At 43.5% G+C, this 57,671-nt stretch carries 49 protein-coding genes (2 of these 49 running past the window's edge); 32 read left to right on the forward strand and 17 right to left on the reverse strand.

Going from position 1 to position 57,671, the window contains the following annotated elements:
- From AC27KT_RS07960 to AC27KT_RS07985, 6 genes are all read left to right on the forward strand, one after another.
- Window positions 1-322: the 3' portion of an RNA methyltransferase gene (locus tag AC27KT_RS07960; protein ID WP_487128882.1), read on the forward strand. Its footprint begins 188 nt before the window's first position; the window shows 322 of its 510 coding nt (coding positions 189-510); the start codon falls outside the window, past its left edge; its stop codon occupies window positions 320-322.
- A 96-nt stretch (window positions 323-418) separates the two neighbouring features.
- The gene (locus tag AC27KT_RS07965; RefSeq protein ID WP_487128884.1) at window positions 419-1,315 is read left to right on the forward strand and encodes a PEP-CTERM/exosortase system-associated acyltransferase; all 897 of its coding nucleotides are present in this window, start codon (window positions 419-421) and stop codon (window positions 1,313-1,315) included.
- A 122-nt stretch (window positions 1,316-1,437) separates the two neighbouring features.
- Complete coding sequence (locus AC27KT_RS07970) at window positions 1,438-3,390, forward strand: alpha-amylase family protein (protein WP_487128886.1); 1,953 nt, start codon at window positions 1,438-1,440, stop codon at window positions 3,388-3,390.
- Between the two features lie 156 nt (window positions 3,391-3,546).
- A complete protein-coding gene (locus AC27KT_RS07975; protein WP_487128888.1) occupies window positions 3,547-5,487 on the forward strand; it encodes a glycoside hydrolase family 13 protein in 1,941 nt (646 codons plus the stop codon).
- A 38-nt stretch (window positions 5,488-5,525) separates the two neighbouring features.
- Window positions 5,526-7,007, forward strand: a complete 1,482-nt coding sequence (locus AC27KT_RS07980) for an MFS transporter (RefSeq protein WP_014976545.1) — start codon at window positions 5,526-5,528, stop codon at window positions 7,005-7,007.
- A 1-nt stretch (window position 7,008) separates the two neighbouring features.
- On the forward strand, window positions 7,009-8,706 hold the full coding sequence (locus tag AC27KT_RS07985) for an alpha-amylase family glycosyl hydrolase (protein WP_487128890.1): 1,698 nt from the start codon (window positions 7,009-7,011) through the stop codon (window positions 8,704-8,706).
- 102 nt (window positions 8,707-8,808) lie between these two features.
- On the opposite strand, the gene AC27KT_RS07990 is transcribed toward AC27KT_RS07985, so the two are convergent.
- Window positions 8,809-9,831 (reverse strand): LacI family DNA-binding transcriptional regulator, encoded by a 1,023-nt coding sequence (locus AC27KT_RS07990; protein WP_487128892.1) that lies wholly within the window; start codon window positions 9,829-9,831, stop codon window positions 8,809-8,811.
- Window positions 9,832-10,127: 296 nt separating this feature from the next.
- On the opposite strand from AC27KT_RS07990, the gene glnS reads away from it, so the two are divergent.
- Window positions 10,128-11,795, forward strand: a complete 1,668-nt coding sequence (gene glnS / locus AC27KT_RS07995; RefSeq protein WP_487128894.1) for a glutamine--tRNA ligase — start codon at window positions 10,128-10,130, stop codon at window positions 11,793-11,795.
- Between the two features lie 94 nt (window positions 11,796-11,889).
- Here glnS and AC27KT_RS08000 read toward each other — a convergent pair whose 3' ends face one another.
- Window positions 11,890-12,633, reverse strand: coding sequence for a YciK family oxidoreductase (locus AC27KT_RS08000; RefSeq protein ID WP_487128896.1), 744 nt, complete (start codon window positions 12,631-12,633; stop codon window positions 11,890-11,892).
- A 319-nt stretch (window positions 12,634-12,952) separates the two neighbouring features.
- On the opposite strand from AC27KT_RS08000, the gene AC27KT_RS08005 reads away from it, so the two are divergent.
- The 4 genes from AC27KT_RS08005 (at window position 12,953) to AC27KT_RS08020 (ending at window position 20,191) form a co-directional block, all read left to right on the forward strand.
- On the forward strand, window positions 12,953-15,550 hold the full coding sequence (locus AC27KT_RS08005; protein WP_487128898.1) for a VolA/Pla-1 family phospholipase: 2,598 nt from the start codon (window positions 12,953-12,955) through the stop codon (window positions 15,548-15,550).
- 241 nt (window positions 15,551-15,791) lie between these two features.
- Window positions 15,792-18,317: an acylase gene (locus AC27KT_RS08010; protein ID WP_487128900.1), complete on the forward strand. Its 2,526-nt coding sequence runs from the start codon at window positions 15,792-15,794 to the stop codon at window positions 18,315-18,317.
- A 119-nt stretch (window positions 18,318-18,436) separates the two neighbouring features.
- Entirely contained in the window at window positions 18,437-19,465 is a 1,029-nt protein-coding gene (gene sohB, locus AC27KT_RS08015; protein WP_487128902.1) for a protease SohB, read from the forward strand.
- A gap of 102 nt (window positions 19,466-19,567) precedes the next feature.
- Window positions 19,568-20,191, forward strand: a complete 624-nt coding sequence (locus AC27KT_RS08020) for a TetR/AcrR family transcriptional regulator (RefSeq protein WP_487128904.1) — start codon at window positions 19,568-19,570, stop codon at window positions 20,189-20,191.
- Window positions 20,192-20,270: 79 nt separating this feature from the next.
- On the opposite strand, the gene AC27KT_RS08025 is transcribed toward AC27KT_RS08020, so the two are convergent.
- Window positions 20,271-20,606 (reverse strand): hypothetical protein, encoded by a 336-nt coding sequence (locus AC27KT_RS08025; protein WP_348670872.1) that lies wholly within the window; start codon window positions 20,604-20,606, stop codon window positions 20,271-20,273.
- A 249-nt stretch (window positions 20,607-20,855) separates the two neighbouring features.
- Here AC27KT_RS08025 and AC27KT_RS08030 point away from each other — a divergent pair, with 249 nt between their 5' ends.
- The gene (locus AC27KT_RS08030; protein ID WP_487128906.1) at window positions 20,856-21,617 is read left to right on the forward strand and encodes a Nif3-like dinuclear metal center hexameric protein; all 762 of its coding nucleotides are present in this window, start codon (window positions 20,856-20,858) and stop codon (window positions 21,615-21,617) included.
- Between the two features lie 15 nt (window positions 21,618-21,632).
- The gene (locus AC27KT_RS08035) at window positions 21,633-22,382 is read left to right on the forward strand and encodes a methyltransferase (RefSeq protein WP_487128908.1); all 750 of its coding nucleotides are present in this window, start codon (window positions 21,633-21,635) and stop codon (window positions 22,380-22,382) included.
- Between the two features lie 47 nt (window positions 22,383-22,429).
- Here the strand turns inward: AC27KT_RS08035 and AC27KT_RS08040 are convergent, their stop codons facing one another.
- The gene (locus AC27KT_RS08040; RefSeq protein WP_487129070.1) at window positions 22,430-23,464 is read right to left on the reverse strand and encodes a 2-hydroxyacid dehydrogenase; all 1,035 of its coding nucleotides are present in this window, start codon (window positions 23,462-23,464) and stop codon (window positions 22,430-22,432) included.
- 167 nt (window positions 23,465-23,631) lie between these two features.
- Window positions 23,632-24,114 carry a glutathione peroxidase gene (locus tag AC27KT_RS08045; protein ID WP_487128910.1) on the reverse strand — a complete coding sequence of 161 codons (483 nt, stop codon included), beginning with the start codon at window positions 24,112-24,114 and terminating at the stop codon, window positions 23,632-23,634.
- 88 nt (window positions 24,115-24,202) lie between these two features.
- Between AC27KT_RS08045 and AC27KT_RS08050 the strand changes: the two genes are divergently transcribed.
- Window positions 24,203-25,078 (forward strand): NAD(P)-dependent oxidoreductase, encoded by an 876-nt coding sequence (locus AC27KT_RS08050; RefSeq protein WP_487128912.1) that lies wholly within the window; start codon window positions 24,203-24,205, stop codon window positions 25,076-25,078.
- A gap of 49 nt (window positions 25,079-25,127) precedes the next feature.
- On the opposite strand, the gene AC27KT_RS08055 is transcribed toward AC27KT_RS08050, so the two are convergent.
- Complete coding sequence (locus tag AC27KT_RS08055) at window positions 25,128-26,711, reverse strand: response regulator (protein ID WP_487129072.1); 1,584 nt, start codon at window positions 26,709-26,711, stop codon at window positions 25,128-25,130.
- A 258-nt stretch (window positions 26,712-26,969) separates the two neighbouring features.
- On the opposite strand from AC27KT_RS08055, the gene AC27KT_RS08060 reads away from it, so the two are divergent.
- The 4 genes from AC27KT_RS08060 (at window position 26,970) to AC27KT_RS08075 (ending at window position 30,982) form a co-directional block, all read left to right on the forward strand.
- A complete protein-coding gene (locus AC27KT_RS08060; RefSeq protein WP_487128914.1) occupies window positions 26,970-28,124 on the forward strand; it encodes an acyl-CoA dehydrogenase family protein in 1,155 nt (384 codons plus the stop codon).
- 58 nt (window positions 28,125-28,182) lie between these two features.
- A complete protein-coding gene (locus tag AC27KT_RS08065) occupies window positions 28,183-29,313 on the forward strand; it encodes an enoyl-CoA hydratase/isomerase family protein (RefSeq protein ID WP_487128916.1) in 1,131 nt (376 codons plus the stop codon).
- Window positions 29,314-29,502: 189 nt separating this feature from the next.
- On the forward strand, window positions 29,503-30,420 hold the full coding sequence (locus tag AC27KT_RS08070) for a putative RNA methyltransferase (RefSeq protein ID WP_487128918.1): 918 nt from the start codon (window positions 29,503-29,505) through the stop codon (window positions 30,418-30,420).
- Window positions 30,410-30,982 carry a D-glycero-alpha-D-manno-heptose-1,7-bisphosphate 7-phosphatase gene (locus AC27KT_RS08075; protein WP_487128920.1) on the forward strand — a complete coding sequence of 191 codons (573 nt, stop codon included), beginning with the start codon at window positions 30,410-30,412 and terminating at the stop codon, window positions 30,980-30,982. The genes AC27KT_RS08070 and AC27KT_RS08075 overlap by 11 nt, the downstream gene beginning before the upstream one ends.
- An 81-nt stretch (window positions 30,983-31,063) precedes the next feature.
- Here the strand turns inward: AC27KT_RS08075 and AC27KT_RS08080 are convergent, their stop codons facing one another.
- Complete coding sequence (locus AC27KT_RS08080) at window positions 31,064-32,590, reverse strand: DUF3413 domain-containing protein (protein ID WP_487128922.1); 1,527 nt, start codon at window positions 32,588-32,590, stop codon at window positions 31,064-31,066.
- Window positions 32,591-32,598: 8 nt separating this feature from the next.
- Complete coding sequence (locus tag AC27KT_RS08085; RefSeq protein ID WP_487128923.1) at window positions 32,599-32,817, reverse strand: YejL family protein; 219 nt, start codon at window positions 32,815-32,817, stop codon at window positions 32,599-32,601.
- Between the two features lie 159 nt (window positions 32,818-32,976).
- Here AC27KT_RS08085 and yejK point away from each other — a divergent pair, with 159 nt between their 5' ends.
- The 3 genes from yejK (at window position 32,977) to AC27KT_RS08100 (ending at window position 35,971) form a co-directional block, all read left to right on the forward strand.
- On the forward strand, window positions 32,977-34,083 hold the full coding sequence (gene yejK / locus AC27KT_RS08090) for a nucleoid-associated protein YejK (RefSeq protein ID WP_136781509.1): 1,107 nt from the start codon (window positions 32,977-32,979) through the stop codon (window positions 34,081-34,083).
- Between the two features lie 66 nt (window positions 34,084-34,149).
- Window positions 34,150-35,025: a 6-carboxytetrahydropterin synthase gene (locus tag AC27KT_RS08095; protein ID WP_487128924.1), complete on the forward strand. Its 876-nt coding sequence runs from the start codon at window positions 34,150-34,152 to the stop codon at window positions 35,023-35,025.
- A 37-nt stretch (window positions 35,026-35,062) separates the two neighbouring features.
- On the forward strand, window positions 35,063-35,971 hold the full coding sequence (locus AC27KT_RS08100; RefSeq protein ID WP_487128925.1) for a M23 family metallopeptidase: 909 nt from the start codon (window positions 35,063-35,065) through the stop codon (window positions 35,969-35,971).
- 114 nt (window positions 35,972-36,085) lie between these two features.
- Here AC27KT_RS08100 and AC27KT_RS08105 read toward each other — a convergent pair whose 3' ends face one another.
- Window positions 36,086-37,912, reverse strand: coding sequence for a M61 family metallopeptidase (locus tag AC27KT_RS08105; protein ID WP_487128926.1), 1,827 nt, complete (start codon window positions 37,910-37,912; stop codon window positions 36,086-36,088).
- 193 nt (window positions 37,913-38,105) lie between these two features.
- Here AC27KT_RS08105 and AC27KT_RS08110 point away from each other — a divergent pair, with 193 nt between their 5' ends.
- The 4 genes from AC27KT_RS08110 (at window position 38,106) to AC27KT_RS08125 (ending at window position 41,360) form a co-directional block, all read left to right on the forward strand.
- Complete coding sequence (locus tag AC27KT_RS08110; RefSeq protein ID WP_487128928.1) at window positions 38,106-38,789, forward strand: PilZ domain-containing protein; 684 nt, start codon at window positions 38,106-38,108, stop codon at window positions 38,787-38,789.
- A gap of 59 nt (window positions 38,790-38,848) precedes the next feature.
- Window positions 38,849-39,310: an Mpo1 family 2-hydroxy fatty acid dioxygenase gene (locus tag AC27KT_RS08115; RefSeq protein WP_487128929.1), complete on the forward strand. Its 462-nt coding sequence runs from the start codon at window positions 38,849-38,851 to the stop codon at window positions 39,308-39,310.
- Window positions 39,311-39,457: 147 nt separating this feature from the next.
- Window positions 39,458-40,531 carry a sensor histidine kinase gene (locus AC27KT_RS08120; RefSeq protein ID WP_487128930.1) on the forward strand — a complete coding sequence of 358 codons (1,074 nt, stop codon included), beginning with the start codon at window positions 39,458-39,460 and terminating at the stop codon, window positions 40,529-40,531.
- Between the two features lies 1 nt (window position 40,532).
- Window positions 40,533-41,360, forward strand: coding sequence for a LytR/AlgR family response regulator transcription factor (locus tag AC27KT_RS08125; protein ID WP_136781516.1), 828 nt, complete (start codon window positions 40,533-40,535; stop codon window positions 41,358-41,360).
- Between the two features lie 98 nt (window positions 41,361-41,458).
- Here AC27KT_RS08125 and AC27KT_RS08130 read toward each other — a convergent pair whose 3' ends face one another.
- The gene (locus AC27KT_RS08130; protein WP_487128931.1) at window positions 41,459-42,463 is read right to left on the reverse strand and encodes an ATP-dependent 6-phosphofructokinase; all 1,005 of its coding nucleotides are present in this window, start codon (window positions 42,461-42,463) and stop codon (window positions 41,459-41,461) included.
- A gap of 214 nt (window positions 42,464-42,677) precedes the next feature.
- On the opposite strand from AC27KT_RS08130, the gene AC27KT_RS08135 reads away from it, so the two are divergent.
- The gene (locus AC27KT_RS08135) at window positions 42,678-43,520 is read left to right on the forward strand and encodes a DUF6279 family lipoprotein (RefSeq protein ID WP_487128932.1); all 843 of its coding nucleotides are present in this window, start codon (window positions 42,678-42,680) and stop codon (window positions 43,518-43,520) included.
- A gap of 309 nt (window positions 43,521-43,829) precedes the next feature.
- Here the strand turns inward: AC27KT_RS08135 and AC27KT_RS08140 are convergent, their stop codons facing one another.
- The 3 genes from AC27KT_RS08140 to AC27KT_RS08150 form a co-directional block, all read right to left on the reverse strand.
- Window positions 43,830-44,624: a TIGR03915 family putative DNA repair protein gene (locus tag AC27KT_RS08140; RefSeq protein ID WP_487128933.1), complete on the reverse strand. Its 795-nt coding sequence runs from the start codon at window positions 44,622-44,624 to the stop codon at window positions 43,830-43,832.
- Between the two features lie 51 nt (window positions 44,625-44,675).
- Window positions 44,676-45,917, reverse strand: coding sequence for a putative DNA modification/repair radical SAM protein (locus tag AC27KT_RS08145; protein WP_487128934.1), 1,242 nt, complete (start codon window positions 45,915-45,917; stop codon window positions 44,676-44,678).
- Between the two features lie 267 nt (window positions 45,918-46,184).
- A complete protein-coding gene (locus tag AC27KT_RS08150; protein WP_487128935.1) occupies window positions 46,185-47,825 on the reverse strand; it encodes a response regulator in 1,641 nt (546 codons plus the stop codon).
- Window positions 47,826-47,947: 122 nt separating this feature from the next.
- On the opposite strand from AC27KT_RS08150, the gene AC27KT_RS08155 reads away from it, so the two are divergent.
- From AC27KT_RS08155 to AC27KT_RS08175, 5 genes are all read left to right on the forward strand, one after another.
- Window positions 47,948-48,514, forward strand: a complete 567-nt coding sequence (locus AC27KT_RS08155) for a VC2046/SO_2500 family protein (protein WP_487128936.1) — start codon at window positions 47,948-47,950, stop codon at window positions 48,512-48,514.
- Window positions 48,515-48,647: 133 nt separating this feature from the next.
- Window positions 48,648-49,643 carry an oxygen-dependent tRNA uridine(34) hydroxylase TrhO gene (gene trhO / locus AC27KT_RS08160; protein ID WP_487128938.1) on the forward strand — a complete coding sequence of 332 codons (996 nt, stop codon included), beginning with the start codon at window positions 48,648-48,650 and terminating at the stop codon, window positions 49,641-49,643.
- 52 nt (window positions 49,644-49,695) lie between these two features.
- Complete coding sequence (locus tag AC27KT_RS08165) at window positions 49,696-49,944, forward strand: EF-hand domain-containing protein (RefSeq protein WP_039220280.1); 249 nt, start codon at window positions 49,696-49,698, stop codon at window positions 49,942-49,944.
- 671 nt (window positions 49,945-50,615) lie between these two features.
- Window positions 50,616-52,940: a molybdopterin cofactor-binding domain-containing protein gene (locus tag AC27KT_RS08170; protein WP_487128940.1), complete on the forward strand. Its 2,325-nt coding sequence runs from the start codon at window positions 50,616-50,618 to the stop codon at window positions 52,938-52,940.
- 3 nt (window positions 52,941-52,943) lie between these two features.
- Entirely contained in the window at window positions 52,944-53,417 is a 474-nt protein-coding gene (locus AC27KT_RS08175) for a (2Fe-2S)-binding protein (RefSeq protein WP_487128942.1), read from the forward strand.
- 332 nt (window positions 53,418-53,749) lie between these two features.
- Here the strand turns inward: AC27KT_RS08175 and AC27KT_RS08180 are convergent, their stop codons facing one another.
- The 4 genes from AC27KT_RS08180 to AC27KT_RS08195 all read right to left on the reverse strand — a co-directional run bounded on the left by AC27KT_RS08180 (window position 53,750) and on the right by AC27KT_RS08195 (window position 57,279).
- Window positions 53,750-54,088: a hypothetical protein gene (locus AC27KT_RS08180; RefSeq protein ID WP_487128944.1), complete on the reverse strand. Its 339-nt coding sequence runs from the start codon at window positions 54,086-54,088 to the stop codon at window positions 53,750-53,752.
- 241 nt (window positions 54,089-54,329) lie between these two features.
- Window positions 54,330-55,655, reverse strand: a complete 1,326-nt coding sequence (locus AC27KT_RS08185; RefSeq protein WP_487128946.1) for a DEAD/DEAH box helicase — start codon at window positions 55,653-55,655, stop codon at window positions 54,330-54,332.
- A gap of 263 nt (window positions 55,656-55,918) precedes the next feature.
- The gene (locus tag AC27KT_RS08190; protein ID WP_487128948.1) at window positions 55,919-56,572 is read right to left on the reverse strand and encodes a CoA transferase subunit B; all 654 of its coding nucleotides are present in this window, start codon (window positions 56,570-56,572) and stop codon (window positions 55,919-55,921) included.
- A complete protein-coding gene (locus AC27KT_RS08195) occupies window positions 56,572-57,279 on the reverse strand; it encodes a CoA transferase subunit A (protein WP_487128950.1) in 708 nt (235 codons plus the stop codon). The genes AC27KT_RS08190 and AC27KT_RS08195 overlap by 1 nt, the downstream gene beginning before the upstream one ends.
- Before the next feature lie 122 nt (window positions 57,280-57,401).
- Between AC27KT_RS08195 and AC27KT_RS08200 the strand changes: the two genes are divergently transcribed.
- On the forward strand, window positions 57,402-57,671 hold the 5' portion of the coding sequence (locus AC27KT_RS08200) for a LysR family transcriptional regulator (protein WP_487128952.1). Its footprint extends 624 nt past the window's final position; only the first 270 of its 894 coding nucleotides appear in the window; it begins with the start codon at window positions 57,402-57,404; its stop codon lies off the right edge, out of view.

Raw genomic sequence — 57,671 nt, forward strand, 5'->3', positions numbered from 1 at the left:
TGGGGTCGACGACTTAAAAGAAGTAGTGCCTGAAGGTGCGTCAGTCGTAGCGGTTGAACTGGTAGAGGGGGCTACACCACTACCTTCGTTTGAGCACCCGAACAATGCGTTTTACTTGCTAGGTCCTGAAGATGGCAGTATTGGCGAAGACGTTTTGTCTTGGTGCGATCATGTTGTCTACGTTCCTACTTATTCATGCATGAATTTAGCGGCCACAGCAAATGTATTGCTGTATGACCGTCTATCTAAGTCTGATTACGTGAGTGGGGATGCACTTATCAGACAAAGTAGAGATACGAATAACAAATCTAAGATTAAATAGAAATCAAATAACTAAGGCTGTCGTTGCGAACAGGAAGTTACCCACAAGCCTAATAATAAATTAAATCAGGGGAGCTTTGCGTTGAAGATGAGAACAATGAGCGCAGTTCGAGCGTTTAATGGCGCCGTGTCTAACAAACTGAGTCGACTACCACAAACATTTTCTAGGGTGCTCCCTAAACGTTTTTCACTCGAAGAAAGTATTTCTAGTTTCTTCTTTAGCCGTTACGAACTTGTGATTGCTAACGAAGAAAGTGAAAAGCAGGTGAGTTATAAAACGCGACACAAAGTGTATTGTGAAGAAATGAACTTCGAGCAGAAAAATGCCACTGCATTAGAAAAAGACAAGTTTGATGATCGCGCGATCAATTGCTACATCAAGCATTTGCCAACAGGAGAGTGTGCAGGCACGATAAGGTTGGTCTTGCCAACTGAAGCTGGCTTGGCACTTCCATTAGAAGAAAAGTGTGCGGAAGTAATTGGCGATGGTGCATTGCTACCTTCAAACTTGTCTCCACAAAGCGTCTGTGAAATCTCTCGCCTTGCAATACCGAGAGAATTTAGAGTGCGACAGTTACGCTCTAAAATCCTACCCTCTGAAAAAATTGAAAAAGTTAAACAAAAGAAAAATGTTCCATTTAACGTTGAGCATTTTCCTTATCTTTCAATTGCGCTGTACTTAATGGCAACGAGTGTGTGCCTTCATTTAAACGTTAAGCATGCCTATGTGCTTATGGAGCCTAAGTTAGCAAGAAGAATGAAGGCATTCGGTATTCATTTTAATCCAGTAGGTGAAGCTATTGAATTCAATGGCAAACGTATGCCATATAGATTGTCACCGCATGTACTGCTTGATGATTTAGCAAAACCACTAAAAGGTTTTCACAGAAAGATTCATTCAGAACTAAATAGTGCGTTACAAGCTATTGGCGATGTGGCCGTTCCCACCATTGAGCATACTCGAAAGCCTCTTCGCATAGCCCATGCAGCATGACACCATGCTATCTGGAATACTAAGCCGCCTCGTCAGGCGGTTTTTTTATGTTTGAATACGTATGCATGTTTTTTAACATCCAGTTAACGCGTATCCTGTTGACATAATTTACGTTTATCACAATGATTACCATGCCAAATTTCCAATTTCGTTTTTGTCTTAAACCCTTGTCAATTGCTATGCTGTCAATTGGAATAACAGCGTGTACAGGGCCGAACTCTGCAGTGAATAATCAAAAACCGGTGACCAAAGACGCTAGCCTGAAACCATCTGGTCAAAGCGGCGAAAGTTCGACGCTAAACGATTCGGCTGAAAGGCAAGGTAAACCTGTTGTTTATCAAGTTTTTACTCGCTTGTTTGGAAACACGAATACAAATAACCAGCCTTGGGGCACAATTGAGCACAATGGGGTAGGTAAGTTTAGTGATTTTACTCCCGAAGCGCTAAAGGCCATAAAATCCTTGGGAACCAGTCATATCTGGTATACCGGTGTGCCGCACCATGCGGTGATTAATGACTACACTGATTTTGGTATTTCAAACGACGACCCAGATGTAGTGAAAGGCAGAGCGGGCTCTCCCTACGCAGTTAAAGATTACTACAACGTTAATCCAGACCTAGCCGATGATCCAGCCAAGCGTTTAGAAGAATTTGAAGCGCTAATTGCCAGGACTCACGCAGCGGGAATGAAGGTTATTATCGATATCGTGCCCAATCATGTCGCCCGTGATTACCATTCACTTTCTGCACCTGAAGGTGTAAGTGATTTCGGCGCGCACGACGACACGTCTGTTGAATACGCCCGTGATAACAACTTTTACTATGTAGTAGGTGAAGCGTTTCAAGTGCCCACAGCTGATAACTATCAACCTCTAGGTGGTGAAAAGCATCCACTATCTGACGGTAAGTTCGAAGAGTTTCCAGCAAAATGGACAGGCAACGGTGCTAGAGCTTCGAAACCGGATATAAACGACTGGTATGAGACCGTAAAAGTGAACTATGGCGTGAAGCCTGACGGCACTTACGACTTTCCAGTTTTACCTGAAGAGTACAGTGATAAGTCTTTTGAAGAACATGCCGCATTTTGGCAAGGAAAAGACGTACCAGATTCGTGGTATAAATTCAGAGATATTGCACATTATTGGATAGCTAAAGGTGTCGACGGTTTCCGCTACGATATGGCCGAAATGGTGCCTGTCGAGTTTTGGTCGTTTCTAAATAGCAGTATTAAACAAAAGGCACCCAATGCTTTCTTGCTAGCGGAAGTTTATCAACCAGATAAGTATCGCGAGTATATCCACCAAGGCAAAATGGACTACCTTTACGACAAGGTGGGTTTCTACGACACATTAAAAACGATTATGCAAGGGAGTGGAAAAGTAAGCAAACTGGTTACTATTCATGATGAAATCAATGATATCGCCCCGCATATGCTTCATTTTTTAGAAAATCACGACGAACAACGTATCGCCAGCCCCGACTTTGCCGGTAGTGCCCAGAAAGGTAAACCCGCGCTTGCAGTAAGTGCGCTTATTAGCAGTTCGCCTACGCTGTTGTACTTTGGTCAAGATGTGGGTGAAGACGGTAGCGAAGAGACTGGTTTTGGAGATCCAACACGTACGTCAATTTTCGATTATGTAGGTGTTCCTGCCCATCAGCGTTTTATGAACGACGGTAAGTTTGATGCAGGGAAATCTACCGAAGATGAAAAAGCACTTCACCAATTTTACCAAGACGTGATGGCTATTGCTGCCACAAACCCTGCAGTTACAGGTGAATATCAAAGCCTTCACGCGCTCAATCTTGATGTGAAAGATTCAGCCTATACTGAGCAGCAATTTGCTTTTGTGCGTGCGCAAGGTGAACACGGATTTGTGGTTGTGGCTAATTTTAACGATAAGCCTACAGGTGCAATGAAACTTGTTGTTCCTTCAAATGTTTTAGGTAAAGACAGCGATCGGATCACGCTAGCGCCTATGCTATCCCATGAAGGCATAACACTAGAAAAAGAGGGCATTAACTACAACGCTTCGTTCTCATTGGAAGGGCTTGAGACTAAAGTATTCGCCTTCTAATTAGTCTTTATCACATGCTGCTGAGTTAACGCGAAACACCATGTTTTTTTACATGGTGTTTCGTGAATACGTATGCAGAGCATTGGTCTGATCGGGCGGGCAAGGTAGTATCTCATCACCATCTTGTACTTAACGTATTTTTAACATGGGGTTGATGTGCCAAAACGTAATCGTATAACTAGTGACAGTGGTCATAAAAAAATCCAAAAGCGCGCAATTCCGCTTCTCCTCACCAGTATCACTACTTTTCCTTTGTTCTCAGGTCAATCATCTGCAAACAGTGGCATTGACGTTTACCCGCCGAATTGGTGGGTTGGTATGCAAAACAGTAGTGTAGAGTTGATGCTTTATGGTGATGATGTTGCCGATGACACTGTTTCAATTGCGAAAGGCGATGTAAGCGTTAAGCATAGCCAAGCCCTTGATAGTGAGAACTATCTATTCGTAACGCTAGATACGTCGAATGTTAGTGCTCAGGAACTAGTTATCAGGCTTACTGATAGCGATGGTACGACCCGTGATTTTACTTACACGCTAGAAAAAAGAGCACAAGGCTCAGCGTCGCGCAAAGGCTTTGGACCTCAAGATGCTATTTATCTTATTGCCCCCGACAGATATGCCAATGGTAATGAGGAAAATGATAATGTTAAGGGGTATGGCGATCCCACAGACCGTTCATTCAAAGGTGGTCGTCACGGTGGTGACATTCAAGGTATTGTTGATAACCTCAACTACATTCAGGATATGGGCTTTACTCAAATATGGACAATGCCCATGCTCGAAAATGCCATGGATAAATACAGTTATCATGGCTATTCCACCACGGATTACTACAAAATAGACCCTAGATTTGGTTCTAATGACGATTTTGTTGCGTTAAGTACTGAAGCTAAATCAAAGGGCCTTGGCATTATTATGGATATGGTACTTAACCATATCGGCAGTAATCATTTATGGATGAAAGATACGCCGTCACACGACTGGATCAATAACAACGGTAAATTTGTAGGGACAACCCACAAGCGTGAAGCTCTTCACGACCCTCACGCCGTAGCGAGCGATAAAAAAGGGTTTAGCGATGGTTGGTTTGTGCCAACCATGCCGGACTTAAATCAGCGCAATCCGCATTTGGCGAACTACCTTATTCAAAACGCGATTTGGTGGGTTGAACACGCTGGGTTAAGTGGCATACGCGTGGATACATACTCCTATCCTGATAAGGCATTTTTGAGCCAATGGACAAACCGCATAATGGACGAGTACCCGAATTTCAATATAGTAGGGGAAGAGTGGTCAGTTAACCCCGCAATCACGGCATATTGGCAGGCGGGTAGCCACCGCCACGATGATTACGATAGCGCACTACCATCGGTTATGGATTTCCCGCTTCAAGCCGCAGTCGTGAAAGCGTTGAGCAATGACGAAAGCTGGAATTCTGGCTTCGTTTCTGTATACGAAACCTTAGCAACTGACTTTTTGTATGGCGACCCTAATAATTTAGTTATCTTTCCTGATAACCACGATATGAGCCGCATTTTTACTCAGCTCGGTCATGATAAAGACAAATGGAATATGGCTATGACGCTATTGCTCACTACGCGCGGTATTCCACAAGTTTTTTACGGTACAGAAATTTTGATGGGTAACGGAGGTAGTGAAGACCACGGTATTATTCGTTCTGACTTTCCAGGCGGGTGGCCTTCGGACAATGATAAAAATGCTTTTACCGGGCACGGTTTAACGGATGATGAGCGTTGGGCACAGCAGCGTGTGAAGGGGTTACTTCAACTGCGTAAATCACACCCTTTGCAGTTTAAAGGCCTGTTGAAGCATTTTGCACCAGAGAATGGGGTTTATACCTATATTCGAGAGGCAAATGTCGATTCAGCCAGTGGTGCAGATAAATCAAATACTAATCAGTCTGATAAAATATTGGTCATCTTAAATAAAAAGCCAGTAGACCTGCCTCTAAGCAAGTATGCAGAGGTGCTAAGCACACACCAGACGTTAACACGAGTTAGCGATGGGATATCTTTTAAGACAACGGATACCTTAAGCTTACCAGCAATGTCTGCTAGTGTTTTCATTGTGCAGTAATCGTATTAATTATAGTAAAACAATAAATAGAGCAAAGTATGCAAGCAACTCAACCACGCCTTTCTTTCTGGCAAATATGGAACGTCAGCTTTGGCTTTCTAGGTGTTCAATTCGGTTTTGCACTGCAAAACGCAAACGTAAGTCGGATCCTTTCAGACTTAGGGGCAGATCTTCACTCGCTATCACTATTTTGGCTCGTCGCGCCAATCATGGGGTTAATCGTTCAACCAATTGTTGGCTCAGCATCTGATAGAACGTGGAATCGATTAGGTCGACGCCGCCCGTTCATCCTTGCTGGTGCAATCGCCGCAGTATTGGGTATGATTTTACTGCCAAATGCGCCGATATTTGTTGCCTTCTTGGCACCTATGGTAATGGGCGCGTTAATGGTTGCACTTATGGACGCGTCGTTTAACGTATGTTTTCAGCCGTTTCGCTCATTGGTGTCAGACATGGTACCGCCGTCACAACGCAATGTTGGCTATTCGATTCAGTCGTTACTGATTAATATAGGCGCAGTTATCGGCTCAATACTGCCATTTGTACTTACCAATGTTATTGGCCTTGAAAATACGGCACAAATGGGTGAGGTTGCACCTTCTGTTGTTTGGGCTTTCTACATTGGCGCTACAGTACTGCTTGGTACGGTCATTTGGACGGTAGTTCGTACCAAAGAATACGCACCAGATGAATACAACCGCTATAAAGGGCTTACCGAAGAGAAGCCTGCAACTGAAAAAGCGCCTAAAGCGCCGCTAGGACAACGCTTAAGTGAGTTTTTCACGTTAGTAAAAGATATGCCAAAGACGATGAAACAACTTGCTGTCGTGCAGTTTTTCTCGTGGTTTGCGCTCTTCATCATGTGGGTATATACCACACCTGCTATCACGCAACATATATGGAATGTTGATAAGCAGTGGTTTGACCCAGCTTATATTGCTGCAGCCCCGATGGTGCCTGAAACCATCATTATGGCCAAAGGAGCCGCTGGTGATTGGGTAGGGATTCTATTTGCTGCGTATTCGGTATTTGCTGCTATTTTTTCTATTTTCTTGGCAAAACTTGCTGACAAGTTTGGTCGCAAAACGGTTTACGCTTCGTCTTTAGCGCTAGGTGGCCTGAGCTACGTAAGCTTCTTGTTATTCCAAGACCTGACGATGATCAACGTAAACTTACTGATTACTGAAGTAACAGTACCTTTGGGCGCAGTGAAGCTGTTAATCCCTATGGTAGGCGTAGGTATTGCGTGGGCTGCCATTCTTGCTATGCCTTACGCTATGTTAGCTGGTGCGTTACCTGCAAATAAAACGGGTGTTTATATGGGTATCTTCAACTTTACCGTTGCCGCCCCTCAAATTGTATCAGGCCTAACTGCTGGCTGGATCCTAAGTTCTGTTTTCGACAACGACGCAAAGTACATTATCGTTGTTGCCGGAGTTTCTATGTTAATTGGTGCGGTTTCAGTTTTCTTCGTGAACGAGGCCGATAAGCAAGAAATTGAAGAAGCGCAGGGAGCTTAATATGTCATTTAATCGTACAACAATCGCATTAACGTTAGCTGGTTTATTTTGCTCAGCCTGCTCGAATACATCTGTTCCTTCATCTAACGATATACAAGAAAACAGCCACGCTATCGTGGGTACCACTACGCCATTTGCTAGCGAAGCGGTGTACTTTGTTGTGACAGATCGTTTTGTAGACGGCGACCCTTCGAACAATCATGAAGAGCAGGGAGGCGATCACCCTACGTGGCAACTGCCCTTAGAAGGTCCTGAAGGAAAGAAAGCCTATGTGGGTTACATGGGCGGTGATTTACAGGGTATCTTAAACAACGCCGATTATATTAAAGAAATGGGGTTCACGGCAGTATGGATGACGCCTGTCCACGATAACCCAGACTATGCGTTTAATGGCGATGAACCCATTACTTATGGAGGTGCCTTTAAAGACGGTGGTAAAACCGGTTATCACGGCTATTGGGCAACTAATTTCTATAAAGCTGACGAGCATTTGGTTAGCGCCAATTTAAGCGTTAGTGACTATACGGCGAAAATGCGTCAGCATGGCCTTAAGTCCGTGTTCGATATTGTGGCAAATCATGGCACACCAAGCTTCACCATGGAAAAGGACTTACCCGGCTACGGGGAAATATATGACAGTGATGGAAATCTGGTTGCTGATCATCAAAACTTGGCGCCTGAAGATCTTGACCCTGAAAACAACCCGCTTCATAGCTTTTTTCACAACTATCCAGATTTGGTCAAGCTTTCTAATCTAGATGACGAGAACCCCGCCGTACGCGATTATCTCATCAACAGCTATTTGTATTGGATTTCTCAAGGTGCTGATGCATTTAGAATAGATACAATCAGGCATGTGCCTCATGCGTTTTGGCGTGAAGCGTCAGATCGTATACGCGAGCAAAACCCTGACTTTTTTATGTTTGGCGAAGCATTTGACTATGAGGCGAATAACATTGCCCAGCATACGTTACCGAAAAATGGGGGCGTCAGTGTATTAGACTTTCCTATGCAAAAGGCCATGGTGAATGTATTTGAGAAGCCGCTAGAGAGTGACTTTGCTGAATTAGAAACGGTGCTTCACCTTACGCATGGGCCATATAACAATCCGTATGAATTAACTACGTTCTACGATAACCACGATATGGCGCGTATTAATGCCACTGATGAAGGCTTTATAAATGCGCACAATTGGTTGTTTACAGTAAGAGGCATTCCGGTTGTATACATGGGATCTGAATTTGGCTTTATGCGCGGTACGGCGGAACATGCCGGCAATCGTAACTATGTTGGCCAAGAGCGCCTAGACCAAGCCAAGACACATCCTATTCAACAGGCGCTAACAAAAATTGCCAATGTGCGTAAAAACACAGTAGCACTGCAGCGCGGTGTTCAAGTCAACGTTGAACTTGACGGTCATCAAGCGGCGTTTTATCGCGTTGTTGATACTGCAGACACACAGCAGACTGCACTTGTATTACTTAACAAGGGAAATGCCGCACAATCTTTTGAGATTAGTGACTTTATGCAGTCGGGCGACTGGACAGAGCAATTATCTGGAGATACGCAAACAGTAGAACTAGGTGACGCGTTAACCACAACGGTTAAGCCCAATGGCGTTCAGGTATGGGTGCGCGAAGGTCAAGTAAGCAACAGTGCATTACTTGCTCAAATTAAGCATCAGTTGGCCCGCCAATAAAACGTGTTTAGCGCACAATAAAAAAGCCCCGTGGTTGTTTAACGCCCGGGGCTTTTTGTTAATCAGTGATTGCTTAATTTCTAGCGCGTAATTTGCACACGCTTACTCACTGCCACATGACTGCCTAATAATAACATCCGCAGGCATTAAGTAATCCTGAACGTCTTCGTTGTTAATGGCTTTTATTAAGGTATTTACCAGTAACTCGCCCGCCAGTTTGGTATTTTGCTGTACAGTTGTGAGAGAAGGTGTAGTGTAGGCTGAAACCGCAATATTGTCATAGCCAACCACGGCTACATCATCTGGCACGTTCACTTTTGCCTGACGCAGCGCTCTTAGCACGCCCATCGCAATAAGGTCGGATGCGCAGACAATTGCTTGGGGAAGTTCACCACTTTGCAGCAAGGATTTCAAAGCTTCTGACCCCGCGTCCTCGGTCGAAATAGCATTGCGTTGAACACTAGACAGGTCAAGGCCATGCGATTGAAGTGTTTCAAAGTAACCATTAAAGCGCGCTTTAAATTCGGGGGCGTGGTCACCATTGTCGCCAATAAACGCAAAGGAAGTTTTACCCAAGCCGATTAAATGTGACGTTATACTTTGGCCACCTTGATAGTTATCACAACCGATACTAACCCCAGGGTGGGCTTCATCTGGTGCACCCCAACGAACAAAGTGAGTGCCTTGTGATTCCAGCTGAGCAACTTTGGTTTGATAATCGGTGTAGTCGCCGTATCCAAGAAGAATGATACCGTCAGCCTTATTTGAGTCTTCGTATTCAGCGTGCCAATCATCTTCTAGATTCTGAAATGATACGAGAAGATCATAATTGGCTTGCGCACAGGCACGGGTAATGCTTCCTAGCATCGCCAAGAAAAACGGGTTAATCATCGAATCATCAGAGGTAGGATCTTCAAACAAGAGAAGGGCGATTGTGCTGCTCTTTTGCTTTCTCAAATTACTCGCGTTTTTGTCCACTTTGTAATTGAGTTCTCTGGCAATGCGCTGAACGCGGTCACGAGTTTCTTGGTTGACTAGCGGGCTGTTGTTTAGCGCTCGCGAGACGGTTGATTGCGAAACCCCTGCCAAGTGGGCAATATCAAAAGAGGTTGCTTTTTCTTTCATAAACACCATGATTTGCTGCTACGACCTTGTTGTCGCGAATTTAGATTACCATATTTTTCTGATGACGCGCGGATTTTGAGACGCATTAGCACAAATGCCGCGCAAAGTTAGGATTTCGTTAGTACTTATTTATATTTTAAAAGTCATAACGGCATTTAGTTTTCGAGGGGATTTGCAGATCGCTCTTAATTCAATCACTTGTCAGGCTTCTTTGAATAAAACATGGTTGAAGTAATTGGGAGAGTGTTATACTCAACGAGATTTTGAAATATTACGTGCATAAGGGGAACAAGCGAATGGCCGAGACTGAACACCGTCCGACCAATTTTATCCGTCAGATTATTGATAAAGACCTGTCTAGTGGTCTACATGACGCAATTAAAACACGGTTTCCACCAGAGCCGAATGGCTTCTTACACATTGGCCACGCCAAGTCTATCTGCTTGAATTTTGGTATTGCTCAAGACTACACAGGTACGTGCAATTTACGCTTTGACGATACCAACCCTGCAAAAGAAGACATTACCTTCGTTAATTCAATTAAGGAAGATGTGCAATGGCTTGGATTTACGTGGGACGGAGACGCACGCTATTCATCGAATTACTTTGACCAGCTTCATGCATACGCCGTTGAACTAATTGAAAAAGGTTTAGCCTATGTAGATTTTTCAGCGCAAGATGTTATGCGTGAAATGCGTGGCACACTTAAAGAGCCTGGTAAAAATAGCCCTTATCGCGATACAGACGTTGAAACTAACCTCAGAGAGTTTGCCAAAATGACAGCTGGCGAATATAAAGAAGGTGAGTGTAGTCTGCGTGCGAAAATTGATATGGCATCGCCATTTATGTGTATGCGTGACCCGGTAATTTATCGCGTTAAGCATGCTCACCATCATCAAACTGGTGATAAATGGTGCGTGTATCCAATGTACGATTTTACGCATTGTATCTCAGACGCCATTGAGGGAATAACGCACTCGCTGTGTACACTAGAGTTCCAGGATAACCGTCGCCTTTATGATTGGGTTATCGAAAACATTTCTATCGACTGCACACCAAGGCAGTATGAGTTCTCACGTCTTAATTTAGAATATACGGTATTAAGCAAGCGTCGCCTTATTCAGTTAGTTGACGAAAACCATGTACATGGCTGGGACGACCCACGCATGCCTACCATTGCGGGTTTACGCCGTCGTGGCTACACACCGGGTTCAATCGTTGAGTTTTGTAAACGCATTGGTGTGACTAAGATGGACAACATGGTTGAAATGTCCATGCTAGAAGCGTGCATACGCGACGACCTAAATGCAAATGCTCCTCGCGCAATGGCCGTGCTCGACCCAATAAAGTTGGTTATCGAAAATTATGAGGAAGGCCAGAGAGAAACGCTTGTTGCGCCAAATCATCCTAACGATGAAAGTATGGGTACGCGTAACATCGGCTTCAGTCGCGAAGTGTATATAGAAGCAGAAGACTTCCGAGAGTCGGCGAACAAGAAGTTTAAGCGCTTAGTGCTTGATAAAGAAGTTCGCCTTCGCAACGCCTACGTGGTTAAAGCTAATCGCGTTGAAAAAGATGAAAATGGTAATGTTACAACCGTTTATTGTACTTATGACGCGGATACCTTAGGTAAAGACCCGGCTGATGGCCGCAAAGTTAAAGGCGTTATTCATTGGGTGGATGCAGCAACAGCACAGGCGGCGGAGTTTAGGCTTTACGACCGTTTGTTTAACGTGCCTAACCCTGCGGCGGAAGAAAACTTTACCGATGCGATTAACCCTGACTCGTTGGAAGTAAAACACGGTTGGGTAGAAGCCGGTTTGGCAGACAATGTTCCTGAAGTAGGAGCATGGCAGTTTGAACGCACTGGCTACTTCTGTGTAGATGAAGACAGCACAGACGACAAGCCGGTCTTCAACCGCACCGTAGGTTTAAGAGATACATGGGCAAAAATAGGCGAATAAATATCGCGATTGATTACGCGCTATATGCTCAAACGAAAAAACCGCTTTAGTGAAAACTTAAGCGGTTTTTTTTAAAAGCATGAAGGTTAATTGATTACTTTGGCTGGCAATCAAGGGATTGACCGTTAACTTCCTTACTTTCATCACCCATTAGGTAAAGATACATAGGCATAATATCTTCTGGTGTTTTGAGTGTTTCTGGATTCTCTGCAGGAAATGCTTGCGCACGCATATGTGTGCGAGTGCCACCTGGGTTAATACAGTTAAAGCGCAGTGTCTTATTTCGATATTCGTCAGCAAGGGTTTGCATAACGCCTTCTGTAGCGAACTTAGATACAGCGTATGTTCCCCAAAACGCGCGACCTTTTCTGCCTACACTAGAAGTCGTAAAAATTATCGAAGCCGCATCTGCCTTTTCTAGAGCGGGAATAAGCGCCTGTGTCATATAGACCATGCCATTAAGGTTTATCTGCATGACATCTTGCCACTCTTGCGCATCAATATCTTTAAATGCACTAAGGTGACCTAAAATGCTAGCGTTATGAAGAACACCGTCTAATCGACCAAACTGGTCAATGATGGTCTGTGTCATTTGCTGATAATGAGAGGGGGTTGCGCCTTTGATATCTAAAGGAACAATTGCGGGTTCCTGGCCACCTGCGGCGACAATGTCATCGTATACGGCTTCAAGTTTTGACACAGTCCGACCCAACAAAATACAAGTAGCGCCATGTGCAGCATAAGATTTAGCAGCTTGTGCACCAATCCCATCGCCAGCGCCGGTGATAAGAATAACTTTATCGCGTAATAGATCCGCTGGTGCGTTGTAATCGTTCATCGTTTTCCTTCAAAAGGTTTATTTTTTCGCGTTATATAGGGCTTGTAGGCCCCGCTAAGAATCATACACCAGATCATACTCAGCATGACTCACAAGTAAAACAATGAATGAAAAATTCTTCAAACGTAAAAAAAGTTAACAAAAGTAGTTAACAAAACTTTGCAAAGTTGCAACAAAGTCAATAAGATTGAGGAAGATACAACTGGTCTAACATGTTTAAAACTATCAACTACGCCTGTTAAGACAGGGTAGACCAAGCTACTTTTAATAGAGTTAAGTTTTAGACACAGAATAACAACAATGCTTGTAGGGAGTAGAGATGAGAAAACTCGTATTAAGTTCCAGTGTGGCCCTTGCGCTGGGTCTAGCAGGCTGTGGTGGCTCCGATGAAACCCTTTCCGACATTCAGGCCGAAACAGAAGTCCAAACACCATTTTCCCGGGTCCTTTTTGACCCAGCCAATGGTAACCTAAATATTCCAAATGACCTTCTAATGCTTCCTGGCGACGACGGTTTCTTTGACTATACACTGAATATTCCAGTGGCTGACCCCACAGATTTTGCCGACCCGCAAAATGCTCTAAATGTGCTGGACGGTTGGTCTACGCAGCACCCTTTTGTTATCAATGTTGAAACACCAGCAGGCGCTTCTCTAGACGAAAGCACGCTAGCTTCTGGTGTATTGCTATATGAAGCCACACTAGGTCTTGACCAAAGCGACCCGGACTGTGCGCAGGTTACAACGCCATCGGCGGGATGTAAGTTAGGTGCTCAATTAACTTTCGGTGTCGATTACGTACTCAGCCTAGCTGATAGCAACACTATTACTTTTGTCCCGTTAAAGCCTCTTAAGCCTGCTCAAGGCTATATGCTGGTTATGACTACAGACTTGAAAGACTCGTCAGGTAAATCAGTACAGGGTTCAACTACGTGGGATTTGGTGAGACAGGATATCAACACCGACCCTCTATCAAGCGCTTCTCAGTTAGACCTACAGGGCTTGGTTAACTCTTATATCAATCCACTTCTTGGAGCCGGGTTTGCTCGCGAAGATATAACTTATGTCTCTGCTTTTACTACGCAATCGGTAGCTAATTCACTTGATACCATTAAAAAGGTAATGATTGGCACATTTGCTCAGCTTGCTGCTGGCGGCGACCCGTCGGCTGCAGCTGCACTACCGGCTATCACTGTTAGCGATGTCTCTGCTGCACCAAATGCAATGGAAGCCTTGGGTTTAGTGAACGAAGCGGTTGTTGCAGGTGCCGTTGAACTAGGTAAGCAGGGTCTGCCAGATAATATTCAAGCAGCCATTGACGCGACAGATTTTAGCCTACTTGAAACCTGCGCTGGCCTTGCCGGTACAGCGTCGGGACAACTTGCTGCTCAGTGGGGCGCGTTGAACGAATTTGCTGTTGGCGTATCAACGGGCATTCTTGCGCAGGCAGGACCATTCTGTGCGGCCCAACGTTATGAAGGGAATATCGCATTACCTTATTTCTTGGGTGTACCCAGTGCCGAGAACCCATTAGCACCGGTCAATGACTTCTGGAAAGCGGCGTGTGATAGCGGAATTGTATTAGCAGGGACACCGCAAGAGTTACTCGCTGACGCTCAACCAGGCCCAAATGCAGCGATGTGTTCTTCACTAGGCCTTGCAGACGTTCGAATAAATGGCGAAATGCTTGATAGCGCAAGGAATATTACTAAATTTAACCCTTACCCTCAGCCTACTGGCGGAAATATGGGTACGGAAACACTAGACGTTCAGGTAACTATCCCTGACCCTGCTATTGCGGGCGCGTTAGGCTTCCCGATCAGCATGCCTGAAGCTGGTTGGCCAGTGGTTATTTTGGCCCACGGTATTACCAGTCAAAAAGAAGACATGCTTGCTATTACAGGTACTCTCTCTCTTGCAGGTATTGCATCAGTGGCTATAGACCAACCTTTACATGGCAGCCGTGGTTTTGACCTTAATGGCGACGGTACAGATGATCTCAATGCAACAACAGTAAGCGCGACTCACTATATGAATCTTGCCAGCTTACCGACTGCCCGTGACAACTTGCGTCAAAGTGTCTCTGATTTACTTGGGCTGCGTTTAGGGCTAAATGCTGTTGTAGATACAACAGCGGCACAAAACGTTAAGTTTGATATGTCTCGTGTGTCTATTATGGGCGTATCGCTTGGTGCAATAACAGGTGGTAACTTTGCCGCGGTGGCAAATACGTCGATGGGCGGCGATTTAGCTGCACTTGATGGTATGTTTGCTGTTAGACAAGCTTCCCTTGAATCTCCAGGGGGCGGCGTAGCGCAGTTTTTACTAGAGTCACCTTCATTCGGGCCTCTAATTAAAGGTTTATTGCTTTCACAAGCGTCTGAAGACTTTGTTGCATTGCTCAATCAGCTTTATGAAACAACAGATGTAAGTGAAGAGCAGCTTAGTGCAGCGGTTGCCATTTTTGAAGATAATCTAACCGCAGAGCAAGCAGCTGAAGTGAATGCGGTATTCGCCGAATTCGCATTCGCTGCGCAAACGGTAATGGATGCTGGCGACCCAACTAACTATGCGCAAACCTTAGGAAGTAATACACCTGTTCACATGATGACAGTGGTAGGTGACGGTAGCGAAGAAAACTTACCAGACCAGGTAATTCCAGTTTCGACTGCGTTACCTCTTTCTGGTCAGCTACCGTTAGCGGCTACAATTGGTCTAGAGCAAGTGACTACCACTCAAGGACCTGGCACAGATCCAATTAGCGGTCTCGTTCTGTTTAATAGCGGTGCACATGCTTCTAGTTTAAGCCCAGCAGCAAGCGCTGCGGTAACTACAGAGATGCAAAAGGAAGTGGCAGGATACATAGCGTCTGACGCACTTGCGCTTCCCATTTCTGACGAGAGTGTTGTTGCTAACTAAGCAAACATATTTTGGTCTAAAAGCAGTGTTACAACTGCTTACATTTTAGTGACTTAAAGCCGGCTTAAAAGCCGGCTTTTTTGTGTGAAAGAGACGAATGTTGTTTGAATGTTTTAAGTTGTTAATGTAGTGTAAAAAAAGAAGGTCCGATCAGTTTCATTGGTAATTAAAATCTATGTGTTGAAGATCATAAAAGCACGAGAGAAGGACCTTATCTTTTATTCTTTAGGGAACATTTGCGATGACCAACCAAAACACGTTTACTGCTAAGCGGACGATAATTGCACTTTCACTTGCCGGGCTACTAACCGCTTGTAGCGATAACGACAATGATTTTTCAAATATAGAGCAACCAGCGCCGCCAACGCCTACCACGCCTGAGCCTGTACCCACACCTATTCCTGCTTTTGCACCGGACGGTAGTCTGTCGGCTGACGTAACATGGACAACCTACGGTGTACCACACGTAAAAGCGGATAATTTAGAAAGTATGGCATATGGTGTAGGTTACGCCTTTGCGAGAGATAACCTTTGCGTACTGGCAGATCAAATTGTTAAGTACAACTCTGAGCGTGCAAAGTTTTTTGGTCCAGACCAAGTGCCTGGTAGCGGCGACTCTGAACACCTTATTAATGACTTTGGCTTTTTAACATTGGGTATCAGAGAGCTTGCAGAAGAAAATTTGCCCCGCTTGTCTGCAAATTCTCGCGCAATGTTTCAGGGCTATACGGCAGGGTATAACAGATATTTAAATGAAACGCCTTTAGAAGACCAAGATCAAAGCTGTGCGGGGCAACCTTGGGTCACAGAAATTGATAGTGTCGACCTTTTAACATACTCGTTGGGCGTAGCACTTTTACCTGGTGCGGCTAATTTCTTAGGCCCAATGTTTATTGCTGCGCCACAAGGCGAGAGTTATCTTCCCACACCGGCGTCGTCGTCAAGTGAAGTTGCCTCTTCATTTAAGATCTCGCCAGCAGTGGGACTGCCTGACAGAAATCCTCAAGAAATGGGGTCTAATGGATGGGGCTTAGGTAGTGATAGAACGACTAATGGGAAGGGGATGGTTTTAGGTAACCCACATTTCCCCCATACAGGTAACCTACGTTTTTGGAACTTTCATGCCCAAGTACCTGGTCATTTAAATGTTACAGGTGGATCATTGATGGGGTTACCCGGTGCGGTAAATATCGGTTTCAATGAAAACGTAGCGTGGACCCATACTTTTTCAACTGCTGAACACTTCGTAGTGTATCAGCTAACCCTTGACGAAAATGATGATTCGGGGCTCACTCATTTAGTAGATGGCAATAGGCGCACTATTTATGAAAAGCAACTTCAGATTGACGTTGCTATAGGTGGCGGGCAAACAATCAAACTCGATAAAACGGCGTATTACACCAATTACGGCCCAATGATTGAAGTTCCGGGTAACTTTGATTGGAGCGAAAACAATGCGTTTGCCATAAAAGATGCGAATCTTCCTAACTTCGATGTCGTAGATCATTGGCTAGCTATGAACATGGCCACGTCAATGGACGAATTCAAGCAGGCATTTAAAGACTATGATGGTGTAATCTTCAATAATACCATGGCTGCTTCAGCTGATGGCCAAGTATTTTATATTGACGACTCTACCGTACCGAACTTAACTGAAACGGCAATTGAGCAACTAACAACGAACCCGTTACTTATTCAAACCAAAGCTGCTGCAGGTTTTACTGTATTACCCGGTAACATTTCACAGTTTGATTTTGATGGCCCGGTTCCCTATGAAGAGGCACCTAAGTATGAGGGCACAGATTCGGTTCAGAATTCAAACAATAGCTATTGGCTGACGAATTTAGACGCTCCTATTGTTGTCAGTAACCCACTATTTGGAAATGTAGAGAATCCACAGTCTTTACGCTCACGCATGGGACAGCAGTTTATTGAAAATGAAGCTGGGAGTGATGGTACTTTTACACCTGAGGAAGTTGAGGGGCTATTACTTAACAATCGAAGCTACCTGGCAGAAAATATATTGCCATCACTGCTAGAGCTATGCGCAGAACAGGGTGATACGCCAGTAGATGTAGATGGAGCAAGCGTCGATGTATCGCAAGCCTGTGCAGCATTAGAGGACTGGGACGGTACAATGAACCTTACAAGTACTGGCGCACACGTTTTCAGAGAATTTGCATTTCAGTTTAACCAAGCGCCGCAGTGGGAAATACCATTCTCTCTTGATGCGCCTGTAACTACGCCTTCAGGTTTAGTTCAAAACGCTACCACTCTTGAACAATTGGCACGAGCTACACAGGTTATTGAGCAAGCCGGGGTAGCATTTGATGCTTCGCTAGGTGAAGTGCAATTTGTTGAACGTAGCTTACCTGATGGCTCTGCCTCAGGTGTTAAGCTACCGTGGGCTGGTGCACATAATATTGAAGGTGGCTTTAACGTATTTGATGTTAGTAGCAGTAGAAATGGAACCCAGTTGCCCAGACACAGCTACCAAACAATAAACAATAATACGGCAATGAGTGCTGAAGCTGAGGGCTACCACATTAACTATGGCACAAGCTGGGCGATGGTTATCAACTTCACCGATGAAGGGCCAAAAGGCCGAGGTATATTGACTTACTCACAGTCTCGTAAGTTCGGCAGTGAGCATTTCTTAGATCAAACGCAACTTTACTCTACGCAACCTACACTGCGAGATATCTATTTCACCGATGAAGAGATTGAAGCAAACAAGATAGAGCAGGTTAACCTATCGTCAGACTAAGTAGAGACTGGTATTATAACGTGATGACATCAGCGGCTTTGCCTTGTATTAGGTAAGGCTGCTCTTTACGTTGTGGGTAAACAACGTTGCTTACCCGTTTATTTTACTAGGAGTAAAGTTTGGAGTTTTTGTACGAATACGGTTTGTTTGTTGCCAAAGCAGTAACGTTAGTTGTTGCCTTCGTTGTTGTTGTATCAACTATTGTTGGTGTAGCGAGTAAGCAGAAACAGGGGAAAGGACAACTTGAAATCGTTTCTATATCTGAGCAGTTAAAGGACATTACCAATTACGCGAAAGAAGTCCTATTAGATAAAAACGCGTTAAAAAAGTTAGCTAAAGAACAGAAAAAAGAGGCAAAAGCGAAGAGCAAAGCTAAAGATCAGGGTGATGAGACTGAAAAGTCTCGCTTATATGTTATCGACTTTAAAGGGTCTATGGATGCCAATGAAGTCGAGCACTTGCGTGAAGAGATCACTGCAATCTTATGTGTCGCAAATAAAGAAGACGAAGTTTTGGTTCGCCTTGAAAGTGGCGGTGGTGTGGTGCACGGGTATGGGCTTGCTGCCTCGCAATTACAGCGAATTAAAGAAAAGGGCCTCAAATTGACCATTGCAGTAGATAAGGTTGCGGCAAGCGGTGGCTATATGATGGCATGTGTTGCTGACAAACTGCTTGCTTCTCAATTCGCCTATATCGGTAGCATAGGTGTTCTCGCTCAGTTGCCTAACTTTAACAAACTTCTGAAGAAAAACGATATTGAGTTTGAACAACATACGGCAGGGGAGTTTAAACGCACGCTAACTGTCTTTGGCGAAAATAACGATGAAGGCCGCGCGAAATTTAAAGAAGAAATTGAAGAAATTCATGTGTTGTTCAAAGACTTTGTACAAAGTCAGCGCCCCGATATGGATATCGACAAAGTTGCTACAGGTGAGTACTGGCCAGGAGTTAAAGCTAAGGCGCTGGGTCTGATTGACGACATTACGACGTCTGATGATTATATTCTTTCTCACTATCCAGCCCGCGAAATATTTAGTGTTAAGTATGCTGTGAAGAAAAACGTAGCAGAGAAGTTGGGTATGTCAGCGGCGAATGTAGTCGAGCGTGTATTTATGAAAAGCATGAACAAAACACGTCATTGGTTTTAATATCTACAGGCCGTCTATGCATATTACAATGTGGCAATTAACATCGTTAATGGGCACAGATGGCCGTTTAACTTCTAACCGACAAAAGATAATAAAAAGAATATGGCACGGCATACTAAAAACGATATATTAGATGCGGCGGAATACTTATTTTCTCAAAGTGGATTTACCCAAACATCGATGCGGGAAATTACTGCAAGAGCAGAAGTGAATCTGGCGTCGGTAAACTATCACTTCGGCAGTAAGAAAAATTTAATTCAAGCCGTGTTTAAGCGATACTTTGATGAGCTAATGCCGCAAGTAAAAGGTTGCCTAGACGCTCTCCCGCCCATTGAAGGACCCAAGGGCGTCGAGCAGCTTTTATATTCTCTAATTCCACCCATGTTAAACCTTAACGCGATTTCGGAGCAGGGTACTGCCACCTTTGTTAAGTTGCTCGGTCGAGGATATAACGAAACTCAGGGTCACTTGCGCAAGTTTTTGATGCATGATTACGGTGACTGTATACGTGCCCTTGTTGACGCTATTAGACGCTGTTTACCTGAACTTCCTGAGGAAGAGCTGTTCTGGAGACTGCATTTTGCTATGGGAAGTTTTGTCTTTTCAATGGCATCGAGCCAGGCATTAACGGAAATTGCTGAGTCTGATTTTCACAAGCACGTAGATATTAAGGAAGTCATCCAGCACCTTGTTCCATTTGTTGCGCAGGGACTTGCTGGAAAATAAGTCAACTAAATTGTCGGTGTCAAGACAATACGCTAGCCCCCAGAGCGGCGACTAGGCATCGTGTGAAATGCTTTTTAAATTAGCGTGGTAATGTCGCGCCAGGCACTTCGGCGTTTAGCTTTTCTGCCCAAAAATCCTTTACCGAGAAACCCGATTTTTTAGAAGCAGACGCTTTCTTCTTGGCAGGTTTGGCCGCGAGTTTAGTCTCGCTTTTCTCTTTTTTCATTTCTGTTCCTTCAGACGAATGTGACGCTAGCGCCTCTGTCATTTCCTGAAGTTGCGCTAGACGCATATTTTTGCCGCCGTCTACGCTGTACCATCCACTTTTACTTTCAATAGACGGGGCTTTGCCGTTAGCTTTTTCATATGCTTTAGTGAAGGCCGCGATAACTGCATCTTTGTCTAAGTTTGCCATGCTTTTTTGCTCTTTATTTTGTTAAGATGACGAACGTTTTTGACTTGTATCACCAATAAGTAACGGCAGATTGGTTAGAGCACAATTTGCTCCCCATAAAATGAAGAGAAAGTAGGTACTGCTTTGAGCAATCCACTTTTTTTCGTTTTCCCGCAATAAGCGCCAGTCGACTTATGGGTGTTATACGAAACGTTCGCGTATTTTATAGCGTTTTTTTAACAATTTGTCTAACTTTCAACCGGAGGACTTGTGTCTATTACCCGCTCAGAGCTACAAAAATATCTTGATGGATTGTTAAGGGTTAGCGAAATCAGTGATTATTGCCCCAATGGTTTACAGGTAGAGGGCACAAGCAAAATAGAAAAAATTGTTACAGGGGTTACAGCATCTCAGGCTTTAGTAGACGCTGCGATAGAAGCTAACGCCGATGCGCTTATTGTGCATCATGGCTATTTTTGGAAAGGAGAGTCGCAGGCTGTGACTGGCATGAAAAAGCGTCGCCTTTCTGCTTTACTTGCTAATGATCTAAATCTGTTTGCTTACCATCTTCCTTTAGATGTTCACCCAGAATTTGGCAACAATCGTCAGCTTGCATCGATTCTAGATGTTCAAAATATAAGTGCTGTCAGTAACGTTAAACCTGTAGGTGTTGTTATGCAAGGTAATCTAGGGGAAGCGACTGAAGGCGTTGCGCTTCAGGCTAAATTGAATCAATTGCTAGGGCGAGATGTGCTGATTGAAGGGCCAGCGTCAAAACTCATTTCAAGTCTTGCTTGGTGTACAGGTGGTGGACAAGGCTTTATTGAGCAAGCAGTTGAACTCGGTGTCGATGCATTCATTACTGGCGAAGTCTCTGAACAAACTGTCCATACAGCGAGGGAAATGGGCATTACCTTTTTTGCCGCTGGTCACCATGCGACAGAACGCTATGGTGTGAAATCTTTAGGGGAACATATCGCGCAGCAATTCGACGTGCATGTTGAATTTATTGATATTAATAACCCAGCTTAACAACGACAGTGGTATATGAACAAAGACCGTATTTTCGATGGTATTGCTGAAAAGTTTTCTACTAACATCTATGGCACGACCAAGGGGAAGCTCAGGCACACCTTGTTATGCGATGTCCTTGAACCTTATTTGACAAAGCCGGTCCGCGTAATCGAAATAGGTGGAGGCACGGGGGTCATGACTGCACACATCGCTTCAAAAGGACATTCTGTGGTGCTAACTGACGCGTCTAAGGATGTTCTGAAGCAAGCTGAGATGCTTCTAGCAGATGCGCCCACTATTACAATCAGGCATCAATATTTGCAACAGATTGAAGATTTGAATAGTTTTGATTTGGTGATTTGTCATGCTGTATTGGAATGGCTAGATGCGCCTTTCAATGCTATCGACTTTATGTATAAAAGCATGAAACCCGGCGCCCGTTTAAGTCTGAGTTTCTTCAACCAAGATGCGAATTTGTTTGCTAATGCAATTTACGGCAATTTCGATTACATCGAAAAAGGGATGAAAGCAAAAAAGCAAGTGAGACTAAATCCGAAGCAACCCTTAAGTGCAATGCGTGTGGTTGAACATTGTGAGTCATTGGGCTTTAAGATTATCGAGAAAGCAGGCATTCGCTGTTTCCATGATTACATGCGCGACATAACCCATCAAAGCAGTAAGTTTGATGACTTACTAGCGTTGGAGCGCCAGTATCACAAGCGAGCACCATACCTTTGGCTTGGAAAGTATTTTCAACTGATTTTAGAAAAAGAAACCGATTAGCGTAGACCAGCATTAATGCACTGCGTTTTAACCGTTATCATGGCAACTTAGAGCGTATTTGCCCCTGTGATGATGTTGTTGAGCGTAGTGACGGCAATTTCGTGCAGCGCTTCGAGTGTAAAGAACCCTTGGTGGCCCGTTATTAAAACGTTAGGGAAGGTTGTTAAGCGCTGAAAAATATCATCCTGAATAATTTCCTGCGAATGGTCATGAAAGAAAAGTTCGGACTCTCTTTCATAAACGTCTAGCCCTAAATATCCAATTTTCTTCGACTTAAGCCCTTTCATAATAGCGTTATCATCGACAAGCCCGCCTCGAGACGTATTAATAAGCATTACGCCTTGGGGCATTTTATCAATGCTTTCTGCGTTAATTATATGATGACTCTTTTCGTTTAGCGGGCAGTGTAGGGTGACAATGACGCTCTTTTCGAGCAGTTCGTTAAGCGTCACATAATGCGCTCCACTTGCAGTCACATCATTATCAGGCTGCGGATCGAAGCAAAGCACACGACACCCGAACCCCAAGAGTATGCGAATAACCGCTTGTCCAATTTTTCCTGTGCCAATTACCCCTACGGTTTTACCGTGAAGCGTGAAGCCCATTAACCCGCCAAGATCAAAATTTCCTTCGCGAACACGATTATAAGCTTTGTGCGTTTTACGGTTTAGCGTGAGAATAAGAGCGAGAGTGTGCTCTGCTACCGTTTCAGGGCTATAGGCGGGAACACGGCTTACCTTGATTCCGGCTTTTTGTGCTGCCTTCACATCAACATTATTAAAGCCTGCGCACCGAAGTGCAATATGTTTAACCCCACAACGCTTCAGTGCGTTTATAGTGGCGGCATTGATGTCATCATTTACAAATACAACAACATCACTGTATCCATTGCAGCTAGCTGCAGTTGACGTATTGAGAGGGTGTTCAAAAAACACAACCTTTATAGGTCTGTCATTGTCAACGCTCACTGTTTCCAGTAGCTCGGAATACAGAGCCCTTTCATAAGGACGGGTACTAAAAAAGGCGATATGTTTTTGCTGTTGATCGCTTTGGTTTGCGTATACTTTTTCATGTTTAGCCATTTTCATTTTAGTACCCAATTTTTTCACGTTGAACGCTAAAATTTACCACGTCCATTTCCCAACAGCATAGATACAGATCAATAAATCAAGCAGAGTGCACAATGCGTTTACCTAGCGCCTTTATTGCTGTTTCTCAGTTTGATTTTGATATTCCTGCCAACGAACTATTACTCTGGGAGTAGCTTTACAATATCTTTTTCAATGGCTTCTGGTTTTACTGTTGGGGCATAGCGTTTAAGCACCTTACCTTGGTCAGTCACTAAGAACTTTGTGAAATTCCACTTTATTCGCTTAGTACCAAGAAGGCCTGGAGCTGCGTGCTTTAACTCCTCAAACAGCGGATTGGCATCTGGCCCATTGACATTCGTTTTCTTAAATAGAGGGAACGAAACACCAAAGTTGAGGCTACAAAACTGAGCGATATCCTCGTCGCTACCCGGTTCTTGATGACCAAATTGATCACAAGGGAATCCTAAAATTTCAAAGCCTTTGTCGTTATATTTTTTGTATAGTGTCTCTAGCCCTTCGTATTGAGGAGTAAAGCCGCATTTGCTTGCCGTATTGACGATAAGCAATACCTTTCCTTTATATTGTTCTAGGGTAGTCTGTTCACCATTGTTTAACGTGATTGGGTGTTCATAGAGTGCCAAAATTATTTTCCTATATTTTTGTTGTCGTTAAGTCTGTTACTCTTAGGTAATCCAAACATCTTTGTTTCGTATGTAGAGTATATTTTGTATGAGTAATTTGAAAGTGAGTTTTTTGGGCTTGGGTGTGATGGGCTTTCCCATGGCTGGGCACTTAAGCAAAGCCGGCTATGCGGTCACTGTTTATAATCGAACTTCCCAAAAAGCACAGCAGTGGCTATCGATTTATGACACAGATGGCGCTACCGTCAGCGCAAGCGATAACGTTGACAAGGCGTGTGAAAACGCTGACATTGTTTTTATGTGTGTGGGTAACGATAACGATGTGAGAGATGTTGGCACTCAAGCATTAGCTGCAATGAAAGCCGGCAGTGTGTTAGTTGATCATACTACAGCGTCTGCTGATATCGCCAGAGAGCTATATGAGACTTGCAAGAATAAACAGATTGGCTTTTTAGATGCCCCTGTTTCAGGAGGTCAGGCAGGGGCAGAGAATGGCCAGTTAACCATTATGATAGGTGGCGATGAAGCTGTATATAGTACTGTAGAGCCAGTAATGGCGCATTACGCGCGACATAGCCAGTTACTCGGTAAAAGCGGCAGCGGACAATTGGCGAAAATGATGAATCAGATTTGCATTGCCGGTATCGTACAGGGCTTGGCCGAAGCACTGCATTTTGGTCAACGTGCTGGACTTGATTGCAATGCGGTAGTTGACGTTATCAGTAAAGGTGCAGCGCAATCGTGGCAAATGGAAAACAGAGCCAGTACTATGTTAAACAATAGCTTTGATTTTGGTTTTGCGGTCGATTGGATGCGTAAAGATTTGAGCATTGCACTTGATGAAGCCCGAAAAAATGGTTCAACTTTAGCGTTAACTGCATTGGTCGACCAATACTATGCGGACGTTCAAAAACTGGGTGGCGGTCGTTGGGATACCTCAAGCTTGCTCACTCGCTTAAAATAGACACGTTTATGCAAAAACGGCTTAGCCAAGGGCAAGCAGTTTAGAGATGCTAAAGTGCTTGTTCTTGCGCGGATAAGGTGAGCTGCGCTAAACGCGCCTTGTTTGTGTCGTTTAGTGGTAAGCTGGTTATTTTGTCGAGTAGATGCTTGATACTAAACTTACGGTAAACGCCTGCGTCTGCTTCAATCATGCATTGGAGCAGGTTTAATCCAAAAGCTGCGGTTTCAGGTGAAAGCTGGAATGCATCATAGAAATGCTTCATAGCCTTAGTAAATAAGCCTTCGATGAAAAGCTGAGTACCCGTCTCATTGATAGAAATAGCCTGCTCATGATTCAAGCCCAATCGTTCTCCGCCTGTGAAAATTAGGGCATCGTTCATCACTTGCTCGGATATCGCTTGCAGTTCGGCATTCTTCTGTTTAGCCATTAATAACAGTTCACCTGCTTTACGCTCTTCGCCAAGACCGTGGTGTACTTTTGCAGCGATAACCAGAATAGAGGGCTCGGTGCGAAGGTAATTATCAATGTGTTCGCCTTCAAGCAGATGTTCAGCTTTTTCAAGATCTCTATCTAACACGGCTGAGAACGCCAATAGGTAGTCTCGCTTTTGTAATGTTTGTGGGTCGCCCTGACTTCTACCTGCAATACCTACTAGCTTCCTTGCTTGGGATAAACTTTCTTTTCTATTGGTCTCAGGCGACTCCTCCGCCAGAAACAAGTAGAACTCAGCCAATTCAAAGGTAAAGTCATTGAAGCTGTCTTTAGCACTGCGATGCATAGCACGCTTTTTTTGTAGAAGATCGATAGCCTCAACGACCTTGTCTTGTTTTTGATAAGCGATTGTTTTTAGCTTGGCTGCGGCTAGGCTTAATTCACTAAACTTAATTTCATTTAAGTATTTTTCTACCTGGTCGTAAGAATCTTGCTCAAAAGAAATAGAAGCAAGCCATTCAAATGCTTTATCACGCGCTAAGCTAGAATTTACCATCTGACTTAAGTGAGTCTTGCAATGCGGCCATTGCCCAGAGGCGTATTGACACTTAACTTTACCCCATTGCGCCCAGAGTACTTTATCTGACCGAGTTAACACATCTTCATAAATGCTCAGGGCTCTTTGAAGGTCTCCACTCTCGTATAGGAGCCGAGCATAAAGCTTGCGAATATCTGCAACTAGGCGAGGAGGAATACCTTCTGAAATTTTCGCCCGTATTACGCCAATAGCGCGCTCTAACTGTTTATTGTCTAGGGAGTGCAAAACGTTTTTGACAAAATCGCGGTAGGTTAAATAGTGATTAATTTGGCGAGTTAAAGAGGCGATAGTGTACGGTTTGATGAGCAAAACGTCAGGTTGAAGATCCATGATCCGACCGATTATTTGCGGAGAGCGGTCTGAAGTAAGAAATATTATGCCCGTACTTGGCCTAATGAAGCCAGCTTCTCTTAAATTTTGCACCCATTCAACGCCAGTCTTACCCTGACCAAGGTGATAATCCATTAACAGCAGCTCAAAATTTTGCTTTTTTAGTGCCGCTTTAAGTTCCACTCCCGATGCGAAGCTGCTGACAGATAAATTAGCAATAGACATTAAGTGACCTCGAAGCGCAGTTCGGGCAGTGGCATTGTCTTCTACTATGGCTATTCTGAATTCCACGACGACCAATCAGGGTTAACTTGCGTCGGTGTAGCTTATCAGCGGCAGCATAAAAGTGCATTATTAAAAAGGATAACTTTTATCAGTTATTTCTCGCATTAAAAGCAAAAAGAACTTTCTCGTCACAAAATATTTACGCCAATCTTCACTAATTTTAAATAAATATTTACCTTTACGTTTACGTAAGGGGTAGGTGTTGGTTATTGTTGTTATAAAGCAACGTAATTGAAGGTATGTGTAATGAACTTTGAATTAACCGATGACCAACTCGCCTTTGAAGATACTGCCCGACAGTTCGCCCAACAGGAACTAGCGCCCAATGCAGCGATGTGGGACAAAGAACACTATTTCCCTGTAGAGGCTATAAAAAGAGCAGGAGAATTAGGCTTTTGTGGATTGTATGCGCCAGAGAGTGCCGGCGGCCTTGGACTATCAAGGCTCGATTCTTCAATTATCTTTGAGCAGCTGTCAATGGGATGTACCACAACCACCGCTATGTTAACCATTCATAACATGGCCACGTGGATGATTGCTACTTGGGGTAGCGATGATGTAAAAAACACATGGTGTGAACAGTTGGTGACAGGCGAAAAACTAGCATCTTATTGTTTAACGGAACCAGGCGCGGGTTCAGATGCAGCATCGCTAAAAACAAAAGCGATGAAAGTTGACGGCGGGTACGTACTAAACGGCTCAAAAGTATTTATATCAGGTGCGGGAAGTACTGACGTTTTAGTTGTTATGGCCCGTACCGGTGAAGATGGTCCTAAAGGTGTGTCAGCGTTTGCAGTACCTGCTAATGCAGAAGGCATCGAATACGGCAAAGCAGAAGAAAAGATGGGTTGGAATGCCCAGCCCACTCGCATGATCACGTTTGATAACGTGAAATTAGATGCTAGCTGGTTACTCGGTGAAGAAGGACAAGGCTTTAAAATGGCTATGCAGGGGCTTGATGGCGGTCGAATTAATATTGCAACCTGTTCGGTCGGTACTGCACAGCAGGCGCTTAATGTTGCGCGAGACTATATGAATGAGCGTGAACAGTTTGGTAAACCTATCGCAGGTTTCCAGGCTTTGCAGTTCAAGCTAGCCGATATGGCGACAGAACTTGTTGCGGCAAGACAAATGGTACGCATGGCAGCTTGTAAACTAGATAATAACGACCCCGACAAAACCACTTACTGCGCTATGGCGAAAAGGTTTGCTACCGATGTGGGCTTTAACGTTTGTAACGACGCTCTTCAGCTTCACGGGGGCTATGGTTACATAAAAGAGTATCCGCTAGAGCGCCATTTCAGAGATGTTCGCGTACATCAAATTTTAGAAGGTACCAATGAAATTATGCGCGTTATTATCGGCAGACGTTTGTTGTCAGACGAGAGAAGTGTACTGTAGTACATCTCGGAAATAACATCATCAGACATGATTTTAAGGACTGTGAAAAGGAGTAGAAATGACAGACGTGGAACCAGTAGTCATTGTTCAAGAGCTAAAAACGTCTAGCGATGGCTATACAATAGGCCGATTGACGCTTAACAAGCCTAAAGCACTAAATGCTTTAGATCTTGAAATGGCTGGCATTATGCTAGACGCACTTCAGCAATGGCAGTCTCGCAACGACATTGTGGCTGTGGTGATTGATGCAGCGGGCGAAAAAGCCTTTTGTGCGGGTGGTGACATTGTTTCTATGTACAAATCGATGGTGGAAGCTAACGGGCAAATACCACAATTTTTAGAAACATTTTTTAAAACCGAGTACACGTTAGATTACACCATTCATAACTACCGTAAGCCGATTGTTGTCTGGGGTAGCGGCATTGTGATGGGCGGTGGAATGGGGCTTCTTTGCGGCGCAAGTCACCGCATAGTGACCGAAACTTCGCGGTTAGCAATGCCTGAAATCACAATAGGTTTATATCCCGACGTAGGGGGCAGCTATTTTCTGCCTCGCTTACCAGGAAAATCTGGCTTGTTCCTTGGTTTAACAGGTGGGCAGATGAACGGTAGCGATGCCCGTTATGTTGGGCTCGCTGATGCGTTAGTCGCGAGTTCAGAGAAAAGTAATTTGTTAAGTTCTCTTATCGAACATCCATGGAATGAAACAGACAGCGAAAGCTTAGCAGGGGCTGTAACGACGATTATCGATAGCATGAAAAAGCCGGATTCGTTACCTAGCAGCAACGTAGAACCAAATATGCCACTTATCGATAGCTTATGCGCCGCAGATAGTGTGAGTGGAGTAGTGAATGCGATCCTGCGTGCAGATATGAAAGAAGACAAATGGCTTTCACGCGCACAGAGTACCCTAGCTAAAGGGTCTCCTATAACCATGCATTTGGTGTATGAACAGTGCCAGAAAGGGGCAGAAATGACTTTGGCAGATTGCTTTCGAATGGAAGTAAATATGTCTTGTCGCTGCGGTGAAAGCGGAGAGTTTCAAGAGGGTGTACGAGCTTTGTTAATTGACAAAGATATGTCGCCTAAATGGAAATACAAAACGGTTGAAGATGTGCCTACAGATGTGATCGAACACTTCTTTAGTTCTCCTTGGTCTGCACAAAGCCACCCGTTAGCAGCGTTGTAAAAGCTTCACTTTTTAAAAAGCGTAGTAAAATGATAATTGCAGGCAGTTCCGTAATCGAAATGCCTGCCCAGCGCAACTAATCAGCACAAGTACGCTATATGTCTTAAGCCTACTTGTGCTCTATTATTGCCGTTAAGGCATTGATTTTGATATCCTGTACGTCAAATTCTTAACAAAAAAGACGTTATCATGTGGCATTGCCCACTTTGTAAATCATCAATCTCGTTAAACTCTACGCCTATACGCTGTAACAATAATCACAGCTTCGATATTGCAAAATCTGGTTACGTTAACTTGTTACCTGTTCAGTTCAAAAAGTCTAAACTTCCCGGTGACGATAAAGACATGGTGAGAGCCAGACGGGAGTTTCATCAGTTAAACGCTTACAAACCATTGAAAGACAAAATGCATTTGCTGGTGGAACACTTCCTCACTCAAACTAGTACTGCGAATAATGTTGCAGGTAATGCCACTAAACAAACTGTTCCTGTTTACGACGCGGGTTGTGGCGAAGGAAGTTATTTAGATGCGATGATTCAAGGGCTTTCACGTAACGGCTTTTCAGTAAAAGGTGCGGGCAGCGACATAGCTAAAATTGCTGTTGATTTGGCTGCTAAAGCTTTTAAGTACGCTCAGTTTGTTGTGGCAAGCAGCTTTGAATTACCTCTTCAGAGCGAGACGCAAAACGTAGTAATGCAAGTATTTGCGCCGGGCAGTAATGAAGAGTATGTAAGAGTTTTGAAAGAACAAGGAATACTTATTACGGTTGACCCTGCGCCGAATCATTTATTTGAATTAAAGCAGCAGGTTTACGACAATGCGAGGCATCATCAAATTAGTGATGCCCCCCGGGAAGGCTTTACTCGCATTCACAATGAATGCTTTTCATTTCCGATTAAGTTTGCTGACGCTGACCACGCTCTCGCTCTAATAAAGATGACGCCTTTTTACTGGAAACTCCCACAAGGCAAGATAGATGCTATCGTCGCATCGCTAGATAGCGTAACCGCAGACTTTCATATCCAACTATGGAAAAAAGACACAAATAAAAAAGTGTTAAAAGGTGAAAGTGAGGGAGAGCAGGCAAGGAAAGACGTTGGCCGATAACAAACAAAAAGCGTTGTTTTTAGACCGAGATGGCGTAATTAATGTTGACCACGGCTATGTGGGTAGCTATGAAGATTTTGAATTTGTGGAGGGTATATTCGATATTATTCATGCATTCCAAAATGATGGTTTTTTACCGGTTATTGTTACTAACCAAAGCGGAATAGCGCGTGGATACTATAGCGAAAAAGACTTTCATGGTTTAATGGAGCAGGTCCAAAAAGAATTTTCCGCCCGCGGTATTGTAAACATTCCTGTATATTTCTGCCCACATCACAAGCAAGGTAGTGTTGCCGAATATGCTATAGCCTGTAAATGTAGAAAACCATTACCTGGCATGTTGCAACAAGCCGCAATAGACCTAAATATAGACTTAGCCAGCAGTGCGTTAATTGGCGACAGTTGGCGGGACATCGAAGCTGCGAATGCCGCAGGATTAACGAAGAGCTATTTTTTGTCAGATAATCGTATTACTGCCGAACAGTTGACTACTATTCGCTTATCCCACAGTGTATCTCAGGTTAAGAGACTGTCTGAAATATTAGCGAGCGGTTACGTGTAACCCTTTAAACAATTGTTACCTAAGGGAATACGGGAAATAGATAGCAGCGATAGCATTGGCTATCACTGCAATAGGGAAAAACTAGTTCTGGGTGGAAAAGCGAGACAAGTGCTTTATAGCCTGGCTCAGTAAGTCGATATTTAACGACTCTTTACTCCGTTTCCCTGTGGCTAAATCACTTATTTCATAGCTACCGTTACTCAGAACGTCAGTGCGTTTATTTTCGTGGAATACCACAATACGTTCGCCCGACGTACTGACTAACCAAGGTCGTGCTGGTGCTAATAAGTTTTGTCCGGTTGAATAGAATGTAGAAGGTGCATTACAGCCTAATGCGTTTAAAATCGTTGGTGCCAAATCTTCAGTACTAGCCAACTTAGCTTTGATATTCAGTGTGCTGTATAACACCCCTTTACCGTCTTCGCTACCAAACCCAGTCGCGATAATGACGTCATGTTTTCTATCTATTGTACTTTCAACGTAATCCTTTATGTCTGCGCTATTCATGAAAGCAATGTGTAGCCCCTCATGATTGTTACTTAAAGGCTGTAAATAGCCAGATAATTGTGGAAGCGGCAAAGGTACATCGCTGTGAATAGAAACTGGCATACCCGAGCCTAGCGGAAGGGCAAGCAACACGGGTCGTTTTTTAGATAACGCTTCCTGATAAATTTCCGGCACACCAAACAAGGTTGCTGTCATAAGACCTTCAACGGTACTTGCTGTTGAATAATAATTAGCAACCTGATTCAGCTGTTTACCTTTAATGCTGCTTAAATCGATATCGTTATCACCGTCAACTTGCACAATAACGGTAAGATTTTTACTCGTTTCTATTGAGCAATAAACAGGCTCAGCAGGGTAAGTGATATTGTGAATATCAGGGTTGAACTGAAGTTGCTTTCGTTCTTCATAGGCCGCTAAGTCAAGCAAGCCATAACGCGACATTGTAGTCTTAGCGGTGGCAGGGTAAGAAAGCGGAAACATGTTGTCTTGCTTAATGATAGGTTGATACAGCTTGGCATCAGCCCACACATGAATAGCGTGACTTGTCACGAAACAACTTACAAAAAATGTAGTGACAGGAATGCCAACTTTATGACGAGTGAAGCGCTCAACACGCTTCCAGATTGCATTGGCTAAGACCAGCTGAAAGCCAAGCCAAACAACAAATAAAAGAAATAAGAAAGCCCACTGTTGCCAGCTTTCTATTGCCATTGTCGACTGCGCTTCACTGCGCAGCAGGTCAGCGGCGTGAAAACTAATATGAAAGCCTGTACGGTTAAATAGTAGCGCATCGAAAGCTAATAGCGCTAAACCCACAGCAGCAATGATAGACGCACTGACCTTTATAATTCTGGGGTTATTTACCAGATAACAAAGTGGGAGTATAAAAATAACAAAGCCAAAAAAGGTCATAAAGCCAATATGACCAAACCAGTTGGCGAGAAGATACAAGGTGCCGACACCTGTGCCAGGCATAGGTGATGAGAAAACAAAAATCGAGGCAATAACTATGGCGATGATTATGTTCGCCAAGGCAAACCAATGCCCCCAATTTACCAGTTTAGTAACACGCTGGCGACGAGGTGATTCGGCAAGTATCATGCAATCCCTTAGCTATTTTTAACGCTTTTCTTTAGTACGTCGGCAAACTGCGTTGCCATGGCTTCGCGATTTTTAGGGGCCACCTGAGTATTTAAAATGTGCGTAATGACATTTCCTAACACCATTAGTGAAAGGTCGCGGTTTGCACCGCCTTCTTCAAGGGTTAGAATAACGTTATTCATTAGCGTTTCGAATTCGTCGTTGCTATAGCGGCTCTGTTGGGGCATTGCTACGCCTCTTTTTTATGATTTCTTTGATAAAAAGAATGGTTTTACACGTAAAATGATTATAATCGTTGTTTGAGTGAGTACAATCATTCATTCTAAAATCCCGCAATTCTTTGGATATTTCTGACACTTTTTAAGCAACAGGACACCCGATACTCTATGAGTGCACTGATTCATCACTTTGTTGTACATCGTTTGATTGTAAACAAAGAAGAGAAAATTGAAGCAATTCCACGAGACAACTGCTTAGCTGTTACTCCGGAAATCGAGCTTCTTGCCCATCAAATAAACCACAGTTTCAATGCTAAACCTGGAAAGGGGGTTGGTCACTTCGTGACGGAAGTTACCCGTGAAGCAAAAGTGGAAAACGAAGAAGGCGAAGCGACTACGCAAAAAAGCACCGAAAACGTGGCTGAGTTTGCGGAAGGCCTTAGGCAATACATGGATATCCAAAAAGCGGCGGGTGATAACGTTGAAGATGCATTCCATGCGTTTTCAGTGTCATCGACTAACCGCTTGGTTCGCACTTTGGCAGAAACGGGTACTGTTGAGACCGGTTTTCTTATTTTCTGCCAGTATGAATATTTGGCCACACAGTATTTGATGATTGCATTGTTAAATACCCGTTCGCACGTTGAAGTGACAAACTCTTTAGATCTTTCTGCTCGTGAACACTTAGATTTAGCAAAAATGCAGCTCGCTGTACGTTTCGATTTAACCCAGTGGGATATTCAGCCAGAACAGCAGCGCTACGTTAGCTTTATTAAAGGTAGAATGGGGCGAAAGGTATCTGACTTCTTTATGCAGTTTGTAGGCTGTGAAGAGCTGGTTGATGTTAAACAGCAAAACAAGCAATTGATCTCTTCAGTTGATGCTTACCTTGCCAGTGAGTCTCTAGACCCGCAAGAACAGCATCAGCATAGAGAAGAAGTTAAATCGTACTTTAAAGAAAAGATTGATGCAGGCGAAAGTTTATCGGTAGATGAACTGGCGAACCGACTTCCTCAAAATGAAGAAACAAGCAGTAACTTCTCTGCGTTTACGCAATCTATGGAAGTACCGCTTGAGAAAGAAATTCAGCCAGACCCTGCGGCGCTAAAACAGCTTGCTAAGTTTACCGGTCAGGGCGGTGGTATATCGTTAAGCTTCGAACGCAAATTAATGGGTGATAGGGTATTTTACGACCCGGCTACGGATACGCTAACTATTCGCGGAATTCCACCAAATTTAAAAGATCAGCTTAATCGCCAATCTTCAATGGACTAGTCGCTGCGAAGCGAAGATAAAAAACGTATACTAGTTAGTAGAAAATAAACTCGATTCAAGGGTGTTATGCAATTATTTGTAAATGATTTGACAGTGATGGACTTCTCTTACCTTTGCCCTAAACGCGGCATGGTAGGAGAAAGCTGGATTGTCGATGTGATTTTGGACGGTGAGCTTAACGAAGAGAGCATGGTTCAAGACTTTGGTCACGTGAAAAAGAACTTAAAGCGGCTTATCGACGAATATGTCGACCATAAGTTGCTTATACCTGCTGAATACAGCGGCTCAGAAGTTATCCACGACGACGATTCTGAACAGGTAGAAGCGCGCTTTACCTGTACTGATGGGCGTAGCATTATGCTACGTTGCCCCGCTGAAGCTTATGCATTTGTTTATTCTGATGAGATAAATATGGAATCGGTCGGCGTTTACTTAAAAGAAGTGTTGGCGACCCATCTTCCTGAAAACGTTGAGAATATCACGCTACATTTACGTGAAGAAGTGATTAACTCTCCGTTTTATCACTATACCCACGGGCTTAAAAAGCATGACGGTAATTGCCAGCGCATAGCGCACGGTCACCGTTCGCGCATTGATATTATCCTTGACGGCAAAGTGTGTGTTGAAAGTCAACAGTATTGGGCTGACCGTTGGGCCGATATTTATATCGCAACCCGTGAGGACGAAATAGCCTACAGCGACAGAAAGCTTAAAGGTGAAGTAGCTAATGACGCGGATTATTACTGTTTTGCTTACGAGTCTTCACAAGGCTATTTTGAACTACTCATACCTAAGTCAGATTGTGAAGTGATTGAAACTGACTCAACCGTAGAGTGTTTAGCGCAATATTTGCTGGAAGAGCAGAAGAAACGCACGCCTGATGGCGTTTGCCAAGTCATCGCTTACGAGGGCGTAGGTAAAGGCGCTACAGTAAAGGGTTAATATTCGTTACTGCTTGTTATAGGGAAAGGAAATATCTATGGCATTCACGCTTTCAAAAGACACATTACGCAATCAAATATCTTCTATATTAAATTGCGTGGTAGTGCTTAGTGCAGTTGCTTCTATATCATTTGTTTCTGCGGCTGTAGAATTAAATGAACAAGCCACTGGGCTTTCTAGTCAAGAGCAAATAGACGTTGTGCTGAACGGTAAGTTTACGCAAGGTGCTCTGTTGCGCGGGCAAGCTCCCGCTGGGGCCAAAGTAACGCTTAATGGCGAAACTGTTCAAACCAACAAAGACGGAAAATTTGTTGTTGGCTTTGAACGGGAAGCGCCACTGCAGCAAACGTTGGTTGTAAAATTAGACAACGGCCAAAAGTGGCAGCGAGACATTACTCTTGAAAAACGCGAATACAACATTCAGCGAATTGACGGGCTAGAGCAAAAAATGGTTTCTCCGCCAGCAGAAGTGACGGCGCGTATTAAGCAAGACAATATCAACGTAGCTAACGCGCGCAGTGGCAATACAGATTTGGATGCACTGTTCACTCGTTTTGAATGGCCTGCAAAAGGTGCTATCACTGGTGTTTATGGTAGTCAGCGAATTCTAAATGGCGTGCCGAAATGGCCGCACTATGGTTTGGACATCGCCAATGAAACTGGCACGCTTGTGTATGCCCCAGTAGATGGTGTCGTCACCATGGCTGATGATCTCTATTATTCGGGTAACACCTTGATTCTCGACCACGGCATGCGCGTGTTTTCGACATTCCTTCACATGGATACTATAACGGTAGAAGTGGGAGACACCGTTAAGCAAGGCGAGCAGATTGGTACAATTGGCTCGACAGGGCGCTCGACAGGGCCGCATCTAGATTGGCGAATAAATTTAGGCAACATTCGCTTAGATCCCCATACTATAATGTCGGGGTCTCCCGAACAGTAACCATTAATTTGACTTAGTTTCTACAGCCATAAAGAAAAGGCGCTTTCAGGGTTCACCTAAAAGCGCCTTTTTAGTATTTACATTACCTTATCGTATTTGCGCTACTGGGCGAAGTTATTTCCCCAGCCAGTGATTAAGCTTTTCTTCATCAGTAATTTCAAAGTAAGCCATTTCTTTTCGAGCCTCAGTTACCTCAAGAGGAAGGGTTAGAAGCCGCCCGTCTCGAATAAGCGTTAAATCTACCTTTGGTGTCTGGGCATTATCTAAAAGGCGCTGAAGTTTCTGAGCATTGACGATGTGTCCGTTTAACGCAATGATGACATCGTTCAAAAGAATACCTGCCTTCATTGCGGCAAGGCCTTCAAATACTTGCATTACTGTAAGTCCGAAGGTTGCAGGTTTTAACGTGGCGCCAAGTTGATTTTTAATAACAGGTAGCGAGGAAACGCCACCTTTATCTTCACCTGATACGCGAGCACGAATAGCGTAATTTACGCCCATTTTTGAAACTAATGACGCTAATTCTACATCGTCTGTGCTATACACCACGCGATTCAAGTAATCTGAAACGTCGATATTGAAGTGGGTTTTGCATAAAGATTGGATCACGTCATCAGGTGTGCCTTTTTCATCCACCCCATAATGTTTCCACAGTAGTTGCATCAAGGTGTCTAAATTCACTTGTTCGTTTGACTGTTTACGAAGGAGTAAATCTAACCCAAGGGCTATAATGCCACCCTTTGTGTAATAACTGACAATATTGTTAGTAGCGCTCGCATCTTGCTTATAAAACTTTGTCCATGCGTCGAAGCTACTTTCAGCTGCACTTTGTTTAAAACGCCCCGCGTTTTGTAAAAGTCGACTCACATTTTGCGCGACAATATCAAGGTACTTTTGTGGTTCAATAACACCTGCTCTAGCTAGGGTTACATCATCATAAAAACTGGTAAACCCTTCATATATCCATAGCTGATTTGTATATGTTTCTTGAGATAAGTCTGGTTTCACCATTACGCTAGGTTTAATACGCTTTACGTGCCATGTGTGGAAAAATTCGTGACTGCACAAGCTCAAAAATGTGATGTAGCTGTCGGTTTTTTTCTCACTTTCACCTATTTGTGGCAAATCAAAACGTGGGTATAGAAGGGCAGTGGAATACTTATGCTCTAAACCGCCGAACCCATTGTCGGCAAGCAGCGTCATAAACAGGTAGTTAGTAATAGGTTGTGGAGCTCCAAACAGATCTAGGTGGTGCTTGCATATTGGCGCTAAGTCATTTGCTATGCGCTCATAATCAATATTGTTGTTACCTGAGAAAAGTAACGTGAACCTAATGCCGTCAACCTCAAAGCTGTGAGTGTCTGCAATGCCCACATAAATTGGATGATCAATGAGCTCATCATAATTTTTTTCAATGAAGTACCAACGAGACGGGCTTGTGCTTTCACAACGAGAAGGCATAGACGTATAAGCCTTCCAGTTTGCGATTGCGGAATCGCTTTCGTTTAGCTCAATGTCCACCTCACAAGGCACATTCGCAAAGCCGGAAACGTTTAGAAACGCACTGGTACCATTTATAAACGCATATTGGTCGTTCATAAAAGCAGAGCGAATAGATAAGTCGTTGGCATAAACGGTATAGTTAACAGTACAAGCTTTTCCATCTGTTTCTACTTGCCAAGTTTGTTTATCAAGCTTAGCAACAGAAAGACTATGAACGCTTTTATCGCCAACATTTTCAGCACTATTGCCTTCAGAAGTATTAGCATTTAGCTCAATAATGCTTTTCGCAAAATCGCGCACCATATAACTTCCCGGGATCCAGCTTGGAAGGCTAAGCTCTATTGATGAGCCAGAATGTTCAGGTATTTGCAGTGCGACAGTAAATTGATGGGCACGCCAATTTGAAATAGTTAACGTATAGCGAAGAGCAGAGGTCATAAACGTCCGAAAAGATAAGCAAAACTATCCCTTAACTATATCAATCTATTGTGTTAATCCCAATAGATTGCATGATACTGCCGCTCAATTTTTTACGTTTATTAACTGCGGTTTTTCATCATAGTGTTGATATGTTTTGGTTTGATGCGTACATTGAGTTAATAAACATTAAATCCAGCAATAACAAATACAAATGGCTGAAAAAATAAGAAGCAATTTACTAAGCGAAGAGAATTTGGAATCGCTACGCTCGCTAGTACCTGGCGATACGGTAGATTTACAAATTGCTATGCCTGCAGCGCCCAAGCGAGTGAAAACCGATTACGTCGGCATGCTTATTGATGAATGTTTACTTTTTCATATTCCAACATCGGCGAAGTGGATTACCGTTAGAGATGCACTGACTGTTGGCAATGATATCGTTGTGCGTTCTGTGCTTGAGGGTGACACTGGCCAAGTTATTGCGTTTAAAGTAAAAGTACTCAAATTGCTTTCTAAGCCGTCTGGCTTACTTATTACAACGTTTCCTAAACGTATAGAAAGTATCGGGTTGCGTGCTGTAAAACGCGCCCAATTGGGCATTTCTGTAACCCTTGAAGCTGATGTCTATCCAGATGACGAGAATGTTACTGGTATTATCATCGACCTCAGCGAAAAAGGTTGCAAAGTTGCACTCCAGATCAAACCAAATTGGCCGGTAATAATCGATGAAGCTGAAGTTAAGCTAAACTATTCGCTAGACGGTAAAGAAGTAGCGCTTTGTGCAAAAGTCAAAAATCACAAACTTGATAATGATGTAGTTTATTATGGGCTCGCCTTTACCTGTGAAGAAAAATTGATAAAAACGCTGTTGTCCCAACACACATTGTTAACGTAGGAAACAATATTTGGGTGCTCGATAGATAATAATCACAATAATAGGTTAAGGGGATCTACATGAGAAGTATTGAGCGAATGTTAATGCAATACGGCGAAAGTCACCAGAACAAGACCAACATCATCATCCATGCCATTGCCGTACCTAGCATCTATTTCGTAACAGTAGGCTTATTGTGGAGCTTGCCAGTACCCGATGTGATAGCGCAGTTCGATATCACATGGGCGCACATCATAGCGGTTCCCGTATTGTATTATTATTTTATGTTGTCTGGCCCGATAGGGGCAGCAATGACCCTATTGACGATTTTGTGTTTTGGCGCAGTAAATACGTTAGCGCATTTTAACATATCAGTTTGGTTGTTTTCACTCGTGTTGTTTGTCGTTATGTGGGGACTACAGTTTATCGGCCATCATATTGAGGGTAAAAAGCCTTCGTTTTTTGACGATTTGCGCTTCTTGCTGGTTGGCCCAGCCTGGTGGTGGGTGCATTGGCTGAAAAGAATGAATATCAGTTACTGAGCTTAATCAGCGAATTGATATAGCCAAAACATGTCTAATTTCAAGATTTTGCCCTGCGACAGGAAGCATAAGGGGCACGACCAAGGCGCTTGGGTCGTGGCAAGGCTTGCGTATAATCTTCTTATAAGTTTTTGAATTGGTATTATTGTGAGTCGCTTTCAGCGTGTAATAGAAAGTAATGAACGTTTATTTTGGACATTGCACAGTGCAGGCTGGGCAGGGTTCGCGATAATTTATTACATCGGATCTTTTCTGCATGATGTTCGACCTATTTGGGTTTTCATCATCATGCTCAATGCCTATGCAGGTTGGTTGCTAACTATTCCGCTTCGCTACATCTATCGATGGGCGAGGAAACAATCTCCGCTCAACATGATCATCATAGTGATTGTGGCGTGCTACTTAATTGCTTTGCTATGGGCCGTGGTAAAAAACATTAACTACTGGGAAATCTACAAGCACGGATATCGCCCAGACGAATGGTATATGTATTTTACCAACACTATTAATTCGCTAATCATGGTTGGTTGTTGGAGTGGTGTGTACTTTGGCATCAAGAACTTCCAGATGCTTCAAAAAGAGAAGCAGAACGCACTAAAAGCGAGCACCATGGCGCACCAAGCGCACATTAAGATGCTGCGCTATCAGCTCAATCCACATTTTCTCTTCAATACACTGAACGCTATTTCAACCCTTATTCTATTGAAAGAGAATGACACAGCAGAAGCGATGGTGTCGCGCTTAAGTGACTTTCTTCGTTACTCATTAGACAACGACCCGATAAAGCGAGTGCCTTTGGGCCAAGAAATAAAAGCATTGCGACTCTATTTAGAGATAGAAAAAGTGCGGTTTGACGATCGTCTAGAAGTGCTATGGGACATTGATGAAGGCTGTGAAAGTGCACTTGTGCCAAGCATGATTCTACAGCCCATTATTGAAAACGCCATAAAACACGCCATATCTAAAATGGAAAACGGTGGGCGAATTTCAATAACTGCTCGTACTTTTGGTAATGATCTACTAATGGATGTTGCCGACAACGGACCAGGCGCAGATATCAAAGACGGTACACTGAGCCGTGAAAATGGCGTCGGTTTAGCCAATATAAAAGAACGTTTGCAATCCCTTTATCATCGTAATTTTGCATTCTCTATAGAACACAATCAGCCTTCTGGTGTGCGAGTTAGACTACGCATTCCGTATGAAGTTAAGGACGTATAATATGACAAAGCAAGTGATAAAAACCATTGTAGTTGATGACGAACCTTTAGCGCGAAGGGGCCTTCGCGCTAGGCTAGAACGTCATGAAGATGTGCAGGTGCTTGCCGAGTGTCAAAACGGCCTTGAAGCGGTAAGCAGCATTTCTCAGCACCGCCCCGATTTAGTGTTTTTAGATATTCAAATGCCGGGCTTAAATGGCTTTCAAGTAATTCACAAGTTGCGCGAACTGAAACAGCCCATTCCCATGATTGTTTTTGTTACCGCTTACGACAGCTATGCAATCAAAGCGTTCGACGTGCACGCACTTGATTACTTGTTAAAGCCGGCGGACGACGAGCGCCTAGGCGCAGCGTTAAACAAAGTTCGTGAATATTTTTCAACTCAACATCAGGACGAGCAGTCACAAAAATTGGTAAGCCTTGTTGCTGAACTTACTGGCGATGATTGCGAAGAGATTTTACGCAAGCTAGCCAATGGCGAGCCGGTTGAAACTAATCCGTACCCGGATGTATTGGCGATTAAAGATGGCTCAGAAGTCACCCGTGTTAATGTTCAAGATATTCAATGGATTGACGCAGCGGGTGATTACATGTGTGTGCACGCGCTAGACGGCATGCACATAATGCGTAAAACCATGAAAGAGCTTGAGCAAGAGCTAAACCCTCAATTTTTTGTTCGCGTGCATCGCTCGGCCATTGCTAACATTCGTTTTGTTAAAAAGCTAGTCAGTCACATCAGTGGCGAGTACCACTTAATACTTCAGAACGATACAGAGCTCAAAGTAAGCCGAAGCCATCGAGATAAAGTAAAAGCGGCCATGAAGATGTAATGTCGCTTAAAGAGGTGATATGAGAGGCGTTGTTTTGAAGAAACAGCGCCTTTTTGTAATAAATCGGTACTGCGCTGTTTACACGATGCCTTGTATTCTTACCCGCTGCTGTATCGCCCATTCATAAGTGTACGCATAGCATCAACATGGGCTTCATTAAGGGGTTTTGTATTTTCCCACGTTTTATGAAGAGGGACAGTAACAGGGCGTTGGTTTACTTCACCCACCATAATATTGGTAATGTCACTGCCGACTAGACTTATCGCGAATTCGCCAAGTGTCGTTGCGAGTAACCTGTCTTGGGCAACAGGCGAACCGCCTCGCTGAACATGGCCTAAAGTGACCGGCCTGACGTCACTAATATCATGCTTCATTAGTTCTTCAGTGAGCCCAGGTAACCCCTTTGGCCATACGTTTTCAGCAACGACAACGATAAAACTAACCGGCCCTTTCAATGCGCGCTGGGCGTTTATTTGGGCAACAATCTTTTCTATCTCTTTGTCAGCAGATTCGAAAAATTCCGGTACCACCACATAATCAGCGGCAGATGAGAGTGCCGCACTCAATGCTAAAAAGCCCGCGTTCCTGCCCATGACTTCTATAAGAAAAATACGTTCGAATGCATCAGCAGTATCACGAACTTTATCGATAGAACTCATCGCTGTATCAATAGCGGTAAAATATCCGATGGTTGCATCTGTGCCGCTAATATCGTTATCTATCGTACCGGGTATTCCTAAAATTTGGCCGTCCCACTCTTTCCCTAATTCAGCTGCGCCGCGAAATGAGCCGTCTCCGCCAATCACAATAAGCGTATCAATCTCTGCCTTCATTAAGTTGTTGACGGCTTTTTTAATCCCTTCTTGGCTTTTAAGCTCTTTACATCTTGCACTGTGTAGAATAGTTCCGCCTTGTTGAATCAAGTTGTGAGTAGAGTCGAGAGATAAGGGAATATACTCTTGTTGTAATAACCCATTGTAGCCATGTTTATAGCCAAGCAGCGTATAGTTAGCCTTCTGGCAAGCAATAATTGCAGCACGTATACATGCATTCATACCTGGTGCGTCGCCACCGGAAGTTAAAATTGCGACACGTTTTGACACATAAAAATCCTTCTATTCACCAGCACTACAGTTAAGGTAGCGTTAAGGTAGCAATACGTAAAGTGAACATGTGTGTTGTAGAGAATTTAAATAACTGAAAAGAAGTAAACAGCACGATGTCATGAGCGCTTCACCATTTACGAGTGCTTTTTATTTTGAATTATAAATAAGCGAATTTGCAGCAAATAACGTAGTTAACAAAAAAGGATGAGTTATGCGTGTACTGGTAGTATTTATTTCTGTGATGTTTCTTGCATCATGTAGTTCAAAACTGGCCTACAACAACTTAGATTGGTGGGTTTACTGGTACATGGACGACTATATCGAGCTCAAAGATGAGCAAGAAGAAAAATTTGATGACTATCTTCAAAATTGGCTACGCTGGCACAAAACCTCTGAACTTAAACGTTACCAAGCTCAACTCCTTGATATTAAAAGTCAAATTAGAGCAGGGGGTTTAGATTCAAACACTGTCCACGACCATCTTGCAAACGCAAGAGCTCATTGGGAAAGAGTACGTAATGAAGTTAGCCCTGAAATAGCAGAAATAGCAAAAACGCTCGATGATGAGCAAGTCGTTACGCTTTTTGCTGCGCTTGAGAAAGATAACAAAGAGGAAGAAGAGGAGCGAAAAGAGTCGCTAGAGAAGCCTGAAGAAGAGCGGCTAGAAAAACGTATTGAGCGCATAGAGGAGACTGTCAGTGAACGCATTGGAAAACTAACTAGCGAACAAAAGCAAATAGTGGCCACGTATTCTACGCAGTTCATTGCCACGGGGGATGAATGGCTGACCTATCGCAGAGATATACAAAATGCAGCACGAAAGCTATTTGTAACCCGTAAATTTAACGATAATTTCGAAGCGGAACTAATTGACCTAATGCAAAATCCAGATCGCTATAAAAGTGATATTTATAAGCAAAGTAGCGCCCACAATATGACGGTCAGCGCTACATTAATCTCCGAACTTTTTACCACGCTAACTGATAAGCAGCGAGAGACCCTTATCGAAAATATAGACGACCTGATTGATACTGTAGAGAGTTTTCAAGGCTGAAAATAACACAGCCAGTATATGGGACGTTGATAAAAAGAGCTGGGGCTATTTATGCACTACTATTACCATTTTGTGCGCGAAACTCGACGGTTTAGCCTCATTATATTCATGAATGCATGTTTGTTAGCTATCATGTATTGGTGGGGCAGAACTCACTTACTCGACCACAATGGGCTAAAGAAGTAAGGAAGAAAATGGGCCTTGATGAATAACTATGCGGCGAGTTGTTAAGAACATAACACCCAAGAGCCTACCGTTTTTCGTATATATAGCATCTTACTCAAACATTTTGAACTTATGTACAAGAGTCTAGTTAGTCTTACAATCACTGATCATTTTCCGGGTGCGTGTATCTGATTGTTTGATCATATCGTCTATTAGTGTCGTTTCAGGCATGTTTTTCCAGTACTTCTTAGGCATTTGGTTTAACATCGCACTTGTCTTGATACGTGCAGGGTTAAATATATTGGCGTAGTAGGTTAGCCAGTATTTTTCAATGCGGTCGTCATCGGGTACAACACTTGAATCGGGATTATCTTCAAGTACTAGGGTTTCAGTATCCCAGTGAGCTGCACGATAGGGTGTTAAGATTGACCAACGCATATTTTTAAACCGGCTTTGGAAGAAGTTAAGTTTTATTTCTAAACTGAAGTGCTCGGGCTCATACCATGCAACAAAATGCTCTTGCCCCTCTAGGCTAATTTCTCTGAACCTTAAAAAAGCACTCAATTTGTAAGCGTCGCGTTTTACCGCTTTCGCCATAGCAAAAAGCTGGATAACATCGTCATCAGTTTTGATTTGAATGAGCTGCTTATTTTCATAAACTACACGCCATAACACCCGGTAACACAATGCAAATCGATTTTCATCGTTATGGCATAAGGCGTACTTTAAAAGCATTAATGTAGGTTTAGGAATGCTAAGTTTACTTTGCGGCATTTTGCTTTCGCATGGCTCAGCATCGCTACCAAACAGATCGTTTTGTACTGAATGCGCGTTCTGCCAGATGAGATGTTCAGGGCGAATACGCTCAGCGATGCATCGACGCGAGGCTTCGCGCCATTCATCAAAGCCAGGTACTGAAGTAATGGTAATGATCTTCATATAGAGCGACCTTTTAGTCTGAGGCTGAACATATCTGCGTTATCATCATACTCAAGCGCCAAACAACTCAAACTGTTTAGGCTGTTTAAACTGAAGCTCAAAATTATTACTGTCGAGTAAATGGATATCAGGGAAGTAATCTCCCACGCTGATGAAAGGCTTCAACTTTTTAAGGGGTAGACGCATTTTTGTAAGGTCGATCCAGTTAAGCTTAGTATTACGCCTTATAGATAGAATTCTTTGTACCGTTCGTGCACCAAGGCCGGGAACGCGCAGCAGCATCTGCTTATCAGCTTTGTTTAAATCTATCGGAAACATGTGACGATTGCGAAGTGCCCATGCAAGTTTAGGGTCGTAGTCCATGTTTAACATGTCATCTTGCAAGATTTCATCTAAGCCAAAGCCGTAAAAGCGCAAAAGCCAATCCGCTTGATATAGGCGGTGTTCTCGTATCAATGGCGCCGGTTTTAACGGTAAAACTTCCGAAGCATCAGGAATAGGGGAAAATGCCGAGTAATATACACGACGAAGTTTTTGCTCGCTATAGAGCTTTACGCTTGTACCTAAAATGGTTTTATCGTTCGACCCATCGGCACCTATAATCATTTGCGTAGACTGTCCCCCTGGTACAAAACGGGGAGGGCGTTTACCTGAATACGTCTTGTCTACTTTATGCTCTGCAATTTTTTCTTTTAGCGTATTCATCGACCTATGAATATCATTAAGGTCTTTCTCTGGTGCGTATTTATTTAGCGAAGACTGCGTGGGCATTTCTACATTAATACTAAGCCTGTCTGCATAAAGGCCTGCCTCTGCTTGTAATTCTGGCGATGCATTCGGGATAGTTTTAAGATGAATATATCCCTTAAAACCATGATCAAGGCGCAAAGACTTTGCGATGCGTACCATGCTCTCCATAGTGATGCCGGGTGATCCCACAATCCCAGAGCTTAAAAACAAACCCTCAATGTAATTGCGCTTGTAAAAGTTAAGGGTTAATTCTACCGTTTCTTTAACCGTAAAACGCGCTCGTTGAACATTGCTTGAAACCCTATTAATGCAATAATGACAATCATAAATACAGTAGTTTGTCATAAGAATCTTAAGCAGCGATACACACCTACCATCAGGCGTAAAACTGTGGCATATACCCGAGCCACCGGTAAGCGAGCCTATGCCTGCTTTTTCGGTTTTCCCCGCTTGTCGTTTACCGGCGGAACCGCTCGCACAAGACGCGTCGTACTTGGCCGCATCGGAAAGAATTTCAAGTTTTTGTATCAGTCTGTCATGCATCGCCGATGTATACTTCCTTTAACCAATCACAGCAAACAACCTAGTATTTTTCGCCAAATCATCGATACGAGCTTTTTTGGCATAGGCTGGGTTGTATTATTTTATAGCATGTATATATATACAGTACAAATGGTAACGCTAATAGGGAAGCAAGATTTAATGTAAGCCTTAGCGGCTTACTACATAGATGAATGGGCATAAGGCAACAAGTTGCTAGAGAAAGAAAAGGTAAGTTTGCTTTAAAAAAAACCAATATAGCACTGGCTATCAAAAGCCAATATATTTAGAAAGTTCATCTCGAATGTTTTCGTACTTTTCTTTGTATGGCGCTTTGAGTGTCATGTCATCAATAAGCTTAAACAAACGCTTACATTCGTTTATCAATTTCATTTCGGCCTTATCTTCTTGTATGGCTATCTGAAGAAGACACTGAAGCAAATTTAGTGCAACGCCTGTATTAACGGGGGCAAAACCCTGAGCAAGGGCAAACGAAGCTTTTGCTCGTTCGTAGTCTTGCTGTTGATAGTGTTGAATACCTTCGCGGTTAAACTGTTGGTAACTCGCTAGATTTTTCTGTGCATTTTTAGCCTGTGTCTCTAGCATGTTCACACTATTTTGGTCGAGTTCGTCACCTCTCGATGAGAGAATAGAATTAAGTTGCAGCGCGTCGTCATATTCTCCCAGCTTGTACATAACCTTAATGCTATCGGGAATAAAAGCAGTGGGAACCTCGGAATATTTATCGTCTAATAGTGCTTGAGAAGTATTTAAGTGACGTTTAGCGTCGATTAATTTTCCGTCTATCGCACTTATTCTGGCATTTACAATATTGCCAAAAATATCAACGTCAAACTCTCTGTCTACTTTTTGTAAATGTTCATCAAACTTACCTCTCTGGAGAGTAAGCAAGGCTTCTTGTTGATATTTATTGCGCTGCTTTTTATCTTCAGCAAACTCAGCAACATCGAGTAAACTACGAATAATGCCGCACCAGTGTAAGCTTTTCTTATTCACCGTGCGTTTAGACAAGTCCCAAATAGCCTGGCTGGATGTTGCGGCTAATATCAAATCGTCATTCTGGCGACCAATTTCGCAGGCTTTAAAATGTCGAGGTAATGAAAAGGGAGACAGCTTTATAGCCTCTTTTATCGCTTCTAATGCCTTTACACCAGCTTCCAAAGCCTGATGCGCCTGTGCAAGCATATCATGAGCGTCGGCATTGAACCTGTTGCGCTTCAGTATTTTCTTGGCAACCGATATCGCTTTTTCATATTCGTTAAGAAGGAGATAAGACCTTCCGATGGCAACTTGCGCCCATAAAACTGGTTTACCGTCTATATAACTACGCAGAACATCAAGTGCTTTTTCAGGCTGTGATATTCGCCAATAGAGTTCCACTAAAAGCTGCTCGCAGTGCCCTTTGTAATGACGAGGATTTTCTAAAAGCGTTTCAATTTGGTCTATCGCGCTATTAATCTCACCTTGCTCAATCAAATTGAATACATACTGAAGGAATTGTCTTTTCTGCCAAGCCCGAATAATGCGAGATTTTAGTTGTACTTGTGAGAAGGGTTTTATCAGAAAGTCATCTGGTCGCCGCTCAATACTACCTAGTACCACAGGTCGAGCGCTATCAGCGCTGATAAGAATGAAAACAGATGTGGGGCCAATAAGCCTGCGGGTACGTAATTCTTCGATAAGTTCATAGCCATTTTTATTCTCGGCTCCCAAGTGTAAGTCACAGATAACAATATCAAACTTATGCTTTTTGCACAGGGATACAGCTTGTTCAGCGGAAGATTTAGTGACTACATCGGATGCGCCCATCGAATGCATTAACCCTTTCAAAAGTAGTAGGAAAGGGCGTTGATCTTCAACAATCAATACTTGTTTGTTGCTAAATTGCATTTCAAATCCGTGAATGAGCGCAGCATTTACTTCTACTAAGTATATCTAACTTTTAAAAATAAGCTTAAGAAAAACATTATCTTGCCGAAAACATGCGTATACATATAAAACGTTTAGTATGAATGTCAGCAGATATAACTTCAGCGAATGAACGAACAACAATCGACCCCAGTATTTACTGGGAGCGAAGTGGTGTACTTGCGCGTTCATCGTCTCAGGGGGCTTTGTTCTCTTTATATCTTGCCATGCAGCAGCACAGTGTGGCAGAGCCTTTTGAAATTGAAGTAGCAACTTCCGCTAACGACAATGCTCGGAGCATAGAAGCACAGCTCGCTTCGCTTAATCACTATAGGCGTCCTTCATTATCGGCTGATGAAAAAGCGTGGGAAAATATGCATGTGTGCTCAAACTTAGTGTCTCAAGATTTCGAAACTGCGCGTCTTTTTCTTCACATTACACCATCGCCGCTTGCGCAGACTGACAACGCAAAACGGCTTCCTGAGGACGTAATAGACAACTGCAGTTTAGCTGCACAAAAGCGACTCAAAAAACAGTATGCCAATACTTTAAAAGAAGATAATACAATACTTTACGATATTCTCTCGGCACAAGGTGAAGGAAAAACTACGAACGAGGGCAATAACAAACAGGTTCAAGCCGGTTTGTCGTCTTTTGAGAATATTGCGTAAATTAGCTGATAGTACCTAGAACAAGCATATTAGCCCGCTCCCGTATCCGGCCTAGTTTTTAGCGCTTTTTTTTGTTATATTTCGCGCCGCATTTTTGCACTGGTCTTACGCTCCAATCAGCAAAGGTTAAAATATGTCTAAATATATTGTATGCGCAATGTATAAATTTGTTGCGCTTGAAAACTTCAAAGAAATCCGCCAACCGCTTCTCGAAACAATGGAAGCTAATGGCATCAAAGGTACACTTCTTCTTGCCCACGAGGGCATTAACGGTACAGTTTCTGGTACTCGCGAAGGTATCGACGCATTACTCGCTTATCTAAATAGCGACGAACGCATTAACCCAATTTCTTACAAAGAATCACTTCACGACGAACAGCCGTTCTATCGCACCAAGGTAAAACTGAAAAAAGAAATTGTGACCATGGGCGTTGAGGGTATTGACCCTCGCAAAACTGTTGGTACTTACGTAAAACCTAAAGACTGGAACGCACTTATTAGCGACCCAGATGTTACGGTTATTGACACGCGAAACGGTTATGAAATTGAAATTGGTACGTTCAAACACGCTATCGACCCTAAAACCGAAACGTTCCGTGAGTTTCCTGAATACGTAGCGAAAGAGCTCGACCCGTCAAAAAATAAAAAAGTGGCTATGTTCTGCACTGGTGGTATTCGCTGTGAAAAATCGACGGCTTACTTGAAAGAGCAGGGGTTTGATCAGGTTTATCACTTAGAAGGCGGTATTCTACAGTACCTTGAAGATGTTCCGAAAGAAGAGTCATTGTGGGAAGGCGATTGCTTTGTATTTGATAATCGCGTTGCAGTTAACCATGACTTAGAGAAAAGCCATTATGAGCAGTGCTACGCGTGCAGACTTCCAATTACTGAAGAAGACAAGCAGAGCGATAAGTATGAGCCGGGTGTAAGCTGCCCACATTGCTTTGGTACGCATACCGAAGACCAAATTGCTCGGTTTAGAGAACGTGAAAAACAGGTTCAACTGGCGAAAGAGCGTCAACAAGAGCACGTAGGTACTGAAGCGCGTTTGACCATGGAACAAAAGCGTCAGGAAAAAGCAGAAGCTCAACGTTTACGCGCACTTAAAGCAAAAGAAAATCAGGCGTAGACAGCTAGAAAGAAGGACGTTACACTCGTGCTTATTGCAGTTGAAATAAGGAATGCGAGTGAGCACTCAACTTTCAGAATCTAAAATTGAAGAAATTAGAAAGGACTTCAGCTTTTTCGATCGTGATGGCAACGGCCAAATCGATTTGCCGGAGTTCATCGAGCTTCTAACCGTTATTTCACCAAAAACGAAAGCTAGCCACGTACAAGAAGGCTTCAAGCTTATCGATAGTAACGACGATGGTTACATCGACTTTGAAGAGTTTTTGGAGTGGTGGCAAGAAGGATGGTGGGAGTACTAGGTTCAAACTTAGTAACACTACCTTTAGCAAAGTCTTTCGATATGCTTGATTAAGCGTAAAAGAATTGCCCACCTAAAGAACCCATTGAAACGAGTGCTTTTAAGCACTCGTTTTTTTATGCGTTGAGTTTGGTGATTCATGTTGGGAGTGAGATATAGCTTTCTTAGAATCGTCTTCAGTGTCGGCTTCGAGCCTTAATTTCAATTGAATACTTCTAACTCGCCAGCCCGCTCCAGACAATGAGCGGATATTCGGAAAATTTCCTTAAACTTCGTTCTTGGCCTCAGTTTTCTATATTGTTGATTTGAAAAAAGAAAATCAAGTTAGCAGTGGGTTAAATCGCTATTACAGAGGGATGAGCCTTAGAAATCTCAGACGAGCAACTTGAACAGAGTACCGATGCTTCGTTTTGGAAAGCGGAATATCGACCTTATAAGCGGGTGAGTTTTAAAGCCTAATTAACTTCAACAATCCAAGTCACAGAAGATATGCTCCTTACAAAAGGGGACCCCCAACTTCAACATTAATTATTTTTAATGTCAATTAAAGTATACGAAATGATAACATCGTATTAACATTCATTTAGCAAGCTGCAAATAGCTACGTTAAAGAAACGACTTTTCTTAAGCTGAAGTTGACGATTGAAGGTCTTGATCTGAAACGGAGAATTTATGACAAAAAGCAACCATGCAGAACAAATAGAGACGATTACCTCCTCACAGAAACATGATCAATCCGGTAGTGATGACGAACACGTTGTCGAGTTAGAAAACACCGGACGAAGAAAGTTTATTGGTTACATGCTTAAGGGTTCGAGTTTTGCTGTTGCGTTACATATAACTAGCGGAGCTATACGTCCTCAGGATGCCAACGCCCGGTTGTTAGGAATACCGGAGCTTGCAGATGAGCTGGATTTAACAGATCTGTTGCTTATCTCCGGTGACCCTTTCTACTACGATTATTTAATTAAGATAACGAATGATAACCGTGTCCGTTTTGAGCTTCCAAGAATGGAAGTAGGGCAAGGTATATTAACTGCTGCAATGATGATTCTTGCCGAAGAGCTGGACGTTGAAATGTCCTCAATTGATGCGACTTTATCTCCGGCAGAAATCAGACGAGCGACTGGTCAAATTACAGGGGGCTCTCACGCCGTAACCTCTCTCTGGGATCCGTTGCGCAAGGTCGCGGCAGCGCTGTTGTATAAGATAAAATTGTCAGCCGCAGTGCATTTCGGGATTTCTGTGAACGAAATTAGTACAGAAAATGGCTTTGCAATTGATAACGATGGCAGCCGCATTGCTTACTCTGAGCTCACCGCAGGTGTTGAGGGGCGCAACGATGCCGCTCGACTGGCAAAGCCTAAAGATCCGTCACAATACAAAATTATCGGTACGCGGCAAAAGCGGGTTGACGCGCGCGATATTGTTACCGGCAGACTAGATTTCGCGATGGATCTCGACGTAGTACCAGACGCGATGCCCACTGTGGTCGCTAGGCCACCCAGCTTAGGTGGTCGCGTGATCACGTTTGACGATTCTGAGGCAATAGGCCTGCCCGGCGTCCTTGCCATCAAAGAAGTTCCGTTGGATGTTGATGCAAATTCCTCTGGCGTGGCCGTTGTTGCGCGTTCCTTTGGCGAAGCATTTCGTGCGCGTGATGCACTCAATATTTCATGGAGTGTGGGTGCTGCCGAAAATCTATCTGACGCCGATGTCATTGAGCAGTTACGTGCGATAAACCTGCCAACCTTACCTAATATTCCTCTGGCTACCGATTCGGTTGGCGGCGAGTTCATCTTTCCTTATTTGGCACATGCCCCTATGGAAACCATGACAGCAGTTGCCGATGCAACCGGCTCAAAGATCAGGATATGGACTGGCGCCAAGACGCCACTTGCAGCACAAGCCAAAATTGCGCGTGACCTTGGAGTCTTACCCACTGACGTCGAGGTGAATGTAATTCAGAGCGGCGGCTCATTTGGCCGTCGCTTATTTTTTGATGCAGCCGTTGAAGGCGCGCGTATTTCACAAATTGTAAACCGCCCCATCAAACTTATGTTTACTCGACAGGACGACACAAAGTTTGGCCGCGCACGACCGCTCAGCTTGCATAACGTAAAAGCGACTTACACTAGAGGTTTTTTAATTGGCAAAAAAGTGTTGTCGTTTGACCATCGCGCTGCGACCGCTGAATTGGATCTCGAACATGGCTTTGGCGACGGTATTACTGCATTGGGAGGAGAATTAGCGCCCGCTGCTTTCAGCCAGACAGTCTGGCACTCAACGCAACTAGTGCAATATAAGTTTGGTGTAACTTCCTTGCTGCTAAACGAAAAAAAATTCGTTGTGCCAACCTCCTCTTGGCGCGGCATCTACTCCGGCACAGCTGCCGTCGCAAACGAGATAGTTGTTGACGAATTGGCACGCGCAATGAACAAGGACGAATGCCAGTTCAGATTACAAATGCTTGATGATGAGCGCTCCAAAGCTGTTCTGCGGAAAGTTTCTCAAGAGGGCAATTGGGGAAGGAGAATGAAAAAAGGACGTGCCCAGGGCCTCGGGTTGCATAAAGAGTATAAGTCTCGAGCTGCCGTGCTTGTTGAATTGCAAACGTTCAAAGATCCGGAGAAAGAAAGTAAAGTCACCAAGATTGTTGTCGCGCTGGATGTGAACCGAGTATTGAATCCAACCGGCCTTGAGGCACAAGTTATCGGTGCGGCAACCGATGCCATTACCTACATGATTCGCACCAGTTTACACCTCGACAATGGCGCAATACGCGAGAGCAGTTACGGCGATTTTGAAATTGCTCGAATGCGCAACACGCCACCGGATATTGAAGTGCATTTTATGCCGCCTAACGGAGAAACACCGGGAGGTGCAGGCGAGTTGGTAGTGCCTGCGGCGGCAGCGGCGATAGCCAACGCATTTGCCAGGGCGACGGGAATTGCACCACGTCGTTTTCCACTTCGTGACTTCTATCCAGAGGGTTAATTCATGCCACAAATTACATTTAATGTTAACAATAACCCGGTTTCTATCGACGCTGAAAACGACGATGAGCTCCTGTATCTCTTGCGTGATCGACTTGGTATTACTGGCCCAAAATATGGTTGCGGTGTTGGCGTGTGTGGCGCTTGCACTATCTTTAAAGACGGGGAACTAGCCCGCCCATGCATTGTTCCGATGGAAGAAGTGGAGGGTGCATCGCTAACCACTATTGAAGGGCTTGCGGTTGATGACATTCTGCATCCGGTGCAAGAAGCATGGATAAACGAAGATGTCGCTCAGTGTGGGTTTTGTCAGGCGGGACAAATTTTAACCGCCGTCAAACTCTTGGAGTCTAATCCCAATCCCAACGATGATGACATTGATGAAGCTATGAGCGACAACATCTGCCGCTGTGGCACCTATCATAGGATTCGGAAAGCCATTAAACATGCTGCAGCTTTGATTCAGCAGACAACATAAGAGGCTAATTTGTGGGGAAATGGGTTGGTCTGAGAAGAACATCTTAATTTGTATAAGCTCAGAACTAATCTGTGTATTTCGCCTACAGGGTTAGTGGCCTTGTAGACTGCTTAAAGCGAATTGCATGAATTTCACTGCTTTTAATTAGAGGGCTGCTTTACGTACTCTTCTGCCGTTTAATTACAAATATTTAAACGGCAGCTTTTAGCACAAAACGGAAGTAGTCGAATAAAAGTAAGAATGTCAGTATCTTCTCTTAAACGAACCTTCAACACAAACGCTTCTCTAAACAACAACCGGCTCCCTAAAAAGGAATCCTCGGTGAATATAAATTACCAATCGGCGCTGTATACTCTATTGGCTGCGGACGCTTCTACTTCTAGTGGGGCTTTATCGTAACCGTATTCAGCCACGTTGAAAAAATGTTGGGTGACAACTTCATCTACATAAACAACTCGTACTTTCTTGGGCTGTTTTATGCCTATCACCGCCGCTAGCGCCAATTCTTGTTCGTTCAACGGTTGACCTATTTTTAAGCCTTTCATATCTGTTTCATGTGCCCATTCTATGTACTGGGCTAACAATACGCGTGTTATTATTTTTTCATAGGAGAATGCCACAACGACTATTACTGTAATCAAGGCAAACGAAACGAACTTTACAAATTTCATGTGGTTAAAATCCATTTTAAAGGGGGAGTGTGCCGCGTTCATGCAGTGTTACAAATAGTTGACGCGTATAGTCAGCACAATCGCTTTATTGCTATATGCGTAGTAGAACATCTGATGGCAAGGTGTTCCATCAAAGAGCTGTAAGAAAATGTGATTAAAAACAAAGTGAAAGGTTACGCACCGCTATTCAACAGTGAATTGTGACTAGCGGCGGTGATGGGTCAAACTACGATATAGAGTTTTATTCGTCGTCGTCAGACAAAGTGTTTCTAGGTTTACGCTTAACAGGAACCATACCAATATCTTCTCCAGACATAGTATCGACACGCTTTTTAGTACCGAGTTTTGCTGGTTTCGCTACGCGCTTTTTACCATTTTTCGCATTTGATTTTTTCGATACTTTTTTCTTCGGCGTAAAACCTTTAAAAGACGCCGAAAATTCGTCGTGTGGTAAACACTCTAATGCATATTGAAGGTGATTCTTAAGCCCTTCAAAACTGTTCCAATCACGAGGGCCAATTAGCGAGAATGCTTCGCCTTTTTGCCCAGCACGGCCTGTACGGCCGATACGGTGAATATATTCATCAACGTTTTTGGGAAGGTCAAAGTTAACCACCAATCCTACTTTTGATAAATCTAGTCCACGAGAAGCAAGGTCGGTAGTAACCAGAATACTGTGCTGTCCACGCGCAAACGCACTCATTACTGCTGCCCGTTGGCTTTGTAGCATATCACCACGAAGCGCAATAGCTTCTAAGTTCTGTTCGTTAAGCAAGGCTGCAATTCTGTCTGTATCTTCACGGGTAGCAGTAAATACGATAGCTTGGTTATAGGTACGATTGGTTAGCTCAAATTGTAAAATTTGATCTTTATTATCAACATTGTCTGCAAAGAAGCACTTCTGTTCGATATCGCCATGCTCTGCGGTTGAGTCTCCTACAGCTACACGAACAGCGCCTTTGGTTAACTGCGTTGTCATATGCTTTAGCTCAATATTATCGAGCGTGGCAGAAAACAACATAGTTTGACGCTTTCTGTGATCAGCATAGTCGTTAATCATTTTTAGCTGAGCAGAGAAGCCTAAGTCTAACATTCGGTCGGCTTCATCAAAGATAAGCAACTCTAAACCGTTTAAATACACACTTTTATCTAATAGATGGTCAGCTACACGACCAGCTGTACCAACGATAATGTGAGGGTTACGGCGAAGCGCTTTAACTTGGTCGTTATAGTTTTCACCACCTACAATAAGTGAACAAGTAAGATTTAGCCCGGTACACATTGATTTAGCTTCAATGAAAACTTGTTTGGCTAGCTCGCGAGTTGGCGCAAGAATAAGTGCACGTGGGTCTTGACGACTAAGGGCTTTTTGCGACATTAGCCTGTTTATAGCTGGCACTAAAAAGGCGAAGGTTTTACCTGACCCCGTTTTTGATGACGCAATAATATCTTTGCCCTGAATAGCAGGCAGTATAGTGCGTTCTTGAATTTCGGTTAGTGTCGAAATGTTTTTCGTTTCGAGCTTTGAAATAATTTTGTGGTGAACAGGTAAATCAGTAACTAGCAAGAAGGTATAGCCTTTTTAAAATGACATTCCGGCGCATTATCCCTTAATGCACGGTGCATTAAAAGGTTTATTGGAAAGGCTTATAAGTTTGCATACTAAAGGCGGGCACGGGTAACAATCGTTACTAAACTAAGAATATAAAGTTAAAGCAAAAGTGTGCGTAAACTCAACGGTGCGCGCTTACCAAAAAGAGCATAAATGCTAAATGATAAGCGCGGCATTGCGAAGCACAATTAAATGAGAAGCACAATTAAACGCAGAGTTTAAAACTGCATTTCAGGTACATTGTCAGGAACAACAAGCTTTCCGCTCGTTTTCTCTTTAATTTCGTCAATGCTGACGCCCGGTGCACGTTCTTGAAGCACAAATGCGCCGTCTTCAACACTCAGCACTGCTAAGTCGGTAATAATGCGCGTAATACAGTTCACACCGGTTAACGGTAAGGTGCATTCGGTAAGTAGTTTTGGGTTACCGTGTTTGTCGGTATGGGTCATTGTAACGATGATGTTCTTTGCTCCAGCAACGAGATCCATAGCGCCGCCCATGCCTTTAACTAGTTTGCCTGGAATCATCCAAGAAGCAATGTTACCCGACACATCAACCTCAAATGCGCCAAGTACAGTAAAGTCAACGTGACCACCGCGGATCATGGCAAAACTCTCGGCGCTGCTAAAAATAGACGCGCCTGTGATAGCCGTTACCGTTTCTTTACCAGCGTTTATCATATCAGCGTCAATCTCACTTTCAGTCGGGTAACGTCCCATGCCCAAAAGACCATTTTCTGACTGCAACATCACACTAATGTCATCTGGCACATAGTTAGCGGCAAGGGTAGGGATACCTATGCCTAAATTTACGTAATCGCCATCTTTAAACTCTTGAGCGACGCGCATTGCGATTTGTTCTCTACTAAGCATTACACTGACTCCTTGCTAACTACACGGCGTTCAATACGTTTTTCAAATGAACCTTGAATAACACGGTTTACATAAATCCCTGGAGTGTGGATCTCGCTAGGGTTCAATTCACCAGGCTCTACAATTTCCTCTGCTTCTACCACAGTGATTTTACCTGCAGTAGCTGCCATAGGATTAAAGTTTTGTGCTGTATGGCGATAAATACAGTTTCCGTAAGTATCTGCTTTCCATGCTTTTACAATGGCAAAATCGCCAGTAATAGCATGTTCAAGAATATAAGGGCGACCGTTGAATTCTTTGACTTCTTTTCCTTCACCAACAGGCGTACCATAACCTGTGGCAGTGTAGAAAGCAGGAATGCCAGCACCACCAGCGCGCATTTTTTCAGCCAGCGTTCCTTGAGGTGTAAGCTCAACTTCCAACTCACCGTTAAGCAGTTGTTTTTCAAACAGGGCATTTTCACCTACATAAGAAGACACCATTTTTGCTATTTGTTTGTCTTCTAGTAACAGACCCAAGCCAAATCCATCTACACCGCAGTTATTTGAAACTACAGTAAGTCCTGATACGCCCATTTTCTTAACTTGGCCTATCAGTCCTTCGGGTATACCACACAACCCGAAACCGCCCGCAATAACTGTCATACCATTTTCAAGGCCAGCCATTGCTTCTTCGTATGAGGATACAACTTTGTTAAATCCCGCCATTCTCTATCTCCAATGCATTTGTTAAAAATAAGTATCAACATTGTTGCTTAATTTGTAAAATCGAATTAATCTTGTAATTAATAAATTTTATTTATTAATTGCTGGGATCAGTTGAAAAGTTTATGGATGTTTCATACCGTCAATTAAAAGCGTTTGTAGAAGTGGCCAAGTCATCAACCTTTGCTGAAGCCGCGGTAAATCTACATTTAACACAGCCAGCTTTGTCATCGGCAATTAAAAAAATGGAAGAGCAGTTAGGCGGTAAGTTATTTCAACGCAATACACGCAATGTTAGCCTAACACCAGAGGGAGAGGTGTTGTTTCCAAATGCTTTGAGGCTACTGCACGACTGGGACAATACATTTTCTGATATTCAAAATTTATTTGCTATG

It is taken from the genome of Alteromonas sp. 5NW40-0090 (assembly GCF_057552975.1).

Excerpts from the sequence above, each read along its gene's own strand:
- AC27KT_RS07965 (WP_487128884.1), top strand. The coding sequence starts at position 419 with ATGAGCGCAGTTCGAGCGTTTAATGGCGCCGTGTCTAACAAACTGAGT.
- AC27KT_RS07970 (WP_487128886.1), top strand. The coding sequence starts at position 1,438 with ATGATTACCATGCCAAATTTCCAATTTCGTTTTTGTCTTAAACCCTTG.
- AC27KT_RS07980 (WP_014976545.1), top strand. The coding sequence starts at position 5,526 with ATGCAAGCAACTCAACCACGCCTTTCTTTCTGGCAAATATGGAACGTC.
- AC27KT_RS07985 (WP_487128890.1), top strand. The coding sequence starts at position 7,009 with ATGTCATTTAATCGTACAACAATCGCATTAACGTTAGCTGGTTTATTT.
- AC27KT_RS07990 (WP_487128892.1), bottom strand. The coding sequence starts at position 9,831 with ATGAAAGAAAAAGCAACCTCTTTTGATATTGCCCACTTGGCAGGGGTT.
- glnS (WP_487128894.1), top strand. The coding sequence starts at position 10,128 with ATGGCCGAGACTGAACACCGTCCGACCAATTTTATCCGTCAGATTATT.
- AC27KT_RS08000 (WP_487128896.1), bottom strand. The coding sequence starts at position 12,633 with ATGAACGATTACAACGCACCAGCGGATCTATTACGCGATAAAGTTATT.
- AC27KT_RS08005 (WP_487128898.1), top strand. The coding sequence starts at position 12,953 with ATGAGAAAACTCGTATTAAGTTCCAGTGTGGCCCTTGCGCTGGGTCTA.
- AC27KT_RS08010 (WP_487128900.1), top strand. The coding sequence starts at position 15,792 with ATGACCAACCAAAACACGTTTACTGCTAAGCGGACGATAATTGCACTT.
- AC27KT_RS08020 (WP_487128904.1), top strand. The coding sequence starts at position 19,568 with ATGGCACGGCATACTAAAAACGATATATTAGATGCGGCGGAATACTTA.
- AC27KT_RS08025 (WP_348670872.1), bottom strand. The coding sequence starts at position 20,606 with ATGGCAAACTTAGACAAAGATGCAGTTATCGCGGCCTTCACTAAAGCA.
- AC27KT_RS08035 (WP_487128908.1), top strand. The coding sequence starts at position 21,633 with ATGAACAAAGACCGTATTTTCGATGGTATTGCTGAAAAGTTTTCTACT.
- AC27KT_RS08040 (WP_487129070.1), bottom strand. The coding sequence starts at position 23,464 with ATGGCTAAACATGAAAAAGTATACGCAAACCAAAGCGATCAACAGCAA.
- AC27KT_RS08050 (WP_487128912.1), top strand. The coding sequence starts at position 24,203 with ATGAGTAATTTGAAAGTGAGTTTTTTGGGCTTGGGTGTGATGGGCTTT.
- AC27KT_RS08060 (WP_487128914.1), top strand. The coding sequence starts at position 26,970 with ATGAACTTTGAATTAACCGATGACCAACTCGCCTTTGAAGATACTGCC.
- AC27KT_RS08065 (WP_487128916.1), top strand. The coding sequence starts at position 28,183 with ATGACAGACGTGGAACCAGTAGTCATTGTTCAAGAGCTAAAAACGTCT.
- AC27KT_RS08070 (WP_487128918.1), top strand. The coding sequence starts at position 29,503 with ATGTGGCATTGCCCACTTTGTAAATCATCAATCTCGTTAAACTCTACG.
- AC27KT_RS08080 (WP_487128922.1), bottom strand. The coding sequence starts at position 32,590 with ATGATACTTGCCGAATCACCTCGTCGCCAGCGTGTTACTAAACTGGTA.
- AC27KT_RS08085 (WP_487128923.1), bottom strand. The coding sequence starts at position 32,817 with ATGCCCCAACAGAGCCGCTATAGCAACGACGAATTCGAAACGCTAATG.
- yejK (WP_136781509.1), top strand. The coding sequence starts at position 32,977 with ATGAGTGCACTGATTCATCACTTTGTTGTACATCGTTTGATTGTAAAC.
- AC27KT_RS08095 (WP_487128924.1), top strand. The coding sequence starts at position 34,150 with ATGCAATTATTTGTAAATGATTTGACAGTGATGGACTTCTCTTACCTT.
- AC27KT_RS08100 (WP_487128925.1), top strand. The coding sequence starts at position 35,063 with ATGGCATTCACGCTTTCAAAAGACACATTACGCAATCAAATATCTTCT.
- AC27KT_RS08105 (WP_487128926.1), bottom strand. The coding sequence starts at position 37,912 with ATGACCTCTGCTCTTCGCTATACGTTAACTATTTCAAATTGGCGTGCC.
- AC27KT_RS08110 (WP_487128928.1), top strand. The coding sequence starts at position 38,106 with ATGGCTGAAAAAATAAGAAGCAATTTACTAAGCGAAGAGAATTTGGAA.
- AC27KT_RS08115 (WP_487128929.1), top strand. The coding sequence starts at position 38,849 with ATGAGAAGTATTGAGCGAATGTTAATGCAATACGGCGAAAGTCACCAG.
- AC27KT_RS08125 (WP_136781516.1), top strand. The coding sequence starts at position 40,533 with ATGACAAAGCAAGTGATAAAAACCATTGTAGTTGATGACGAACCTTTA.
- AC27KT_RS08135 (WP_487128932.1), top strand. The coding sequence starts at position 42,678 with ATGCGTGTACTGGTAGTATTTATTTCTGTGATGTTTCTTGCATCATGT.
- AC27KT_RS08140 (WP_487128933.1), bottom strand. The coding sequence starts at position 44,624 with ATGAAGATCATTACCATTACTTCAGTACCTGGCTTTGATGAATGGCGC.
- AC27KT_RS08145 (WP_487128934.1), bottom strand. The coding sequence starts at position 45,917 with ATGCATGACAGACTGATACAAAAACTTGAAATTCTTTCCGATGCGGCC.
- AC27KT_RS08150 (WP_487128935.1), bottom strand. The coding sequence starts at position 47,825 with ATGCAATTTAGCAACAAACAAGTATTGATTGTTGAAGATCAACGCCCT.
- AC27KT_RS08155 (WP_487128936.1), top strand. The coding sequence starts at position 47,948 with ATGTCAGCAGATATAACTTCAGCGAATGAACGAACAACAATCGACCCC.
- trhO (WP_487128938.1), top strand. The coding sequence starts at position 48,648 with ATGTCTAAATATATTGTATGCGCAATGTATAAATTTGTTGCGCTTGAA.
- AC27KT_RS08165 (WP_039220280.1), top strand. The coding sequence starts at position 49,696 with ATGCGAGTGAGCACTCAACTTTCAGAATCTAAAATTGAAGAAATTAGA.
- AC27KT_RS08170 (WP_487128940.1), top strand. The coding sequence starts at position 50,616 with ATGACAAAAAGCAACCATGCAGAACAAATAGAGACGATTACCTCCTCA.
- AC27KT_RS08175 (WP_487128942.1), top strand. The coding sequence starts at position 52,944 with ATGCCACAAATTACATTTAATGTTAACAATAACCCGGTTTCTATCGAC.
- AC27KT_RS08180 (WP_487128944.1), bottom strand. The coding sequence starts at position 54,088 with ATGAAATTTGTAAAGTTCGTTTCGTTTGCCTTGATTACAGTAATAGTC.
- AC27KT_RS08190 (WP_487128948.1), bottom strand. The coding sequence starts at position 56,572 with ATGCTTAGTAGAGAACAAATCGCAATGCGCGTCGCTCAAGAGTTTAAA.
- AC27KT_RS08195 (WP_487128950.1), bottom strand. The coding sequence starts at position 57,279 with ATGGCGGGATTTAACAAAGTTGTATCCTCATACGAAGAAGCAATGGCT.